This is a genomic window from Rhodococcus sp. NPDC019647 (genome assembly GCF_044389235.1).
GTDB lineage: Bacteria > Actinomycetota > Actinomycetes > Mycobacteriales > Mycobacteriaceae > Rhodococcus_F > Rhodococcus_F oxybenzonivorans.
The window spans coordinates 1-56,946 of record NZ_JBIRXS010000010.1; the positions used below are offsets into that span (position 1 = coordinate 1).

Consider the following 56,946-nt stretch of genomic DNA (forward strand, 5'->3'; position numbering starts at 1 on the left):
CGATATCCCTTGGCCACCAACACATTATCCAGGAAACCGCAGGTCACAGCATGTAGACACGCGGGCACCCCGACCCTCAATTTCGCAACAGCCCCCCCGCGGTTAACAAGTACTCACGGGCGGCGGAGCCGCACTCAGCGCCTGCGCCGCATGAAGTCGCTCACGACAGCCGCGCCGAGACCGTCCAAGCCGGGTGCGACCACCCGTCCCCCGACGCGTTCGGCCATCCGATCCACCACTCGCGCCAGTCCGGGGTCGTCGCCGAGCCGGAAGAAGGTCACACGGGCGCCGAGCCGAGCGAGGGTGTCGAGTTCGCGCACAGTGAGGCCCAGCGTGCGCGCGCTCGGCGGGTAGTCGAAGTACGCGAACCCGTCCGGCTCGAGGTGTGCCGTCGGCTCGCCGTCGGTGACGATCAGGACAACCGGCTGCGCATTCGGATGCCGACGCAGATGTCGCGCCGCGAGCAACAGCGCATGGTGGAGGTTCGTGCCCTGATCCCAGGCGCCGTCCAAGCCCGCCAGTTCCGACGGCGTCAGCACCTGCGCGTGACGGCCGAACGAGATCAGCTGCAGCTCGTCGCTGCGGAAACGCGTGCTGATCAGATGATTCAGTGCCAGCGCGGTGCGCTTCATGGGCACCCAGCGGCCTTCCATCACCATCGAGAAGGAGGTGTCCACGAGCAGCGCGACCGCCGCCTGCGACCGCTGCTCGGTTTCCATCACCTCCACGTCGGAGACGGACAACCGGACCGGGACGCGGGGTCGATCCGACACCTCGGCCGCCGCCCTCAGCACGGCGTTGGTCATCGTGCGGGTCACGTTCCACGGCTCGGTGTCCCCGAACGCCCATTCCCGGGACGCTCCCGTCGGCTCACCCATCGCGCCCGCACGCCGGGTTTCCCGCTGTCCCCCACGTGAGGACAGCTGCTGTGCCACATCCCGTAGCGCCGTCTGCCCGAGTTGCCGCATCGCCTTCGGGGACAGCCTCCATTGACCATCGGCACCGCGGTCGAAGAAACCCTGATCCCGCAACGCCTTCTCGAGGTCTGCCAGGGTCCGCGCGTCCGCGGCCGCCTCGTCACCGAGTTGCCGGGCCAGTGCCTCCGCGTCGATGTCGTCCAGTGCCGCCCCGGCGTACTGCTGCGACAGCTGTTCGGCGAGCGATTCGAGTTCCGCGATGTCCTGCAGGGCACCGGTCCCCTCGCCGAGTCCCATGCCCTGGTCGCCGCGGAACCGTTGCGAGCCCTGCCAGTCCTCGCCCGGCCGGGCGGCCTGCAAGTGCTGATCGAGCCGATCCAATTGTCCGATCAGGGACGGGTCGCCGAATGCCTGCTGGGCCAGCGCGTCCAGTTCGTCGCGTTGTTCCTGCGACAGCGAGTTCCGGAGACGCTGCGCGGCCGCTGCGCGCTGCGCCAGCGAATCGAGCAACTCCTCGACGTTGCGCGGGTTCTCGGGGAAGTACTCGCCGTGCTTGTTCATGAAATCGTCGAACTGTTCCTGCGTGTCCTCACCGCGGGCATGCTTGTCGAGTAGGTCGTTGAGATCGGTGAGCATGTCGCGAATGCGTTCGCGGTCTTCCTCCGTCGCACCTTCGAGGGCCTGTTTCATGCCCGCAAATCGCTGATCGAGCACCTCCCGGCCGAGGAGATCCCGGATCTTCTCGTAGTCTGCACGCGCCTCGGAGCTACGCCAGTCGTAGTCGGCCAACTCCTGCACGGCCTGCGCCGTCGACGGCGGTAGTTCCGCCAACCGCATTTCCGCGAACCGGGCGTCGTCGTCGAGTGCGCGGGCCAGCGCCTTGCGTTCCTCGAGAACAGCGTGGTCGAGGAGCTCCCGCACCTCTTCGAGGGTGCCGCTCAAATTGTTTCGTTTCAGCAGTTCCCGTCGGCGCCGATTGGCCTCGGCTGCCAGGTCGTCGAGTCCCCGCATATCGCGATTGCCACGCCGAAGCATTTCCCGCAACGCCTGACGCGGCGAACTGCCCGACAGCACGTCGTCGCCGATCGCGGCCAGGGCTTCCCTCAGGTCGATGGGCGGCGCAAGCGGATCACCGCCTTCGTACGGCCCGTACCGCGCGTTGTGCGACCCGCGCTCCGCTTTGCGGGTCATTACGAATACACCGTCTGGCCGTTGACGTCGGGGTTCTTGGAGATCCGGCGCGCCAGGTACAGCCCCTCGAGCGCGAACTCGGCGGCCGCGGCGCGTTCCCCATCCGATTCGGCGCCGAGCCGCTCGGCCAGTTCGTCCAGGACGTCGAGTTCGGGCAGCTCGTTCAGAAGCACCTTGGCGGTGATTCGCTCACCGGTGACGACGGGCTCACCCTGTTCGACGGCGGCAACCAACGGGGCCAGATCGATGCCGCCGAGCCTCGCCCGCACGGTGTCGGCCGTTGCCCGGCGCAGCAGGTGCTCGAGAACCTCGATCTCCCGCCCTTCCTCACCGGACTCGAATTCGACCTTGCCCCTGAGCACGTCGACGACGGTCTCGAGGTCTACCGGCCGCGCGACCGGGTCCGCCTCGCCGAGAACAGCTCCCCGATGGACCGCCGCGGCACTCACCGTCTCCGCCCCGGCCACCGCGAATCGCGCGGACACACCCGATCGCTGGTCGACCGACGTCGACTCGCGCAGCAGGCGGGTGAAGCGCGCCAGGATTTCGAGCAGATACTCGGGCACCTCGGCGAGGAGATGCGCTTCCTGAAGGATCACCTCGACCTCGTCGTCGAGATGGTTCGGATAGTGGGTGCGGATTTCGGCGCCGAACCGGTCCTTGAGCGGAGTGATGATGCGACCACGGTTGGTGTAGTCCTCCGGGTTCGCACTCGCCACCAGCAGAACATCCAGGGGAAGCCGCAGGGTGTACCCGCGAACCTGGATGTCCCGCTCCTCCATCACGTTGAGCAGCGACACCTGGATGCGCTCGGCGAGGTCGGGGAGTTCGTTGATGGCGACGATGCCGCGGTGAGCACGGGGCACCAATCCGAAATGAATGGTCTCGGGGTCACCGAGGCTGCGGCCTTCCGCCACCTTGACGGGGTCGACGTCGCCGACGAGGTCCGCCACCGAGGTGTCGGGCGTGGCGAGTTTCTCCGAATACCGTTCGCTGCGATGCCGCCACAGAACGGGCAGGGCGTCACCCAGTTCGCGTGCCCGACGGATAGAGGCCGGGGTGATGGGCTCATAGGGATGCTCCCCGAGTTCGGAACCGGCAATCACCGGAGTCCATTCGTCGAGGAGCAAATTGAGTGTGCGGAGCAGTCGTGTCTTGCCCTGTCCACGTTCGCCGAGGAGCACCACGTCGTGCCCGGCGATCAGGGCACGCTCGAGTTGCGGTGACACCGTCTCCTCGAACCCGACGATGCCGGGCCACGGATCACGTCCGTCACGCAAGGCCGCGAGCAGATTCTCGCGGATTTCTTCCTTGACGGTGCGTTGAACATGGCCCGACTCGCGGAGCTCGCCGAGTGTGGAAGGTCTCTGTTGCGATGACGTCACCACTCCAAGCTACGAGTGTTCGAGACAATCGGCACGCCTTGACGTGGCGAAGCGGCGAGATTTCGTCACACCCCGCGTCACGCGTACGCGGCCGAACCGACCGTCGCCACCCTGTCCAGCGCCTGCCAGGCGACGTCGTAACGCTTGCGTAGCACCTCGTCCGCGTCGGTGAGAAGGGCATCGAGCAGCGACCGCGGATCGTCTCGCCACGACTGGACCGCTTCGGCCACGGCACGGTTCCCGAACAACCCGGTACGGGCCAGGGCGAAGGCCCATTCGTCGACCTCCCCGCGATGAATGCGCTCGACGGCATCGCCGCGGAAGGCACCATCGACGAAATCGAGCGACAACAGGGCGGCGACATACCCACCCGTGTTCAGCTGTACGACGTTCATGGCGTGGCACCTTCCTGGAGTCGGATCTCGGCCCGGCGCAGCGCCGGCGGGATGTGCTGACCTGAACGCTATTCGCCGTTCTTGTGAGGACTGTGTTGCTTCTCTGAGAACTGGGGTCGGCTCCGCCTCACAGAAGTCGGCGCTTCCGCCTCGCGACCGTTCGTCCGGAACTGGTAGACAGTCCCCATGCCTGACGCCGAGATCACCTTCGAGAGCGGTGCCGTCACCTACTACGGCAGCCTGCGCACCCCCGAGCACACGACCCGGGCGGCCGCACCCGGGGCGCTCCTGCTCGCCGGTAGCGGACCCACCGATCGAAACGGTGACAGCGGCCTCCTTCCCGGCGACATCGGAACCCTCCGCTTTCTCGCTGATCTACTCGAGCAGCACGGCATCGTGAGCCTGCGCTACGACAAGATCGGCAGCGGGCGAACCGCTCTCGGCCCCTATGAGGTGGACGAGATCGGCGACCTCGGATTCACCACGTTCGTCGACGCCGCATCGGCGGGGCTGGACTTCCTCGCGGCGCAACCCGGTGTGGACCCGTCAAGGCTCATCGTTATCGGTCACAGCGACGGCGGACTCGTCGCCTTGGCGCTCGCCACCGCCATCGGCGAGAACCGGGTCCGTGCCGTGGGACTTCTGGAACCGCTCAGTGTCCGCCTCCTCGACCTGCTGACGACCCAGATCTCCGCCCAATTGGACACCGTTGTGGGCGCCGGGCAGTTGCCGGTGGAACTGGCGGACGAGCTCCGGCTTGCTCTGGCCGACACCGTGGAGTCGCTGCGCACCGACGGAACGATCCCCGACAACCTGCCCGAGCCACTGCAGAACGCGGGTCTGGTCCACGCCAACGCGAAAGCCCTCGCCGAGGAGGATGCGCTCGACCCTCGCACGCTCGCCGGCCGCCTCCCTGCCGGCTTCCCTGTTCTGACGAGCTGCTCGGCGAAGGACATCCAGGTGCAGGTGGCGGATGTCGATGGACTCGATGCCGCACTGGCGCACACTGCTCTCACGTCGGTGCGCATGGTGAACGCCAGCCATGTCCTCAAGGACGTCGGAAACCGCCCGTCCACAGGCCCCGATTACGTCGAGCCCCTCCCCTATTCGTCGGAGTTCGCCGAGCCGTTCAGCGCCTGGGTGGCCACCCTGTAGTCAGTTCGGCCGGACGTCGTTCAGCATCGCCATCAGTGTCCGGGCCAGATCGGAGACGAGCCCCAGGTTCTCGTTGTTCACCAGATCCTCCAGACCGTCCACTCCGTCGACCTCGAGAAGCGGTCGCAGCGTCTCGAGCAGCCGCGACAGTTCCGTCGATTCCCCGGCCGGCGCCGGTGCGGACGGCGTCGTGGTCGTCGGTGTCGCCACCTCGAGTGCACTGGTGGTCGTGGTCGGTGCCGTGGTCGTGGTCGTGGCAGATGCCGAGGTCGTAGCAGTCGTCGTGGTCGTGTCTTGCGCTGCCGCGGCCGATGGCGCCTTCGGTGTCGTGGTGGTGGTCGGCGACCCTGACGACGAGGGCGCAGTGGTGGTCGCGTCCGCTTTCGTGGTCGCGGCCGCCGACTGTACGGCGTCGATTTCGGACCCAACCGACGAACCGGTCAGCAAATACGTGACGATGCCCGTGGTGATCGCGATCGCGTGCTTCAACTGACCGTCGGCACTTTCGAGTTGGGCTGCATCCTCCGGATGGGAACCGTTACCCATCTCGACGAACACCAGTGGAACCTTCGTGAGCGCCGGTCCGGCCACGTCGCCGCGGGTCTGGATGCCGTCGACCACCCCCGCGTAATTGGCAGGGACGAACCCGTCGGCAACATAGGCGTCGCGCATCATTTTCGACGCTTCGAGGCCGCCCCCGGATTGGGCCGCGTTCGCCGCCTCGTCCGGTATCGGCAGGGTCGGGACGATCATGTGGAAGCCGTGTTTCCCGGCGTCCTCACCCGACGCCGTCGAGTCGGCATGAATACTCACGGCCACATCGGCGTTCGACTCGCTCGCCGCGCGCGCTCGTTCGTCGACGCATCCGCCCCAGCCGGTGTCGTTCTGCCTGCTCTGCACCACCGACGCGCCCAAGGTTTCGAGACTGCTCTTCACCAGCTGCGCCACATTCCAGTTGATCGTATGCTCCGGTACCCCGCCCAATGAGGTCATCCCACTCGTCTGGCAGTCCTTGGTTCCGCCTCGGCCGTCGTCGACCTGCCGGGTGAGGTCGTTCCCCTCGGCCGAACCTTGATGACCGGGGTCGAGGAAAACCGTGAGGTCGGCGAGTTCCGTGCCGGTCGCTGTCGGGGCCGGTTCCGGCTGCGCCGAGACATGGGCGGGAATGAGTACGGAGGCGCCGAGGACGCAGGCACCGAGGCCGGCCTTGATTGCAGTTCTGTTCATACCGGGGATGGGCGCGCACGTCGCAGTGCGGGCGCCACTCTCCTTCCACAGGTGCCACACGAGTCACATCAGCCCCGAGTGAAGCAGCTGCAACGAACGAATGTGATGCTCGAAACCGAATCGAGAGCAACCTGTGACCGAAGCGGCGAATCGCGAGAAGGTGAACAGCACGGCAACTCTGCACGAAAGATCGCTGCTCAGCTCGGCAGTGTGCGCGGCGGACCCGATAATGGAAGTGCACAACCCTCGATCGGTGCTGTACGGTCATCTACCAACCAGCAACGTCACGCAGAAAGGTACGGACATGATGCAGCTTCACGCGCTCTTCGCATCCGTACCCGCATGGCGTCACTGCACCGCCGACAAGCACATCTCCAAGTACGGCGCACCCCGAGAATGACGAGAATCCATCCAGTTCTTCTCGGGCACCCAGGGCAAACGCCTCGGGTGCCTTTTCTTTTACCCTTCACCTGCAGGAGCACTCCATGAAACTTCGGATCAACCAACTGTCCACCGAGCCCCCGTATCCAGGCCTGCCCGACGACCTCACCGGATACGCGGTCACGCTCGACCTGTCGCACTGCGACGCCGCGCACGAAGCGACCCTCGGCGAGCTGATCAGCGAGATCCGCAGCCGAGGCGCCGCACGCGTGGTCATCACCGGTTCGCCGCGCACACTCGAAGGCACCGGCCGGGGACACGCAGCCGCAGCGGCCTGACAACCACGAACGGGCCACGGCAGGAAGCCGAGGCCCGTTCGCGAAGTGCCGAACGCTAGTGCGCGAAGTGCCGCGCGCCCGTGAGATACATGGTGATACCGGCTTCCTTGGCGGCGTCGATCACCTCGTTGTCGCGGACCGAACCGCCCGGCTGCACCACAGCCTTGACGCCCGCGTTGGCGAGAACCTGCAAGCCGTCCGGGAACGGGAAGAACGCGTCGGACGCACCCACCGACCCGACGACCCGGTCGCCTGCACGCTGCACGGCCAGATGGGCGGAGTCGACACGGTTGACCTGACCCATTCCGACGCCGACCGACGCACCGTCGCTGGCCAGCAGAATGGCATTGGACTTGACGGAACGGCAAGCCCGCCAAGCGAACTCGAGATCCTTCAAGGTCTGCTCGTCGGCAGCGTCCCCGACCGCGAGAGTCCAGTTGGCGGGGTTGTCACCTTCGGCGTCGAGAACGTCCCGTTCCTGGAGCAGCGCTCCGCCGGACACCGGACGCAGCTCGATCCCGGTGGGGTTCGGCGCCTTCGCGAGAAGCACGCGAACGTTCTTCTTCCGCTGCAGCACACCGAGTGCGCCGTCTGCGTACGACGGCGCGATGATCACCTCGGTGAAGATTTCGGCAACCTGCTCCGCCATCTCCACGGTGACCTCACGGTTGGCGGCAATCACGCCGCCGTATGCGCTCACCGGATCACACGCGTGCGCCTTGCGGTGCGCCTCGGCGATGTCGCCGCCGACCGCGATGCCACACGGATTGGCGTGCTTGATGATCGCGACCGCGGGATCGCTGAAGTCGTAAGCGGCACGCCAGGCGGCGTCTCCGTCGGTGTAGTTGTTGTACGACATTTCCTTGCCGTGCAGTTGCTCCGCCTGAGCGAGGCCTGCGGAAGCGGCGGGGTTCACGTACAGCGCGGCGGCCTGGTGCGGGTTCTCGCCGTAGCGGAGCACCGCCGAACGGTCCCACGTGGCACCGGCCCACTCGGGGAACTGAGAGTCACCACTGTCGACCAGCGTGGACGTCATCCAGCTCGCCACGGCGACGTCGTACGACGCGGTGTGCTGGAATGCCTGAGCGGCGAGAGCGGTCCGCTCACCGAGCGTGAAACCGCCGCCGTCAACCGCCGCGAGCACGTCCTCGTAACGGGCGGGATCGACGACGACCGCAACCGACGGGTGGTTCTTCGCGGCAGCGCGGACCATCGACGGACCGCCGATGTCGATCTGCTCGACGCACTCGTCGGGAGTTGCACCCGAGGCGACCGTCTGGGTGAACGGGTAGAGGTTCACCACCACCAACTGGAACGCCTCGATGCCGAGTTCGTCGAGCTGGGCGAGATGCTCCGGCTTACGGGTGTCGGCGAGAACCCCGGCGTGCACCCGCGGGTGCAGGGTCTTGACCCGTCCTTCGAGGCACTCGGGGAACCCCGTGAGCGCCTCGACCGGCGTCACCGGAATACCGGCGTCGGCAATCTTCGCGGCCGTCGACCCGGTCGACACCAATTCGACACCCGCCTTGTGCAGGCCGGTAGCCAGCTCGACCAGACCGGTCTTGTCGTAGACGCTGACGAGCGCTCGGCGCACAGCCTTGCGTTCACTCACTGGGGATCACGGCCTTTCGTCCATCGGATACAACTCCACGGGTGGCGACAGCGGCGATGACATCCGCCAACAACCGTCGCTCCACAGTCTTGATTCGCTCGTGCAGGGTCGACTCGTCGTCGCCGTCGAGCACGGGCACGGGTTCCTGCGCGAGGATCGGGCCGGTGTCGACACCGGCGTCCACCAGGTGCACCGTCGACCCCGACACCTTGACGCCGTACGCCAGCGCATCGGGCACGGCGTGTGCACCGGGGAAGGCGGGCAGCAGCGCGGGGTGGGTGTTGATGATGCGGCCACCGAACCGGTCGAGGAAGGCCGGGCCGAGGATTTTCATGAAGCCCGCCGACACCACCAGCGACGGCTCGTGTGCCGCGACAGCCTCGGTGAGTGCCTTGTCCCACGACGCACGGTCCGGGTGGTCGCGCAGGCTCACGCGGAAGTGGGGAATGCCAGCTGCCTCCGCGTGGCGGATCGCGTCACAGTTCCGGTCGACGCCGACCGCCACGACGTCGGCGGGATATCCGCCGGTCCGGGAGGAGTCGATCAGCGACCTCAGCAGGGTGCCGGCACCGGATGCGAGTACGACGACCCGGGCCGGTGCCGTCGATGACGTCCCGGTCGCCGCCGTCGGCCTCAGGTGGTCACGCGAGGAAGTCAGCGCTCTACTCCTGAACAATCGAAAGGCTGGTGAAATCGAACGGGCGGTCGCATCGTCGACCGAGCAAGAGCCTAGTCGCTGGGGGTTGCGGACCCTCGGGGCAGGTCGCCTTCAGCTCCGTCATCCGCTTCGCCGGACGCATCCGATCCCGTAGTCGCCGGGTCTTCCTCCACCTCGGCGTCCACCACGACCTCGGCCTGGGCCTCGTCGTCCTCGGGTGCCGCGGCGCCTACCGGTGTCTCCGGATCCTCGACGAGCTCCGCGTCGATGACCCTCCCCGGAGCTTTACCCGCCGGAATGGGAGATGCATCGGGAACGGGAGCGGCGATGGCGGGCACATCTTCCTCGCCCGGGAGATGGGGTTCCTCCTCGTCGGTCGAGGCCTCGTCCGCGTCGTCGTCAGCGCCCCGCCCGCGGAACCACGCGATGACGACCGCGGTGATCGCTCCGACGAATCCCAGCCAGGCGAATGTCAGTCCGCCGAACACCCACCACGTGATCCGGACGGTGCCGAAGGCCCCCAGCTCACCGCCGGCGACCAGACCGAGAATGGCGGCTACCACACCCACACCCGCGGCCGCGGCCACCACCGTGAACAGGGCTTCCTGCCCGGCCACGCGCCGCCCGGAGTCGCGGCCGAGCATGACACCGATCAGCAGGGGAATCATCAGCAGAGCGGGCCAGGCACCGCCCGCGGCGCCGTCCGGAACGGCGCCGAGTACCGGCAACGGAGGCAGTGAGCCGCCCACATTCCCGAACACACTCACCGACACGTCCCCGATGTCCGCCGTGCCGCCCATCGCGGTGGCCGCCGCACCGATCACGACGTTGGGCAGGTACAGCACCGAGAGCACGGTCAGCCCGAGGAGGCCCACCACACCGTCGCCCCGCTCGAGCAGCCCACCGACCGTCGACCACTCCACCAGCAACGACACGGTGACCAGAGCGGCACCTGCACCGATAATCGCCGTGAATGCGCGCAGTCCCGGCCGCACCGCGTTCCGCGCCCATGCCGGAAGATCCGCAGACCACGTCGGCCACATCGTGACCGCAACCCCGAGCCCGGCGGCCAGCAGGTGCACGAACAACACCCAGCCGAACGCGGCGAGAGTATTCGGTGGCCACAACGCGATGACCGCCGATGCGTCCGCGATTACCGCCAGGCTGATCGCGGTGATGACCAAGGGGCCGCCCACTGCGGCTCCCACGACTCGGAGAACCCGGCGGCGCGACGACGCCACGTCGACGGCCCCGGCGCACCCGCGGGCGACAGCCCACACCATGCCCAGGGTCGGAATCAACGGAAGAACACCGAGCTCGGTGCCGTCGATGGTGACCGGAACCTGGTGAATCGCCAGCCACGACGCAGCGATCGCGCCGAACGTCCCGGTCAGGTCGCTGTTCGCGGCGACGAGCGTGACCACGACCAACGCCGACAGCAGAACGATCGTCACCGCCGCCGGCCGGAACGCCACCGCCAGCAACGCCCACGCCTCGTCGGGGTCCGGCACCCGGGCCTGCGGACCCCGCCCAGTTTCAGCGGATCGCCGCTCATCACCTCGTGCGGCCCTGCGCTGAACACGATCAACCAAAGAACTCATCCCCTCGAGAGTGGCACCTCGGCGCCACGACCGCAGTCAGGCGCGCCGCACAGAAGTGGCCTCCGACCATGGGCGGTCGAAGGCCATCTGCTTGGTTCTGTCCCGTTACTTGTCGTCCCGGTCGGAACGGGTGTCGAAGGCCTGGGTCTGTGCACCCTGGCCCTCGGACTCGGACGACTCACCCGTGTCGGCATGCTGCGACTCGGAACGCGACTGCTCGCCGTACTCCAGGGTGCGCTCCACCGGCGACGATCCGGACTGCGCGCCGTAGGCCGGGGCGGCGTGCTGGGCCGAACCGTAACTGGTGCCCGCCGGTCCCGTCGGGTACTGCGAGGCGGGGGTTGCGCCCGGCTGCGAATACCCCTGGTACTGCGGCTGCTGATATGCGGTCGTCGGAGCGTCGTACGGCGCCGACCCTGCCCCATAGCCCTGCTGCTGCCCGTAGCCCTGACCGTAACCGGACTGGCCTGGCGAAGACTGCGTCTGGCCGGGCTGTTGCTGACCGGGCTGGCCCTGCGGACCGAAGCCCTGCTGGCCGTACGGAGACTGACCCGACTGCCCGTATCCCGGCTGCGGCTGACCGCCCTGCGGACCGAAGCCCTGCGGACCGCTGTACCCCTGTGAAGGCTGCTGACCGTAGCCCTGCGACGGCTGCCCGTAGGACTGTTGCCCGCCCTGGCCGTAGCCGCCCTGCCCGGACTGGCCGAAAGCACCAGCGGCCGAAGGACTGCGGACCGGCTGCTTCACGATGCCGATGTCGAACAGCAGCGCAGCGACCGCCAGTGCCGACTGAATGAATCCCAGCACAAGGATCAAGATGGCGCCCCAACCCGAATCGGCGTCGAAGTTGAGGAAGATGAGCAGGGCGAGAACCCAGCCAGAGATGGACGCCGCCGCCGCGGCACCCGCATAGTTCTGTTTGGGGAGAAGAGATACCGCAGCCAGCAGACCGCCGAGGAACAGCAGCCCGAGACCGTGCGACCCCGCCTCGAAGGAATTGAGCGGTTCGCTGACGACGGTGACGTACGGGGCGAACCCGAACAGCAGGTTCAGCAACCCGAGAACGGCGACACCGATCAGGAGGAAGAAGCCCAGGCCTTTGGAATCTCCCTCTGCATTCTCCTGCGCTGCATTCTGTTGCGCGGGCGGACCGTAGCTCGGTCCGCCGGGCGGGAACGTCATGACTTCTCCTCGTCGACAAGTGGTCGTCTGCGTGCGCTCTTCCGACGCTAGCCTACGTATACCCGTCGGTCACTGCCCTCGGTAGCGGCCCACACCGCCGGGTACGGCGCGGGAGACAATGGGTCGATGCCGTACACGCTCGCTCCCCGCGCTACCGATCTCACCGTCGAAACGGAGATCAAGCATTCCCGCTTCATCGCGGCCCTGCGGCGAGTGGAGGATGCAGAATCGGCACAGGATTTCGTGCAGTCGCAGCGCCGCGCGTATCCCGATGCGCGGCATCATTGTTCCGCCTACATTGTCGGGAACGGACCCAGTGAACGGCTCGAGCGTTCGAGTGACGACGGAGAACCCGGCGGAACGGCGGGGATACCCATGCTGCAGGTCCTGCGGACACGGGACCTCGTCGACGTCGCAGTGGTGGTCACACGATATTTCGGCGGAATCAAACTGGGGGCGGGCGGACTGGTCCGCGCGTATTCGGGCGCGGTGGCCGCGGCGATCGACGCCTCACGCCTCGTGGCACGGGAGCGTCGACAACTTCACACGCTGGCAACTCGTCATGCCGACGCGGGTCGGGTGGAGTCGGAACTGCGGATGCGCGGCGTGGTGGTCGTGGAGACGACGTACGGAGAAGAGGCGGTACTCACGCTCGCGGCCCGCGATTCGGAGGACTTGGCGAATCTGGTCGCGGAAGTCACGGCAGGCGCGGGAACACTTCATCCGGCCGGGGAGATCTGGATAGACACCTAGCCGCCCGTGCGCCTTTTTGGTAGTTGGAGCTACCAAAAAGGCGCACGGGCGCGGAGCGCCTAGGCCTGGACGGTCAGGCTCTGCAGGATCTCGCGAGCGAGCGCAGCGGTCTCGGACGGCGTCTTGCCGACCTTGACGCCGGCCGCCTCGAGGGCGTCCTTCTTGGCCTGCGCGGTTCCCGAGGAGCCGGAGACGATGGCGCCGGCGTGGCCCATGGTCTTGCCCTCGGGAGCGGTGAAGCCGGCGACGTAGCCGACGACCGGCTTGGTCACGTTCGCCTTGATGTAGTCGGCGGCACGCTCTTCTGCGTCGCCACCGATCTCACCGATCATGACGATGACCTTGGTCTCGGGGTCCTTCTCGAACGCCTCGATAGCGTCGATGTGGGTGGTTCCGATGACCGGGTCGCCGCCGATGCCGATGGCGGTGGAGAAACCGAAGTCACGCAGCTCGAACATCATCTGGTAGGTCAGCGTGCCCGACTTGGAAACGAGACCGATGGGGCCGCTGCCCGCGATGTTGGCGGGGGTGATGCCGACCAGCGACTCGCCCGGGGTGATGATGCCGGGGCAGTTCGGGCCGATGATGCGGGTCTTGTTGCCCTTGGAGACGTTGTACGCCCAGGCGTACGCCGAATCCTGCACGGGGATGCCCTCGGTGATGACCACGAGGAGCGGGATCTCCGCGTCGATGGCCTCGACGATGGCGTCCTTGGCGAAGGCCGGCGGAACGAACGCGATCGAGACGTCCGCACCGGTCTTCTCGATGGCCTCGGCGACGGTGCCGAAGACGGGGAGCTCGACGCCGCCGTCATGGGTGACGGTGGTGCCGGCCTTGCGGGCGTTGACACCGCCGACGACCTGAGTGCCGGCCTTGAGCATCAGCGCGGTGTGCTTGGTGCCCTCGCCGCCGGTGATGCCCTGGACGATGACCTTGGAGTCCTTGGTCAGGAAGATAGCCATGTTGTTTTAAGTCCCTTTACTTTGCGGCGAAGGCCAGCTCGGCAGCCTTGTCGGCGGCCTCGTCCATGGTTCCGACGACCGTGACCAGCGGGTGAGCGGCCTCGGCGAGGATGCGGCGACCCTCTTCGACATTGTTGCCGTCCAAGCGGACGACCAGCGGCTTGTTGGCCTCGTCACCGAGCGTCTTCAGGGCGCCGACGATGCCGTTGGCGACCGCGTCACACGCGGTGATGCCACCGAACACGTTCACGAACACACTCTTGACCTGCTCGTCGTTCAGGATGACGTCGAGCCCGTTGGCCATGACCTCGGCGGACGCACCGCCGCCGATGTCGAGGAAGTTGGCGGGCTTCACGCCGCCGTGCTTCTCACCGGCGTAGGCGACGACGTCCAGGGTCGACATGACCAGGCCGGCGCCGTTTCCGATGATTCCGACCTGTCCGTCGAGCTTGACGTAGTTGAGGTCGTTTTCCTTGGCCTTGAGCTCGAGCGGGTCGGTGGCGTCCTTGTCCTCGAACGCCTCGTGGCCGGGCTGACGGAAGGCAGCGTTCTCGTCCAGCGTGACCTTGCCGTCGAGCGCGAGGATCTGGTCGTCCGGGGTACGGACGAGCGGGTTGACCTCGACGAGGAGAGCGTCTTCCTTGATGAAGACGTCCCACAGCTTCTGGATCGTGACGGCCGCTGCGTCGAGCACCTCGGCGGGCAGCTTTCCTGCCTCGGCGATGCTGCGCGCGAACGCGAGGTCGACACCCTTCACGGCGTCGACGGGGATCTTGGCGAGGGCGTCGGGGTTCTCCTCGGCGGTGACCTCGATCTCGACTCCACCTTCCACCGAACACATGGCCAGGTAGGTGCGGTTGGTGCGGTCGAGCAGGAATGAGATGTAGTACTCCTCGGCGATGTCACTCGCCTCTGCGACCAGGAGCTTCTTGACGACATGGCCCTTGATGTCGAGGCCGAGAATGGCCTCGGCGTTCGCCTGGGCGGCGTCGACGTCGGCGGAGTACTTGACGCCACCCGCCTTGCCGCGGCCGCCGACCTTGACCTGTGCCTTGATCATCACGGGCTTGCCGATTTCTTCGGCAATCTCGCGCGCGCCGGCGACCGTGTCGGTAACACGTCCAGCCGAAGTCGGCACCTCGTGCTTGGCGAAGAGTTCCTTCGCCTGGTATTCGAAGAGATCCATCTGCTCACCGTCTCGTCTGCGTTGACACCCGCTCGAGGGGTAGGAGCGGGTCTGTTTTGGACTTTAACCAGTTGCCGGGCCAGGTCTGCGCCCGCGTGCATGGTATGTGGTCCACATCACGCGATACGCCCCCCTGAGGTGCGCCTCACCGATTTTCCGGCGGGGTGCTCACCGTTTTCCGGTGCGTCCTGTGAGGGCCGCGGCAGCCGCAACCAACACTATGCCCACCGCGGACGGGATGACACCGGCCCCCATTTCCGGGGCTTCCAGCCGCGCTCGGGTGAGTGGCCAGGACAGCAGATACACCCCCATGGCGACGCCTGCCCCCAGGAGGAGTGCGCATGCCCGGGCAGACCTCGCACGCGCGGCCACGATCACCGCGAGGACGACCGTCGCACCCAGCAACGCCCGCCCCCACACGTCGAGCCCCCAGGGAAGTTCCGCGAAGGTGGCGGCAGCGGAGTACTCGCCCACAGCATCGGTGCCGGAGAAGAGCGGAAGTGCCAGTCCGACGAACGCGAACAGGGCGCCGAGTCCCCCGACCACGAGGACCGCGAGGTCGGTCGAGCGCTCCTCGGAGGTATCGATCTCCTCCCGTTCCGCGGAACCGGCGAACCAGGTGAGCACCCCGGTCACGGCGGCGGCGACCGCGGCGCACCACAGCAGAACCGAGCCGGCGCCCGCGCTGATACCCGGTACATCGGTGGCGAGCACCACGGACTGGGTCACCGCCGCGACGGAAAAGGGAATGGTCACCCACAGAATTCCGACCGCGGGTCGCACCGCCGAAGCGAACTCGGAGAAGAACAACCAGATCGTTCCGACGGCGAGAACGATGGCGGCGACGAGGACGACCCGGGTGGCCAGAACTTCGGGGCGCGCCAACGACGCGGGCGTGTCCAGCACCGGAAGCAATGCCCCGGTCGCGGCGAGGACCGCGGTGAGGGCTCCGGCGGTTCCGGCGGCGAGGTGCCATCGGGCGAGCCGTGCGCGCGCTGCCTCGGCTTCCGCTCGGGCGGCGGCCTTGGCAACGCCTTTCCCGGACGGCGTGACGGCCCCCGCCTTCCCCGCTGCTGGTGTTCCTGTCCGATCCGGTGCGGCGCCGGCCAGCGCCCGCAGGATGCGATCATCGCGGGCACGGTCGACCGCGGGGACACACAGCCCCGCGAACACCAACGCGCCGGCCCCGACGGTTCCCCACACCGAGCCCGGCCCGACCCCGATGCGTTCGCCCGCGGCCAGTCCTGCCACGAGGCGCGTCCCGACTACACCCAGAGCAGCGAGCCCGGACCCGATCAGGACTCCCGCCGACACGGGCGGGGAGATCGACGCCAACGCGGAGGCGATGGCGATCAGGACGGCGACGCCCATCGCCGCGGCCCCGATCGAGGTCGCGAGATCGGATTCGACCACGGCCGGCACGAGGATGACGGGATCGGAGGACACGAGGGCGGGCGCGAACAGTGCTCCGACCAGCACCAGGGCCGCTGCCACCGTCACCGCGGACAAGAGGAAACCGACTCGCGCTCCGGTCGCGCGTCCCACCTGTTCGGAACTGCGCGCATCGCCGTAGCCGTCGAGGAGGGAGCAGCGGTGGACCGCCACCATCCCGAGAAGGCCGGCGAGCACGATCAGGATGTGACCGGCCACGAGGGTGTAGGCGCCGGTGCCCGCGGTGAGTTCCGCCGCCGTCTGCGGACGGAACAGCTCCAGTCGGTTGGCATCGATTGCGTCCGTCCACAGCTGAACGTCCAGGATGGCAGCGCCGATCGAGACCGCACCCGCGCCCGCGAGGAGGCCGCCGGCGAATGCCGTCCTGCGCGCGGCGAGGGCGGCGATCGCCACGATCGGCGCTGCGAGGGCGAATACTGCCGCCCACACGGCCGCGGCGCCGACTCCCGGCAACTCCGCGGCGCCTACCGCCGGCCGTGCCGCGTGCAGGACGGGTGCGGCAGCGACACCCAGTCCTCCGACGAAAGCCAGGACGGCAGCGGTCGTGCACCCTCGACGCGCCCTGTCGGGATCCGGCTCCTCGACCGCGGCGGATCGAGCGCCGCCTCCCGAAGAAGGAATACGTTCGGGCTCAGCTCTGGGAATACGTTCGGGCTGCGCCCGGGGGCCTTCTCCGGAACGAGTTGATGACGCCACGGACCGACGCTAACGCCTCGCACCCGGCCCGCGGCCGGTGTGACACGCGCTTCTCCGCTGGAGATCGAATCGAGACCGATTACCCGCGCCCACATTCCCCCAGCTCACGTTGTGATGCCCGTCACAAGTAGCTGTTCATTCGCGTTACAGGTTGCGCGCATCGCAACCGTTTCGTTACCGTCGCCAAGGTCTAAGTCACAGGCAGGTCACGAGCAGGAGGTTGGACGGGCGTATGCACCACCGCAGCCAGTTCACGGCCAGCCGTTTTGTGAATCACCACGCTGACGAGGAACGTGAGCCTTCGTTCTCGGTTGGTCACAACGACGAGGTCACGCCCACGTATCCCCCACGATCGGTCGAGCGTTACACCGAGACCGATAGTTCTGAGATTTCCACAATGTTCTCCCGTGATTCGCATTCTCCCCGCTCCAGCAGGCACAACGCTCCGCGTTCCGGCCAACACGACGCTCCGCGTTCGGGCCATCATCGCGTCGAGGCTGTGAGCAGTTACGACTCCGAGTTCGACATCCCCGGCTTCATTCCCCGCAGCGGTATCGAGTCCCCCGAGGGCACGCCCTCCCACTCCCGCCGCGGAGCGCACCGACTTCCCACTCCCCCCTCAGCCCTCAAGGGGCGCGCAGCCGTTCTCGCAGTCGCAGCGGGCGCCGTCGTCGCAGCAGGCCAGGCCGCCGTCAGCGGCTCTTCGTCCAACTCCACCGATCACTCCGAGGTCGCCCTCGCCAGTGACGAGTCGAGCGTCATCGGCACCACCGCCGAGCCGCAGGCGGCCCAGTTCTCCACCGTCGCCGACACCGTCGCATCCGAGTCGAACGCCCCCCAGGTCCTTAACGTCGCGAATCCCACCGACCTCTCCCAGTTCAGCAACCTCCTCGCCAAGGGACAGCGCTTCAGCGAAGAGCGCGCCGCCCGCGAGGCTGCGGCCCGTCGGCCTTTGTTCGTTCTCCCCACGATCGGCACCTTCACCTCGAACTTCGGATCGCGCTGGGGCACGCTCCACGCGGGCGTCGACATCGCGGCCCCCATCGGCACCCCCATCGTGGCGGTGGCCGACGGCGAGGTCATCGACTCCGGGCCGGCTTCCGGGTTCGGCATGTGGGTCCGCCTGAAGCACGCCGATGGCACCGTCACCGTTTACGGGCACATCAACACCTCCAACGTCACCGTGGGCCAGAAGGTTATGGCGGGTGACCAGATCGCCACCGTCGGCAACCGCGGATTCTCCACCGGCCCGCACCTGCACTTCGAGGTTCACCTCGGCGGCGAGAACAAGGTCGATCCCCTGCCGTGGCTGGCCTCGCGCGGCATCAGCCTCGGCCCCGAGATGGACTGAGCGAAAAACACTCGGAACGTAACCACAGACGACTGCGGCGCATGCACTGTGCATGCGCCGCAGTCGTCTGTGTCCAGCCCTACAGCTTGGTCATGGGGACTCCACCGATCAGCATGAGCCGGACCTTGCCGGCGCTTCCGAAGTCGATCGTGACGGTGGCAGTCGGTCCGGCACCCTTGGTTTCCAGCACCGTGCCGAGACCGTATTTGTCGTGGGTGACACGGTCGCCGACGGCGAGGACCAGGTTGTTGTTGCGTGAGCGGGCCGCACCGAAACTCGGCGTACCGGACGCACTGCCGCCGTAACTGTGGCCACCGTAACCCTGGCCGCCATAGCCGGAGCTTCGGGCGCGGCCGCCACCGATCGCGCCGCCGGAACCGATGCCGGTTCCCGGGTCCTCACGACGCCAATTCACGAGATCGGTCGGGATCTCCTGCAGGAACCGTGACTCCGGGTTCTGGATGGGTTGTCCCCATGCCGACCGGATGACTGCGCGGGTGAGATACAGCCGCTTCCGTGCACGGGTGATGCCGACGTAGGCCAGCCTGCGTTCCTCCGACAGTTCGGTGGGGTCGCCGAGCGCCCGCATGTGCGGGAACTGACCGTCTTCCCATCCGGTGACGAACACGATGGGAAATTCGAGCCCCTTCGCCGTGTGCAGAGTCATCATGGTGACGACGCCCTCGTCGGAGTCGGGCAGCTGGTCCGAATCGGCCACCAGCGACACTCGCTCGAGGAAGGCGGCCAGGGACCCGGGGTCGGGTTCACCGTCGCGCGCGTCGACGTCACCGTCCTCGGGGGTGTCGATCAGCCCGGCAGCATTGCGGGCGTCGGAGCTGAACTCCCGTGCAACACTCACCAATTCGTTGAGGTTGTCGAGCCGGGCACCGTCCTGTGGGTCGCTGCTGGCGGCAAGCTCGGCGCGATACCCCGTCCGCTCGAGCACTGCCTCGACGACGTCGCCGATGTCGCCCAGTTGATCGGGGACCACTTCGTCCGAGCTGAACTCGGGCGGCAGCATCATCCGCAATCCGTCCATCAACTCGAGGAAGGACGCGATGGCCTTTTGTGAGCGGGTGTTCAGCAGCGGCACCCGGCCCTCGCCGCCATCGCGCAGCGCCTCCGCGAAACTGATTCCCCGTTGCTCGGAATGCACCGCCACGCACGCCTCGGCTCGGTCCCCGATGCCACGGCGCGGGGTATTGAGGATGCGACGCAGACTGACAGTGTCGTCCTCGTTGGCGAGCACCCGCAGATACGCGACGATGTCGCGAACCTCCTTGCGCTCGTAGAACCGCACGCCGCCAACCACCTTGTACGGAACACCGAGGCGGATGAAAATCTCCTCGAGCGCACGCGAGGAGTTGTTGGTGCGGTAGAACACCGCGACATCAGCGAACTTGGCTTCTCCGGAATCGACCAGCTTGTCGATTTCCGAGGCGACGAAGGACGCCTCGTCGTGCTCGTTGTCGGCGACGTAGCCGGTGATGAGCTCGCCCTCGCCCGAGTCGGTCCACAGCCTCTTCTCACGACGGCCCGTGTTCTTGGAGATCACGGAGTTCGCCGCGGAGAGAATGTTCTGCGTGGACCGGTAGTTCTGCTCGAGCAGGATGGTGCGGGCGTCGGGATAGTCGCGCTCGAACTCTTCGATGTTGCGGATGGTGGCACCACGGAACGCGTAGATCGACTGATCCGCATCGCCCACCACACACAGTTCGGCAGGAGCGATGCTGTGCTCGGCATTCGGGTCCGCCGTTGTGCTGCCCACCAGTTCGCGGACCAGCATGTACTGCGCGTGGTTGGTGTCCTGGTACTCGTCGACCAGCACATGCCGGAACCGGCGCCGATAGTACTCAGCGACCTGCGGGAACGCCTGGAGCATCGCGACGGTCTCACCGATCAGGTCGTCGAAGTCGAGGGCGTTGGCCGAGCGCAGCCGCTGCTGGTAATGGCCGTACACCTTCGCGACGAGACGCGGCAGCTCCGCCGGATCCTTGTCGGCGTCGGCAGCGGCCTGCTCCGGGTCGACCAGCTCGTTTTTCAGATTCGAGATGTGGGTGGCGAGAAGCCGCGCGGTGTATCGCTTGGTGTCGAGGTTCAGATCTTTGGAGATCATCGTCAACAAGCGCCGCGAGTCGTCCGCGTCGTAGATGGAGAAGTTGGAGTTGAGTCCCGGGAGCAGCGCGGCCTGGGCGCGCAGGATACGAACGCAACTCGAGTGGAACGTGGACACCCACATGTTGTTGGCACGCGGCCCGACCAGGTGCGCGACCCGCTCGCGCATCTCCGCCGCTGCCTTGTTGGTGAAGGTGATGGCCAGAACCTGGCCCGGCATCACACCACGTTCCGCGAGCAGGTACGCGATGCGGCGGGTGAGCACTGCCGTCTTCCCCGACCCGGCCCCCGCGACGATGAGAAGCGGAGAACCGGCGTGCACGACAGCCTCGCGTTGCTGCGGATTGAGGCCCTCGAGAAGGGTGTCCGAGCCGGCGCGCGCGGGCGTGGATGCGCGCGGCGTGGCCACGGCACCGGTGTGCGAAGCAGTACGCGAAATAGTGTTCATCGTCCACTAAACCTACCGGCGTCCACCGACAGCGTCACAGCCGCTTGGCCTGCGTGGTACCCCCGTGGCAAACTGGTACACGTGTTCAGTCAGCCATCGCGCCCCCAGTGGCGATTTTTTTATGGGTACCGGCCTCCGGTGCCCGTGAACTGAACAGCTCACGAGCCCCGAGGTCCACACCGGATCCGGGGCTTTTTTCGTCAAACGAGCCTGGATCGGTAACGACTCGAGCCGAAACAACGATCCACGTTCTGACAAGAGGGAGACGAACCAATGAGCACTCAGACCGTCGCATCAGCCGCCAAGGACACCGCTGTTCCCACCAGCGAGGCCGAGATCGAGGTTCTCCGCCAGGAGATCGACAAGCTCGACGCCGAGATTCTCGCCGCGATCAAGCGCCGGTCCGAGGTCTCGCAGATCATCGGTGCCACCCGCATGGCATCCGGCGGCCCGCGCCTGGTCCACAGCCGGGAGATGAAGGTGCTCGAGCGGTTCAACGAACTCGGCCAGGAAGGCCACACTCTCGCCATGCTCCTGCTGCGCCTCGGGCGCGGCCGCCTCGGTCACTGAGCCCCTTCGGTCACTGAGCCCCTTCGGTCACTGAGCCCCTTCGGTCACCGAGTCGCCCCGACCGAGTCGCTAGGCGCGGCCGCCGTCGGTTCACGACAGCGGCCGCCTCACCCGGTGCCCCTCGGTCTCTACGACTCGAGTGCCACGTACTTGGTCTCGAGGTACTCCTCGATACCTTCACTGCCCCCTTCGCGCCCGAAGCCTGATGCTTTGACGCCGCCGAAGGGGGCAGCGGTGTCCGATATGACGCCCCGGTTGACGCCCACCATGCCCGTTTCGAGGAGATCGGCGACGCGAAGCGCACGGTCGAGGTCCCTGGTGAAGATGTAGGCAGCGAGACCGTATTCAGTATCGTTCGCCGCGGCGATGCCCTCGTCTTCGGTGTCGAAACCGCTGATCGCGGCAACAGGGCCGAACACTTCCTCTTTCAGGATTCGGGCCTGTGGTGGGACGTCGTCGAGGACGGTGGCCGGATAGAAGTAGCCCGATCCTTCCGGCGCCGCACCGCCCAGCCGGACGCGGGCTCCCGCGCCGACGGCGTCCTGCACCAGTTCGCTGACGGTCTCGAGTTGATCCGCGTTGATCAGCGGGCCGAGTGTGGTGTCGGGGTCCTGCCCCGGTCCGAGTGTGTACGACGACATCTTGTCGACGAGCTTGGCGGTGAATTCCTCGCGGACACTGTTCGCGACGTGGAAACGGTTGGCGGCCGTGCACGCTTCGCCCCCGTTGCGCATCTTCGCGAGAACGGCGCCCTCTACCGCTGCGTCGACGTCGGCGTCGTCGAAGACCACGAAGGGCGCGTTGCCACCCAGTTCCATCGACGTGCGCAGCAGACCCTTGGCCGACTTCTCGATCAGCATGCGCCCGACCCCGGTGGAACCGGTGAACGTGAGCTTGCGCAGGCGCCGATCGTCCAGCAACGGTCCCGTCACTTCCCCGGACTTCGACGTCGGCAGTACGGACAGGACACCCTTCGGCAGTCCCGCGTCGGCCATGACCTCGGCCAGCAACAGCATGGTCAGCGGCGTCTCGGAGGCAGGCTTGACGATCATGGTGCAGCCCGCGGCCAGCGCAGGACCGATCTTTCGAGTGCCCATCGCGAGAGGGAAGTTCCACGGGGTGATCGCGAGACACGGACCGACCGGCTGCTTGGTGACGAGCACCCGTCCGTTGCCGGCGGGCGCGGGTGTGTAGCGGCCGGAGATCCGCACCGCCTCTTCACTGAACCAGCGAAAGAACTCGGCGCCGTACTTCACCTCCGCCTTGCTCTCCGGTAGGGCCTTGCCCATTTCCAGGGTCATCAACAGGGCGAAGTCGTCGGCACGCTCGATGATCCTGTCGAACACGGCTCGCAGCAATTCACCGCGGGCGCGGGCCGGCGTGGCCGCCCACTCGCTCTGAACCGCCACTGCGGCGTCCAGAGCTTTCATCGCGTCGGCCGGACTGGCGTCCGCCACCTCGGTGAGGGCCTCACCGGTGGATGGGTCGAAGACGGTGAAGGTGGCACCGTTTTCGGCGTCGCGCTGCTCACCACCGAGGAAGAGGGTCGTCGGAACTTGTCGAATGAGTTCGCGGGAATCCATGGGGTCCATCATGCGCCGCACCAGACTTCACACGGAAGTTTCGACGCGCGGGCACTAAGCTCGAACCTCGTGAGCTCAGACATCACCGGAACCGCTGCCTGGCAGAAATTGCGCGATCATCACGCCCGAATCCAGTCCGTTCATCTGCGGGAGCTCTTCGACCAGGATCCGGCTCGGGGCCACGAACTCACCGTGTCTGCGGGCGATCTGTATATCGACTACAGCAAGCACCGCGTCGATCGCGCGACCCTCGAGTCGCTGCTCGATCTGGCGCGCAACGCAGACCTGGAAGCGCGCCGGGACGCGATGTTCGCGGGCGAGCACATCAACACGTCGGAGGATCGCGCCGTCCTCCACACCGCTCTCAGGTTGCCTGCCGGCGCGTCGCTCACCGTTGACGGCCAGGATGTAGTGGCGGACGTGCACGAGGTTCTCGATCGTATGGGCGATTTCACCGATCGGTTGCGGTCCGGGGAATGGCGAGGCGCCACGGGCGAGCGGATTACGACCGTCGTCAACATCGGCATCGGCGGGTCCGATCTCGGGCCGGTGATGGTGTACCGGGCTCTGCGGCACTATGCCGACGCCGGGATCAGCGTGCGGTTCATCTCCAACATCGACCCGTCGGATCTGGTGCGCACGTTGCACGGTCTCGATCCGGCCACGACGCTCTTCATCGTGGCGTCCAAGACATTCTCCACACTCGAAACCCTCACCAATGCCACTGCCGCCAAGCGGTGGCTTCTCGACGGACTGGGTCTCGGGACCGATGCTGTGGCAAAACATTTCGTTGCGGTCTCGACCAATGCCGACCGCGTGGCCGACTTCGGTATCGACACTGCCAACATGTTCGGATTCTGGGACTGGGTCGGGGGACGGTACTCGGTCGATTCGGCGATCGGACTGTCGGTAATGGCCGCGATCGGCAAGGAGCGTTTCGCGGAGTTCCTCGCCGGGTTCCACGCGGTGGACGAGCATTTCCGGACGGCGCCACTGGAGGAGAACGCGCCGGTTCTCCTGGGGCTCCTCGGGCTCTGGTACTCCAACTTCTTCGGCGCCGAGTCCCGTGCGGTGCTGCCGTATTCCAACGATCTCGTGCGCTTTGCGGCTTACCTGCAGCAGCTGACGATGGAATCGAACGGCAAGTCGGTGCGGGCCGACGGGTCCCCCGTTCCCGCCTCCACCGGGGAGATCTTCTGGGGTGAGCCGGGCACCAACGGCCAGCACGCCTTCTACCAGCTTCTGCACCAGGGGACGCGGCTCGTTCCCGCCGACTTCATCGGCTTCGGCGAACCCACCGACGACCTGCCCACCGCGGACGGCACGGGCAGCATGCACGACCTGCTGATGAGCAACTTCTTCGCCCAGACCAAGGTCCTGGCGTTCGGCAAGACCGCGGAGGAGATCGCGGCGGAGGGAACCCCGGAGCACCTGGTGCCACACAAGGTGATGCCCGGAAACCGGCCGTCCACCACCATCCTCGCGCCCAAGCTCACCCCGTCCGTCATCGGGCAGCTCATCGCACTGTACGAGCACCAGGTATTCGTCGAGGGCGTCATCTGGGGCATCGACTCGTTCGATCAGTGGGGCGTCGAACTCGGGAAGACGCAGGCCGTCGAATTGCAGCCGGTGCTCACCGCCGCGGAGTCACCTGCCGCGCAGAGTGATACGTCGACGGACAGCCTGGTGCGCTGGTACCGCCGTCAGCGCGGTCGGGCCTGACCTACCAGTTCCCGCCTGACCTACCAGTTCTCGGTGGTGTAGACGCGGCCCGAGCGATCCGCCAGCCTGGCGCGTAGCTCCTGCTGTTCGATCCAGCGGATGGCGCCGATGCCCCGTGCGAGAGCGGCGACACTGGCGGCGTAGGCCCACAGCGCGTCGTCGGCGATCACCGTCACCGATTCCCATTCGGTTTTCGACGGCGGTTCGCTGACGGGCGGCGCGAATGCTGTCGCCATCGCCGTTCCGTTCACCAGTTCGACGTCTCCGTTTCCGGGCACCGAAATCTGCCAACCGCCGGCCGGGCAGTGACCCGCCGTAGCGATCACGTCGCCGATACGCACCGCTGCGCCGCACTCGAGTTCGCGCGCGACGAGCGCCGCCGCACGATCGACCGTATCGGCCTTCGCGGTGTCGGTGATGTCCAAGGATGCGCCCCACGGCGCGAACACCACGTCGTCGTCGATCTGGATGTCACGGAAACTCGGTGCCGGATGCACGGTTGGAATGAGGGTGTCGTCCGCCATTTCGGAGGCGAGCGGGTCGACCACACCATCGGTCATCCGCGCCGCCCACAACGCGGAACGAAGCAGCGCCGACATCCGCCGGCTCACCTTCACCGGTGCGCCTTGCGACAGGTTCACGGCGTGAATCTCGGCATCCCCGCGCTGAAGGTCGCACACCGCCTCGGTTTCCTCGATGACACCTGCGATCAGCGCGGTCGCCTCGGGCAGTGCAGCACCCTCGGTGACGTCGACTTCCACGACGGAACCCCAGACCTTCCACTTCTCGACACTGACCATGGCGTGCTCCGTGTGCAGTTCCTTCACTGTGCTGCAAATCCAGTATGCGCCGGTTGTCCAGGAGGTCGTGCGCCTGTGTTGCCAGCGGTCGTAGACTCCGGCAGGTGAGCGCCCGGTTGAGCGTTGTCGACGAGATGTTTCTCCGCACCCATCGGGGGTGGGGAACGCCGATCGTGATGCAGGGTCTGTGGCGCACCGACGGCCGGATCGACGAGGAAATCCTGGAGTCTCTCCGCGTCCTGCTGTCACGCGGTCCGCTGGGTAGGCGGGTGATCCGCTCGCGGGTCCCTGGTGCCCGGCCACGGTTCGCGCCCAGCTCGGAAGCATTCCCCGTCGAGTACGCCACCGTCCCTGCCGCGGCGTTGCTCGAATGGGCCGACGAGCAGGCCGCCTTGCCGGTCGACCCCGAACGGGGCCCCGGGTGGCGGCTGGCCTGCGGGCGACTCGAAGGCGGCGGCACAGTGCTGTCGCTGGTGTGTTCACACGTGCTCGCGGATGCGAGGGGCCTGACCGCCGCCATCGCGGACGCGTTGCAGGGCACGCCGCCCTCCGCTGCGCCGCGTCACCGTGGACCGATCGATGACGTCTGGGACGCGGCCCTTCTGACCCGACGGGTCACCGAAGGAACGGTGCGCGCAGTTGCCGGCCTGCTGATCGATTCCGACCGCCGCACCGAGCTGCGCGACTTCGTACGCGCCGACAGCACGGCGCGCCCCGAGGTGTTCCACCGTAGGGCCGCTTCCGCGGTGGTAGACGTGGACGCGGGCGCCTGGGATATCGCCGCCGAGGAGTCCGGCGGGACGGCGAACAGCCTGTTCCTGTCGGTGGTCGCCGAGATCGCCCGCCGCGACGACGAGTCGGCGCCTCTGACGATCAGCGTGCCGATGGATGTGCGCGGCCGCGGCGACACCACCGAGGCCGCGAACTCGGTCGCAATGGTCGAGGTGGCGGTGGCACCGGGCGACACCGTCGCCGACGTCCGTGCGTCGAGTCGTGCGGCGTTCACCTCGACACCGATGACGAGCCCGGCAGGTTTCCCGGAAGAAATGCTGCAACTGATCCCCGACCGGCTCGCCCACGCGCTGACAGGCAACCCCGGTGAGCGGGACGTTCTGTGCTCGAACATCGGGCCGCTTCCCGACGCACTCGGTGTCCTGGGTGGACACCGCACAACGGGTATCGCCACGCGGGCCGTGCACCCCGGCATCGTCTCCAGCCGCACGAGGATGTCGGCTTACCTGAGCAGGTTCGACGGGCGCTACACCCTCGCCCTGGAATCACTCGATGTCCGAAGTCACACCGCTCTCCGTGAACGTGCCGAGAATGTGCTGAGCCGGCACGAACTCCAGGCCCACGGCTGGTGACGTCCCGGAAAGTCGACGGTCAGGCGTCGTAAGGCTGACGCGCCGACTGCGGATCGCCGTAGGTGATGGCCCGCTCCCGCCGCGCCCCCGACGCGAGCGTGGCCGCCCAGTTCAGCAACGTGCCGAACCTGTTGCGGTAGCCCGCGAGGAAGGCGATGTGGATGACTCCCCACGACACCCACCCGACAGCACCGGACATCTGGATAGGCCCCGCCTGAACGAGCGCGTGCCTGCGGGCGATGTACGCCGCGCTGCCGAGATCGCGGTATTTGAACGGTTTACGGTCGGGTTCTCCACGCTCGACGGTGCGGGCAATGCACCCGGCGGCGTGCCTGCCACCCTGCATCGCCACCTCGGCCACACCGGGAAGTTCTTTCAGCGCCATCATGTCGCCGACCACCCAGACGTTGGGATGACCCGGCACGCTGAGGTCGGGATTCACCTCGATGCGACCACCCGCGGCCTGCTTCACGCCGAGCGCCTGTGCGAGTACGGAGGCGAACGGGACCGCCTCGACGCCGGCCGTCCACAGGATGGTCCGCGCGTCGAACCGGTTCTTGGTCTTCGCCCCGTCCTTGGACGTCGTCTCGACGCTCGTCGCCGACACATCCGTCACATGCACGCCGAGATGTGTTTCGACACCGATCTTGTCGAGTGTGGCCTGCGCTGCCGCCGACAGCTTGCGGTTGAACGACGGCAACACCCGGTCGCCGCCGTGCAGGAGCAGTACCCGCGCCTCACCGGGATCGATGGACTGGAATTCGTGAGCGAGGGCACGCAGTGCGAGTTCCCTGATCTGCCCGGCCAGTTCGACCCCGGTGGGCCCACCGCCGGCGACGGCGAAGGTCAGCCACGGCTTCCGCTCTTCGGGGGTGGGAAGCGACTCGGCCATTTCGAAGGCCGAGATGAGCTTTCGCCGGATCGCGAGGGCGTCGTCGAGAGTCTTCATGCCGGGCGCCCACTGGATGTACTCGTCGTGACCGTGATACGCCTGGCGCATCCCGGCAGCGACGATCAAGTAGTCATAGGGAACATCGAAGGTGGAGCCGTCGAATCTGCTTGCCGTCAAGACCTTTTCGTCGGTGTCGATCGACTGCGCTTCCCCGAGGGCGACGTGAATGTTGCTGTAGCCGCGGAGCAGGTGCCGCAACGGTGTGGTGATTTCCCCTTCGGACAGGAGCCCCGTGGCGCACTGATACAGCAGCGGCTGGAAGACGTGGCTGGTTCCCCGATCGAGCAGAGTGACGTCGACGTCCACACCCCGGAACCGCTTGGCGGCGTACACGCCACCGAATCCGCCGCCGACGATCACCACCCGCGGCCGCGAGCGCTGCAAGCCGAGAGACGAAGATTCCTGGGTTGTCGTCACTGTGGACACCTCACGCTCGTCGTCACTGGCCGGCACAGCTCAGTCCTACACGAACCGTGATGTCCATGCATGCGGAAGGAACCTCAGCGCCACGTCGATTGCTTTCCACTTGGTGCCGGGCAACGCCACCCGGCGGGATTCCTTGTCGATCGCGTCGACCATCGCGGTGACGCCCTCGTCCAGGCTTGCGGTCATCGAGTCGCTGTCACCGGCCTTGCCCGACATCTCGGTAGCGACGTATCCGGGCAACAGTGTGGTCACCGCGATGGGACTCTTCACCAGTTCTGCCGTCAACGCCTCCCCGAGCGCGGAGACGCCGGCCTTGCTGGCCGAATAGGCCGCCTTCGGACCGGGCAGACCGCGATCGGCACTGATCGACGACACGAGCACGAGATGACCGAAATTCTGTTCCCGAAATATCTGGAGGGCGGCCTCGCACTGCGACAGCGCGCCGACGAAGTTGGTGCGGGCGGTGGCGAGATTGGCGTCGGCACGGCCCGTCCCGATCCTGGCCCCCTTGCCGAGTCCGGCGTTGACGATCACCCGGTCGAGACCACCCAGCTCGTCGCGTAACTCCCCGAAGACGCGTACCACCGCTTCGTGATCGGTGACGTCGAGTGCGCGGATCGCAACGGTCACTCCGGGATGCGCTGACCTCAGTTCGTCGCGTAAGGCTTCGAGGCGGGCACCGCGCCGCGCGCAGAGCGCGAGGTCTCGCCCCTGGGCGGCGAATCGGCGGGCCATTTCCTCGCCCAGGCCCGAGCTGGCTCCGGTGATCAAGATCTTGTTGCGCATCATCCGGTCACGATACTTGCGGGCACACTCACCGCAGGCGTGCTCGAAGTTCTGACAGCCGACCCTCGATCGGCCTACCGTGACAGACATGACTGACTCGGTGGACGACGCGGAAGAGTACGACGTCATCGTGATCGGAGGCGGCCCCGCGGGTGAGAACGCGGCGAGCTATGCCATCGCGGGCAGCGAGCGCACCGCCGCACTGATCGAGCACGAACTCGTCGGCGGCGAGTGTTCGTACTGGGCCTGTATGCCGAGCAAGGCGTTGCTGCGTCCCGGGGAGGTCCTGGGGGCCGCACGCAACATGGCCGGTATATCCGCCGGAGCCCTCGATCCGCAGGCCGTTCTCGCCCGGCGGGACTCGTTCACCAACAACCACGACGACTCGTCGCAGGTGATGTGGGCCGATGCGCAGGGAATCGAGGTGATCCGCGGCTCGGCGTGCTTGACCGGCGAGCGGACGGTGACGGTGGGCGGCTCCCGCCGTATCCGCGCCCGGCACGCCGTCGTCGTGGCGACGGGAACCACGGCAGCGATTCCAGACACACCCGGGCTCCGCGCAGCCTTGCCGTGGGCCTCGCGGGATGCCACCAATCTGCGGGAGGTTCCGCGCCGGGTCGCGGTGATCGGCGGCGGCGTCGTAGCCTGCGAGAGCGCGTCGTGGCTGCTCGACCTCGGTGTCGAGGAACTCACCATGGTGGTGCGAGGCCGAGGGCTACTCGCGAAGAACGAGCCGTTCGCCGGGAAGCTGGTGGCCGAGGGACTCGAAAAGAAGGGCGCTCGACTCCTCTTCGGCGCCGACCTCCGCGGTGTGGAGCGGCGCGATGCGCAGGACACCGGTGTCGGCCGGATCCACGGCGGCCCCGCCACGCTCGACGTGGCCGGGCAGGACCCGTTCGAGGTCGACGAAATCGTGGTCGCGACCGGCCGCACCCCTGCGACTTCGGGGTTGGGGGTCGACCCGCGACTGCTCGACGCGCGCGGTTACCTTCCCACCGACGACCACATGACGACACCGGACGGATGGTTGTACGCCGTCGGCGACGTCAACGGGCGGGCATTGCTCACTCACATGGGCAAATATCAGGCGCGGGTCTGTGGTGACGTGATCGCGGCGCGTGCGGAGGGAAGACCGCTCGACGGTTCCCGCTACATTGCGTCCGCCGATCACGGTCAGGTTCCCCAAGTGGTGTTCTCGGACCCCGAGGTCGCTGCTGTGGGGATCACCGAGAAGGAGGCCCGCGACGCAGGCGTGGACGTCGAGACGGTGGAAGTCGACATCGCCGTCGCGGGCTCGTCCCTCTCTCGCGACGATTTCGGCGGCCACGCGAAACTTGTCGTCGACCGAGGCACCGACACCCTGTTAGGTGCGACTTTCGCCGGCACGGACGTCGCCGAACTGGTGCATGCCGCGACGGTCGCCGTCGTGGGAAGGGTGCCGCTGGACGCCCTGTGGCATGCGGTGCCGTCCTACCCGACGGTGAGCGAGGTGTGGCTGCGGCTGCTCGAGGCACGGCGCTGAGCGGTCCCGGCTGCGAGAACGCCGTTCAAATCGGTTTCTCAGGAGGTCTACGTATAGTCGCCGACATGGCGTCCGACATTCGCACGACAGGCACAGTCGCGACCGACAGGGCAGCGACGACCGACACAGTGGTGAAGACGACCGACGGGATGGTGCGCGGCCGGCGGCTCGACGACCTCGTGGCCTGGCGCGGGATTCCCTATGCTGCCCCGCCGGTAGGTCCGCTGCGACTGCGGGCGCCCCAGCCGGTCACCCCGTGGAGCGGGGAACTCGATGCCACCGAGTTCGGGGACGCGGCAGTGCAGCACAAGAAGTTCACGGTGCTGCGGCCGGGCAAGTACCAGCCGAGCAGTGAGAATTGTCTGACCCTCAATGTTCAGGCCAGGCCCGGCACCTCCGGCAAGCCCCGCCCGGTGATGGTGTTCGTCCACGGCGGCGCATACACACTGGGCATGTCCGCGACCGCACTGTACGGCGGTCAATCACTGGTACGCCGCGGCGATATCGTCTACGTGTCGATCAACTACCGGCTCGGTTCGCTCGGCTACCTCGATTTCACCCAGTTCTCCACCCCCGAGCGGCCATTCGATTCCAACCTCGGGCTCCGCGACCAGGTGGCGGCACTCGAGTGGGTGCAACGCAACATCGCCGGATTCGGTGGCGACCCCGACAATGTCACCCTGTTCGGTGAGTCCGCGGGCGGAAACGCCGTCACCACCTTGATGACCACGCCTTCCGCTCGCGGCCTGTTCGCTCGTGCGATCGCCGAGAGCTCGGCGCCCGGTCTCGTCACGACGGCCGAGCGGGCCGCCGGGTGGGCCGCCGACTACGTGAAACTCCTGGGCGCCGAACCGGAGAACGCGGCCGAGGCCTTGAGTACCTCACCCGTCGGAGCGCTCGGTCGATCGGGAAACCGGTTGGGTGCCAAGGTTCTGGTGGAAACTCCCGGGCTTCACCCGTTCGGTCCCGTGATCGACGGGGACTTTCTTCCGAAGCCACCGCTCGACGCGTTCTCCGACGGCTCCGCGCACCGTGTCCCGCTGATCATCGGCACCAACAGCCGTGAGGGCACACTGTTCCCGAAGGTCCTGGACGCCCTGCCCACCGATCCTGCGCGGATCGGCCGGATGTTCGAGCTCACCGACCCGGCGGCACAAGCCCGGGTCACCGCAGCCTATCCGGGCTATCCAGCCCCCGACGCCGCGGTGGACCTCGGTGGTGACCTGACGTTCTGGAAGCCGTCGGTGGAACTGGCCCAGGCGCATTGCGCCTACGCACCGACGTACAGTTATCGGTTCGACTTCGCTCCGCGAATCATGACATGGCTCGGACTCGACGCCACCCACGGATTCGAATTACTCGCCGTCTTCGGTGTCGCCGACACTCGTTTCGGTCGCGCGCTCACGTTGGCGGGGGGCCGACGCGGCCTGAAAGACGTGACCGATACGGTGCAAAGGAACTGGTTGCAGTTCGCCACGCACGGAACACCTTCGGCTGCGTGGCCGAGATACGACACCGATCGGAGGGCAACGCTCGTGTTCGACACCGTCACCACAGTCCAGGACGATCCGCGCAGGGAACGTCGACTGGCGTGGGAAGGGTACGAGGGCTACTACGGGCAGGGCCTGTGAGTCCACTCGAAGTCCACACCGAGAGCGGCGCCGTCGGAGGGCGTCGACTCGACGACCTGATCACCTGGCGCGGAATCCCGTACGCGGCTCCCCCGGTGGGCCCGTTACGGTTACGTGCCCCGCAACCGGCCCAGCCGTGGTCGGATGTCCGGCGAGCCTTCCACTATGGGGCAAGCGCGCCCCAAGGTAGCGGGCCGTGCGACGAAGACTGCCTGACTCTCAACGTGGTGGCTCCCGCGGAGCCGTCCGCGACACCGCGCCCGGTGATGGTGTTCATCCACGGAGGCGCGTACTCGGGGGGAAGCTCTTCGTCCTCGCTGTACGGTGGCCACTCGCTGGTACGGCGCGGCGACATCGTCTATGTGTCCATCAACTACCGGCTCGGCGCCCTGGGATACGTTGATTTCAGCCAATTCTCTACGCCGGAGCGGCCTTTCGACTCGAATCTCGGCCTCCGCGATCAAATGGCTGCGCTCGAGTGGGTGCAACGCAACATCGCCGAGTTCGGCGGCGACCCCGACAACGTCACGATCTTCGGTGAGTCGGCCGGCGCCAACGCCGTCACCACCCTGATGGGCACACCCGCCGCGAAAGGACTGTTCAGCAAGGCCATCGCACAGAGTCCGCCGGCGGCGTCGGCATATCATCCCGAGCGGGCGGCACGGTGGGCACGCGAATTCGTCGAGATCGCGGGAGTGCCCCTTCCCGAGGCCGCCACCTGGCTGCAGACAGCGAAGTCCTCCGACTTCGTCGAGGTGGGAACCACTTTGGCGGATCGCGGCGCCGACGAGGAGCCCGGAACACGAGTGTTCGCGCCGGTAGTAGACGGCTTCGTGCTTCCCGCTCACCCGCTCGATACCTTCGCATCCGGTTCCGGTCACCCGGTTCCCTTGATCATCGGCACCAACCAGTACGAGGGCCGGGTGTTCCCGCGGTTCCTCGATATCCTGCCCACCGACGCCACCCGCATCGAGAAAATGTTCTCGCATGTGGACGAGTCCGTGAAGAAGCGGGCGATCTCCGCGTACCCCGGCTATCCCGGTCGGCGTGCTGCCGCGGACCTCGGCGGTGACGTCACGTTCTGGGAACCATCCCTACTCTGCGCAGAGGGTCATGCCGCCGTAGCCCCCACGTACAGTTACCGATACGACTTCGCTCCCCGCCTCCTCCGCCTCGCCGGGCTCGGTGCCACGCACGCCACGGAGATGTACGCGGTGTTCGGGCTGACCGGACCCTGGGCGCGGGCACTCACCGCACTCGGTGGGTGGAAAGCGCTACGCACCGTCACCGACACGGTGCAGTCGCACTGGCTGCATTTCGCACGGCACGGCACGCCGGCGCCCGGCTGGCCCACCTACTCGCGGGAGAACAGGGAAACCCTCATCATCGACGAGAGAAGTCGGGTCGAGAACGATCCGCTCGGCGAGCGTCGTCGCGCCTGGCTCGGCTACGAACACCGGCGCTAGTCCACTTCCGGAACGTCGTCGCGAGTCGCGCAGGGCCTGCGGTTTCAACCCCGCAGGCCCTGCGGTTTCACCCTCGCAGGCCCTGCGGTGTGCCCTACTCTGAAACACCCGCACACTCGCACACCTGTTCTCCGCGGTACCGGAGGTGAACATGATCGAACACGACGATCTCGCAGGACTCACCACGGTGGTCACCGGCGCCACGTCCGGACTGGGCGCGGAGACGTGCCGCCAGTTGGCGGCCCGCGGTGCGACGGTCGTGCTGGTCGGCCGCGACCGGGCGAAGGTCGACGAGACGATCGCCGAGTTGTCGTCGGTATACGACCCTGGCCAGTTGAGTTCGGCAACGGCCGATCTGTCCTCCCTGGTACAGGTGCGGAATCTGGCCGAGGAACTCCGGCATCGATTCCTCCGCATCGACGTGTTGATCAACAATGCGGGAATCGATGTGGGAGAGCGTCGCCTCACCCCGGACGGCATCGAGTCGACCTTCGCGGTGAATTACCTCGCACCGTTCGTACTCGGCACCGCCCTGGCCGACGCCATGGCGCAGGCCGCCACCACGGATGCCGCCGGCTTCCGCCACCCCGCGCGCATCGTCAACGTCAGCTCGTCGGGGCATCGCGGTGGGCACCTCGACTTCGACGACCTGCAGGCCTCGAACGGCAAGTTCCGCGGCCAACGCGTATATAACAATTCCAAGCTCGCACTCACCCTGTTCAGTCGGGAATTGGCGCGGCGCTTCGACCCGGCACGGCTGGTGGTGAACTGCGCGGATCCAGGCTTCGTCAAGGGCACCACCCTCGGCCGCGACCTTCCGTTCGGCTACCAGGTGATCGGAACCCTGCTCACTCCGTTCATGGCCGATGTCGAGAAGGGCGCGAAGACGATCGTGTGGACCGCCACGGCCGCCGAGGCGGGCAAGTTCACCGGCGCCTACGTCAAGGCCTGCAAGGTAGTTCAGCCGAGCAAGGATGCACGGAACCCCGAACTCGCGGCCAGGTTGTGGGATGCCACCGAGGCGCTGGTGGCCGGACGTGGCGGCGCCGACCTCGACGCCTGAGGTCCGGGTACTCACAGGTTCGGGTACTCACGGGTTCGGGTACTCGAACAACGATAGGACGTTCCCGTGCGGGTCCCGGAACCATGCCACGCGGATGCCGTCCGGCGCGGTCCAGGCGGCGTGCTCGTCCTGGTCCATGCCGGGATACTCGGTGAACGAGATCCCTTTGGTCCGGAGTGCGTCGACCACACCGTCGAGATCGGGGACCTTCCATCCCAGCACCGTGTATCCGGTGTCGGCACGCGACTGGACCAGCGTGACCCGCAGCAGTGACCCGTTGCAGTTCAGGGCGAGCGCGAATTCGTCGCGGGAGTCGAGCTCGAGCCCGAGGGTGTCCACGTAGAACATCTGGGAGACGTCGAGGTCGGTGCTGGGAACGAAACTGACGAGCTCACCCGGAAAACTCATGCATCAACTTTGCGCCGCCCACCCACCGCGGGGCAAGGGAGCGGAGTTACACGACGGCCGTGTCGTGACCCGCGGCACAGCTTCCTCACCCGACAAGTTAACGTCGATTCGACAGGTTGTCCCGCATCGGAATGAGGAACTCGAGTGTCTGCTCCCGTTACAGAGAAGAAGGGCCCGCTCGCGGGCATTCGCATCGTCGAATTCGCAGGTCTGGGACCCGGCCCCCACGCGGCCACCCTGCTCGCCGATCTCGGTGCGGACGTCGTCTGCGTCCAGCGCCCCGGCGTGATCCCGCAGGACGGACCCTACGACCAGATTCAGCGCGGACGTCGCGTCGTCGAAGCCAACCTCAAAGATCCCGCGCAGGTCGAGAAGGTGCTGGAGCTGATCGAGCGCGCCGACGTCATCATCGAGGGCTTCCGCCCCGGCGTCACCGAACGCATGGGCCTGGGCCCCGACGTCTGCCTCGAGCGCAACCCGCGGTTGGTCTACGGCCGGATGACCGGCTGGGGACAGGAAGGCCCGCTGGCCAATGCCGCCGGCCACGACATCAACTACATCTCCCTCACGGGTGTCCTCCACGCCATCGGGCGTAAGGGTGAGCGCCCGGTTCCCCCGCTGAACATGGTCGGCGACTTCGGCGGCGGCTCCATGTTCCTCATCTTCGGCATCCTGTCCGCGCTGGTGGAACGCCAGACCTCCGGCAAGGGTCAGGTGGTCGATACCGCGATGGTGGACGGCGCCCTGGCGCTGTCGCACATGATGTGGGCGTTCCGTGGCCGCGGCGTCTGGTCGGACGAGCGGGGCGTCAACCTCCTCGACACCGGCGCGCCGTTCTACGACACCTACGAGACGGCCGACGGCAAGTACATGGCCGTGGGATCGATCGAGCCGCAGTTCTACGCCCTGTTGCTGCAGGGACTCGAACTCGACGCCGCGGACCTGCCGCACCAGATGGACGTGTCCGCGTGGCCGCAGATGAAGAAGGTCTTCGCCGAGAAGTTCCTGTCGAAGACCCGCGACGAGTGGGCCGCGATCTTCCTCGGCACCGACGCGTGTGTGTCCCCGGTCCTCACCTTCTCGGAGGCGCCGTCCAATGAACACATCGCCGCCCGCGGCTCACTGATCGAACTCGACGGCGTCACCCAGCACGCCCCGGCCCCCCGCTTCTCCCGCACCCCCGCCGGCGCCCCCACCCCGCCGGCACGCGAGGGCGTCGACATCGACACCGTCTGGACCTGAGCGCAGTGGCAGAGTACGTTTCCACGTCCTCTGCCACTCCCTCTCAGACGACCAGGGACGGTTCGGCCAGCTCCGGTCCGACGGCCAGGGTGGCGTACGCGGCGGCGATGCCGTCGACGCCCCGTCGCAATTGATCGGGTGTCCGGGCGTACGGCAATCGGATGAATCGCTCGAAGGCGCCCTCCACGCCGAACCGTGGTCCAGCGGCGAGCAGCACGCCGAAGTGGGGCGCCGTCGCGGCCAGCGCGGTCGACACCGGAGCCGGAAGCCGCAGCCACAGCGACATGCCGCCGGCGCCTATGGTCGGGACCCAGTCGGGAAGTCGATCGGCCAGGGCGTCGAGCATGGCACTGCGCTGCTCGCGCAGCTCGTCACGCCTGCGGGTGAGCACCGCGTCGTCGTCGGTGAGCAGGTGTGCGGCCGCCAGCTGGTCCATCACCGGTGTGCCCAGGTCGACCGCTGCGCGGGCGCCGACGAGCCGTGAGATCAACGACGGATCGGCGCGTATCCACCCGACCCGCAGCCCGCCCCAGAACGACTTGGCCGTCGACCCGATGGTCACCACTTCCGTTTTCGCCGTTCCCCGGCCGTACGCGGCGACCGGCCCCGGCGACGGCTCGTCGAGCCACAGGTCGACCATTGTCTCGTCGACGATCAGCGTCATCCGCGTCTCACGGGCGATCTTCGCGAGTTCCGCTCTGCCGGGTCCGTCGAGGCACAGACCGGTGGGGTTGTGGAAGTCGGGAATCAGATACGCCATTCGCGCCGCGGTCTGCCGTGCGGCGCTCCGGATTCCGTCGAGGTCCCAGGCCGCGGAACCGCCTCCCTCGGGACGGACGGGAACGGGCACCGGCCGCGCCCCCACTCTCCGGATCGCCTCCAGCGCATTGGGATAGGTGGGATGGTCCACCAGCACCCGCTCCCCCGGCGCGGTCAGCACGTTCAGCAGCAGTCGCAGGGCGTGCTGCGCGCCCGAGGTGACCATGATCTGTTCGGGTGTCGTGTCGAGTCCGCGGGCCCGATAGCGGGCGGCGATCACGTCGCGCAAGGCGCCGATGCCCACCGGTTCCATGCCGTGCGTCGGAAGGAACTGCGGAAGAGACTGCAAGGCAGAGGAGTACGCATTCTCGACCGCCTCTCCCGGCGCTGCCATCGCCGCATAACTGAGATCGATCATCGCACCCTCCGGCCCCGGCTGATGCGCGCGGAACATGAGGCCGTTCTGGCGGGATCCGGGGGGCAACGCCACCGTGCTCCGCGATCCCTGTCGGCTGATCAGGTACCCCTCGTCGCGCAGCACCGAATACGACGACGTGATCGTCGTGCGACTCAGTTCCAGCACCGACGCCAGTTCGCGTTCGCTGGGAAGTGCCACACCCAGGGGGACGCGGCCGTCGTGCACGAGCAGCCGGATGCTGTCGGCGAGCGCCCGGTATGCCGGGCGGACCGCCGAACGACGGGTGCTGTCGTCCTGCCAGTTGCCGAGGTCCCTCGCCAGCGAACGCGCACCGAGTACACGGGTCATCATGCAGTCCAGTATCGGCCCTGTGGCTATTCGATCCCAAGCCAGTCGGGCGCAGAGTTGACCCCATGACGACACTCCTCACCCTCGCCTGCATCATCCTCCTGGCCGCGGCCGTCGCCCGATACGGCCCCAAAGAAGGAGGTGAAGGCCTGTTTCGCGTGGAGCAGTTTCGCCTGGGCGCACCTCTCGGTGGCATATTCGCCGATCCACCGAGCAGTCCAGAATCTGCCGACTGGACTGCTCGCCCGATGAGCACCGACGGTAGTTCAGGGAGCCTTGCGGATTCCCGCGATGTCACCGAGCAGGAGGCGCCAGCACCTGACTGAACAGCACCGTCCCGGCCGCGTCGAGCAGGTCGACCCGCAACTCGGACGTCTCCCCGTCGATGAAGACCTCCCCGAAATGCTGGTATCCGTCGAGGGGTGAGGAATTCGGGGCAGGGGGTGCGTGGACGAACACAGCCTCGGGACCGAACGTCGGATCGAGGTCGTTGGGGCCGAAACCACCGGCGTTGAGCGGGCCCGACACGAACTCCCAGAACTCGTCGAAATCCTTGTACGCGGCACGGTCCGGCGAGTACCGGTGCGCGGCGGTGTAGTGCACGTCCGCGGTGAGCCAGACCGTTCCCGTGACGCCGCCCGCCTTGATCGCGGACAGTACCTGCGCGATCTCGGATTCACGGCCCGACGGTGGTCCCGGATCCCGGTTGGCGATGCCCTCGAACGCGGTGTCGCCGTCCGGTACCACCACCCCGAGCGGAAGGTCGTTGGCGATGATCTTCCAGGTCGCCGTCGACGCACCGAGTTCGCGAATCAGCCAGTCCTTCTGTGCTGCGCCGAGGATCTGTCCGGCCGGGCCGGTATTGACACCGTTCGCATCCTTGTAGGTGCGCAGGTCGAGCACGAAGACGTCGAGAAGAGGTCCGTAGCCGATCTTGCGGTACACGCGCCCGTCGACCGCCTCAGTGGGCTCGATCGGAAGCCACTCGTGGAACGCCTGGAATGCCCGCTGCGCCAGAACGTCGACGCTCTTCTCCGAGTAGGCCTCGGCGCTGAGGAGTTCGCCGGGATACCAGTTGTTGACCGTTTCGTGGTCGTCCCACTGAACGATCTGTGCGACAGAGGAATTGAAGGTTCTGTAGTGCTGGTCGCTGAGGCTGTAGGCGTACTGACCGCGGTACTGGTCCAATGTCTGCGCGAGCGCACTCTTGGCCTCGGTCACCGTGTTCCGCCAGATACGGCCGTCCGGCAGCGCAACCGACTCCTTCAGGGGTCCGTCGGCGTAGACGACGTCACCGGAGTGGAGGAACAGATGCGGGTCGCGTGCGGCCATCGTTTCGAATATCCGCATACCGCCGAGGTCGGGGTTGATTCCGTAACCCTGACCCACCGTGTCTCCGGACCACTGCAGCCGGATGTCGCCCGCGGTGCTCGGTGCGGTGCGGAAGACACCCGTCACCGCCTCCGATATGGCGCCGTCGTCACCTTCGAGGGTCACCCGGTAGTGCACCTGCTGCCCGGCGGGTAGTCCGGTCACCCGCAACCGTCCGGTGCCGTCCGTGTCCGGGGTGAGCAGTCCATCCTCGAATCGCACCGGGTCGGTGAACGACTCGGTGGCCGCCGTCTCGACGATCATCGTCGCCGGCCGGTCGGACCTCGCCCAGATCACTGCGCCGTCGGCGCGCACATCGCCGGAGGCAACTCCATGGGTCAGCGCGGGCCGGGGGCGTAGGAGGGTGGGACTCGAACCGGCCGAGCCGGAACACCCGGTGGCGGGAACAGCGAGTACTCCGAGAGCGGTGGCGCGGAGCAGGGTACGGCGCGACAGGTGCACGGGACATCTCCTCGGTGGTGGATCCTCGAGGATGTCCAACCGTGGCCAACAGACGGTAAACGTCGGATGTGGGGCGCATACTGGGTTGGTGACCACAGGATTCTGCCTGTTCGACACGGCACTCGGCACGTGCGCCATTGCCTGGCGGGCCGCCGGGATCGTCGGTGTGCAACTGTCGGAGGGTTCACCCGAGGCGACACGGGCCCGCGTCGAACACTGTTTCCCGGGTGCGGTGGAGCACTCACCGCCCACACCGGTACAGCAGGCGTTGGACGCCATTCGGGAACACCTCGGCGGCGCACTCGACGACCTGCGCTGGATCGACCTCGACTTCGAGGGAGTCCCCGAGTTCGATTGTCACGTATACGAGATCGCCCGGGCCATCGACCCGGGCGACACCCTCACCTACGGGGAGGTGGCTGCGGCACTCGGCAAACCCGGCGCCGCGCAGGCCGTCGGCCAGGCACTCGGACGCAACCCCTTGCCGATCGTCGTCCCCTGCCACCGCGTCCTCGCCGCCGGAAACAAGGTCGGCGGATTCTCCGCGGGCAGCGGCACCCTCACCAAACGCGAACTACTCGCCCTCGAACACGCACCCGGATTCGACGACCCCGTGCTGTTCTGAGCAACCGCACGGGCCGGACCGACGTCACAGCCGTTCGACGTCACAGCCGTTCAGCGTCACAGCCGTTCCGTGCGACTGGTCAGCGCACCACGTCGCGGCGCACGATGGTCTCGTCACGGCCGGGGCCGACACCGATGCACGAAATGTAGGCGCCGGACAGCTCTTCGAGGCGCAGCACATAGTTCTGCGCATTCTTCGGCAGTTCCTCGAAGGTGCGTGCGTGCGAGATGTCTTCCCACCATCCGGGCATCTCTTCGTAAATGGGGGTGGCGTGGTGAACATCCGTCTGCGACATCGGCATTTCCTCGTGCCGTACACCGTCGATGTCGTAGGCGACGCAGATGGGGATGGTGTCGAGGCTGCTGAGCACGTCGAGCTTGGTGAGGAAGTAGTCGGTGATGCCGTTGACGCGAGTTGCGTAGCGGGCGATCACGGCGTCGAACCAGCCGGTGCGGCGGGCGCGACCGGTGGTGACACCCACCTCACCACCCGTCTTGGCCAGGTATTCACCGTGCTCGTCGAACAGCTCGGTCGGGAACGGACCGGAGCCGACTCGCGTGGTGTACGCCTTGAGGATGCCCAGCACCGTGGTGATCTTGGTGGGTCCGATGCCCGAACCGACCGCCGCGCCACCGGATGTCGGGTTGGACGAAGTCACGTACGGGTACGTCCCGTGGTCCACGTCGAGGAGAGTTCCCTGCGACCCCTCCAGCAGAACCGTTTCGCCACGCTCGAGAGCCTCGTTGAGCTGCAACCGGGTGTCGGCGATGCGGTGCTTGAATCCGTTGGCCTGTTCGAGCACCTCGTCGACCACCTGCTGCGGGTCGAGCGCCTTGCGGTTGTAGATCTTGGCGAGCACCTGGTTCTTGAATTCCAGTGCCGCCTCCACCTTCTGGGTGAGGATCTTCTCGTCGAGCACGTCCTGCACCCGGACGCCGACTCGGGCGATCTTGTCCTGGTAGCAGGGCCCGATGCCGCGGCCCGTGGTGCCGATCTTCTTGGCGCCCAGGAAGCGTTCGGTGACCTTGTCGATGGCCACGTGGTACGGCATGATCAGGTGCGCGTCAGCCGAGAGCAGCAGCTTGCTGGTGTCGACGCCCCGCTCGTCGAGTCCGGCGAGTTCGGTGAGCAGCACTCCCGGATCCACCACGACACCGTTGCCGATGACGTTGGTGACGCCCGGCGTGAGGATGCCCGACGGGATCAGATGCAGCGCGAACTTGTCGCCGTTCGGAAGAACGACGGTGTGTCCGGCGTTGTTTCCGCCCTGGTAGCGCACCACCCACTGCAGGCGTCCGCCCAATAGATCGGTCGCTTTGCCCTTGCCCTCATCGCCCCACTGGGCGCCGATCAGGACGATTGCCGGCATGACGTTGTCTCCTACGGTCGACGTACAGTCGTATCCGACTGCGTGGTTCTGCCGTTCGTAGGCAGTGGCCGGGGGAACAGTCTAGCCGAGCGCACAGAGAACAGACCCCACAGTACGACCGGAGTGGCTTCGGGGCCGGTGTCGGGCATACAACTAGGATGGCCGGATGGAAAGCTGCGGCAGCCGTAGCGGGACATATCCGGGCGAGGAGTGGCGTTGACCCCCGTTGTGCTCATATGCGGTGACGTGCCGCTTCCCCTGCCCCTGGGGTCGATCTCGGCGTCGAGCGCCCCCACCGTGCCGGACAAGGACGACTTCGACGAGGTCTTCTCCAAACTCCAGGTTGTCACGCATCCGCGGCTCATCGTGGTCGGTAGCGACGCCGCACTGGCCGCGACCTTGACCCGGCTGATGCGGACCGACCGGTTACATATCGAGCTCGCCTACGTCGCCGAACACAGCTCACCGGCAACCGACGCCTACCACCTGTCCGCGGGAGCACGGGCCGCCCGCACGGCCCTGAAAGGAACGGCCAAGCCGGTGCCTCTCATCCGCGACGACGCGGGCATCGCGCTGGTCGGGCTCGCCACCGTGACGGCGCCCGGCGGTGAACCGTTGGTCGGCGAGGCGTACGTCGACGACACCCGACTGTTCTCCGGTACCGCCACCAACATGCACGTCACCCCCACTCCACGGATGCCCGGGCTGCGGGCCTCGATCGATCCCCGGCGGCGCTGGTTGCCGCGTCGATGGATCGAGGGGCGCGCGGTCCAACTCGGGTCGCCGGCCGCCGCGCTGACCCGTGACGACGTGCCCAATCCGCGCGCGGTGAAACGGTCGACGTTCTACCGTCACGACCGCGAGTGGTTGCTCGTTCGATGAACCTGCCCAGAACGCGGTCCACCGCCGTCCGGCCCAGCCCGGTCTTCCTCCTCGTCGTCGCCACCGCCGTCGCCGGTGGAGTACTCGCGTGGGGCGCCCGGGCCGAGTCCGTCGTCGGCCACGTCGGGGTCTTCCTCCTCGTGGTGGCCGGCTGGGTGGTGACGCTGTGCCTCCACGAGTTCGCGCACGCGTACACGGCGTGGCGGCACGGCGACACCGATGTGGCGGTGCGCGGATACCTCACCCTGAACCCGCTCAAGTACAGCCACCCCTTGCTGTCGATAGGCCTTCCGGTGCTGTTCATCGCCCTCGGCGGAATCGGGCTACCGGGCGGCGCCGTCTACCTGCGGACGGGGTTGTTCCCGCCGAAGGTCCAGGCGAAGGTGTCGCTCGCGGGGCCGGCCGTGAACCTCGTGTCGGCGGTGGTCCTGCTGACCGTGATTCGCGGGTGGGGCCTGGGCGGTGATCATCGGGTGTTCTGGACGGGCCTGAGTTTCCTGGCTTTTCTGCAGGTGATGGCCACGGTACTCAACCTGCTCCCCGTTCCGGGCCTCGACGGCTACGCCGCACTCGAGCCCTTCCTGCCGCCGCGGACCCGCCGGTCCGTCGATCAGTACAAGCCCTACGGACTGCTCGTCCTCGTGGCCCTACTCTTCGTGCCGTCGATCAATACCGTGTTCTTCGACGGAATCTACTGGCTGTTCGAGCTGTCGGGTGTGCCGGCGATCTACGCGCAGTACGGCAACTACCTGATGCGTTTCTGGCTTTCGTGAGTCCCCCCGTGAGTACTTCTTAACAGTGGGCTGTTGACAAACACTCACGGGAGGGAGCGGCGAGCCTGCTCCTCGGTGAAGTTGGGCGTCAACCGCAATTCGGTCAACGGCACCTCGCGGTCGGGACTGCGCACCTCGACGCGGACGGGTTGACCCGTCGCGTCGTCCCGCAGTCCGATCGGCGCGCCGCGTTTTCCCTGCAGGTACTTGTCACCCCACTGCATGAGTGCCAGCACGGCAGGCAGGAGGTCGCGCCCCTTCTCTGTCAGCACGTATTCGAAACGGGTCCGTTGTCCGGGTTCCTTGTAGGGCTGCCGCTCGAACAGACCTTCTGCGGTGAGTTCCCGCAGGCGCGCCGCCGCCACCGCCTCGGTGACCCCCACACGCTGGACGAAGTCGTCGAACCGCGTGGTCCCGTAATAGGCCTCGCGGAGGATGAGAATGGCCGAACGCGTGCCCACTACATCCATCGCCTTTCCGATCGAGCAGTGCGTGGCCCGCCAGGTGTCGCGATCGCCGAGGAAGCCGTCCAGTCGTGCCGCATTCATGCCACCATGATAGCTGACTTGCAAAAAGCAAAGCCAGGTGTACATTGCTGGCTATGGTATTCAGCAGTCAGGTGCGAGGGGATATCCGCCTGCATCCTCTCCTTCTCGTCCTGTGTGGCGCCCCGTTCGTCGCGAGCCTCGATCTCTTCGTCGTGAACATCGCCCTCGGCGACATCGCCGCCAGCTACCCCGGTTACTCCCTCGGCGACCTGAGCTGGGTACTCAACGGCTATGCGATCGTCTATGCGGCACTACTGGTTCCACTCGGCCGGTGGGCGGATCGTATCGGTCACCGGCGTGCATTCATGCTGGGACTGGCGCTGTTCACGGCCGCGAGCGCCGCCTGCGCGCTCAGCCCCTCCCTGTGGTTTCTCGTCCTCTTCCGCCTGCTGCAGGCTGTCGGCGCCGCGGCCCTGACCCCCGCAAGCCTCGGATTGCTGGTCGGAACCGTCCCCGCGGAACGACGCGCCGGAGCAGTCCGCATGTGGGCGGCCTCTGGTGCGGCAGCCGCCGCGTTCGGCCCCGTCGTCGGCGGAATCCTCGTCGAGGCCTCCTGGCGCTGGGCGTTCCTCATCAACATTCCGATCGGAATCGCACTCCTGATCGCCGCGACCCGTGTCGTGCCCGACGTCCGCCCCACCGCCACCGACACCGAACTCGACCTCATGGGGGCGGCCCTGCTGATTCTCGGGATCGGCGCACTGTCGCTCGGGATGGTCCAAGGTCCGGAATGGGGATGGGGGGACCCCCGGATCCCCCTCGCTTTCACCCTCGCCGCCGCCTGCCTTGCCCTGTTCTGGTGGAGCAACAGCCGTCACCGGGCACCCCTCATCGAACCGGCCCTGCTGAAGGTGCGCACGTTCGCGTGGTCCAACGCGACCGCCCTGGTGTTCAGCGCAGCGTTCGCGGCGGGACTGCTCTCGAACATCCTCTGGCTGCAGAACGTGTGGGAATACTCGGCGATCAGGACGGGACTCGCCATCGCTCCCGGACCGATCCTCGTGCCGGTCTTCGCGATCGCCGGCCAGCTCCTCGCCCGGCGCTTCTCCCCCGGCACCATTGCCGCTGCCGGAAGTCTGCTGTGGGCGGCGGGCACGCTACTGATCCTGGGGTCGGCAGGGGCGGAGCCGCACTACGTCACCGAATTCCTTCCGGGTTTGCTGATCGGCGGAGTAGGCGTCGGCCTCGCACTCCCCACCATTCTCTCGTCCGCCACTGCCGGGCTTCCGCAGTCCCGGTCGGCGACCGGCAGTGCGATCGTCAACATGAATCGGCAGATCGGCACCGTGATCGGGGTCAGCGTGCTCGTGGCGGTCCTCGGCACCATCGTGGGCTACGACGACACTCACTCCGCCTTCCTCGTCGCCTGGTGGGTGATCGCGGCAGTCGGTCTCGGGGCGGCGGCCACATCCATCGGCATGAATTCACAGAACCCACGCACCGTGGAGGTACCGGCATGGCCCCGCTGACCGCACTTGCTTTCCCCACCGAATTCGACTCCACCTGGCGTGGTTTCGGCGGTATGCACGGCGGGCTCGTCGTCGCATCGATGCTGCACGCGGCCGAGGCCGAGACGGCAGCGACACCGGTCACCGTCTCGGCCCACTTCACCCGGCCCGTCGACCCGGGCCCGGTGGACCATCAGGTCGAGGTTGTGCACGGCGGGCGAACACCGAGTGTCCGCGTATCGATGCCAAGTTCCGCCGGTGCACTGATCCGCCTCACCCGCACGCCCAGCGCCATTACGTGGCCTCACAGTGCGCCCGACCTCGGCGACGAAGATCCGGAAGTCCTCACACCCCTGGTGATTCCGGCCGACTACATGCCCTTCGCCCAGTACCTCGACATTCGCCCGATCAACTCGGCACGTCCCTTCGCCGGCGGCGCCGACCCTGAGTTCGAGGTGTGGATTCGTCTGCTCTCATCGATCGATTTCAGCCCTTCGGAACGCGCGGCGGTATTACTCGACGCGTTACCGCCGGGGTTGTTCGCCGTACTCGACGCGCCGGTAGCCATCCCCACCGTCGAGTTCAGTGCCCACTTCCCTGTGAGTACTTATCAACAGCCCGCTGTTAACAAGTACTCACGGGAGGGGTGGTACCACCTGCGCCACCGCACGGTCTGGGCCACCGAAGACTCGTGTGTCGACGAAACCGAACTGCGCACCGCTACAGGACACCTCGCGGGTCAGGCGCGTCAGCTCCGCAGAATCCTCACCCCCTGATCGCCAACCACAGCTCAGCAGCACAGAGAAAGGGAACTCCCATGAGAGACGCCGTCATCGTCGAGGCCGTCCGCACACCGATCGGCAAGGGCAAACCCTCGGGGGCCCTCCACGATGTGCACCCCGTCGACCTCCTCGCACACAGTCTGTCGACCCTCGTCGAGCGCACGGGGATCGATCCCGCACTCATCGACGACGTCATCGGCGGCACTGTGACGCAAGTGGGCGATCAGGGCCAAAACCTCACCCGCACCGCACTTCTCGCCGCCGGGTACCCCGAGTCCGTGCCGGGCACCACGGTCGACCGGCAGTGCGGCAGTAGTCAGCAGGCCGTCCACTTCGCCGCGCAGGGTGTGCTGTCCGGGGCCTACGACATCGTGGTCGCGGCCGGTGTCGAGTCGATGGGCCGGGTTCCGATGGGCTCGAACGTGGTCGGCCGGGAGTCGCTGGGTCTGGGATTCGAGCGCCGTTACCCCGACGGCCTCGTTCCCCAGGGCATCAGTGCCGAACTCATCGCCGCCCGCTGGGAACTGTCCCGACAGCAACTGGACGAGTTCGCGTTACGTAGTCATCAGAAGGCCGCCGCGGCAACGAGCGCGGGCAACTTCGCGAAGGAACTCGCCGTCCTGCCGGAACTCGCCGTCGACGAAGCGATCCGTCCGGATACGACACTCGATGTCCTGGCCGGGCTGCGTCCCGCCTTCCACAGCGAGCACTACGCGAATCGGTTTCCCGACATCGACTGGTCGATCACCGCGGGCAACAGCAGTCCACTCTCGGACGGGAGCGCTGCCCTGATGATCACGACGTCGGAGATCGCGGGCCGACTCGGATTGACACCTCTGGCCCGCCTGCACAGTTTCGCCGTCGCCGGTGACGACCCGCTGATGATGCTCACCGCGGTCATCCCGGCCACCCGTAAGGTGCTGGCGCGCAGCGGGCTCGACATCTCCGACATCGATCTTTTCGAGGTCAACGAGGCGTTCTCATCGGTGGTCCTTGCATGGGCGGCCGAGACCGGCGCCGACCTCGATCGGGTAAACGTGCACGGCGGCGCGATCGCACTCGGTCATCCGCTCGGTGCCAGCGGGGCGCGCATCATGACCACGCTGGTGAACGCCATGGAGCAGCGCGGCGCGCGATACGGTCTGCAGACCATGTGCGAGGCCGGCGGGCTCGCCAACGCGACGCTGATCGAGCGCCTCGGGTAGAGGTGTGGCTGCGCGTCACCGGTGGCGGTTCATCATCGCCTCACCGGTGTCGCGCAACGCCGCTCGCAGCGACGCAGGTTCGAGCACCTCGACCCCTGCACCCAGCGCGGTCAACTGTTCGAGGGCCACGTCCTCGGCCTCGAGCACCAGGTCGACGGCCACCCAACCGTCCTCGTCGGGAGGTCCCGCCTCGACACGCGCAGCCTCCACACCCACGATCCGGGGCAACTGACGCCACGACCGCGGTGACAGGCGCACCCGGCACGGGAACCGGAGCATCGCGCGATCGAATTCCGCGACGGAGGCCGACCACCACGCACCGAGATCGAACTGTTCCGGCCGCAGTGCCGGCTCCGTGAGGACCGTGGCGTCACTGACCCGGGACACCCGGTACGACAAAATCCTGCTGCGATGCTGCGCAACCAGGTACCAGACACCCGCCTTGGCCACCAGACCGAGTGGATCGAGCGTCCGCGTCACCACGTCGGCACCTTTTCTGTAGTCGATGCGCAGGCGCCGCCCCTCCAGCACCGCGGTGGCGACGTCGGGCAGGTGCTCGTTGTCGCGGGGTGGCGTGAACCATCCCGGCACGTCGACGTACAGACGATCACGCCACAACTGTGCACCTGCCCGCAGCGGAACAGGCAACGCGTGCAGCAACTTCGACTGCGCCGCCGCGGTCACCTCACGCAGACCGAGGTCGTCGGCGAGCGAAGGCACACCCAGCAGCATCAGCGCCGACGTCTCCGCCCCCGTCATCCCACCGAGTTTCGACTGCCATCCGTCGAGCAACCGAATACCCCCGCCGGGACCACTTTCGGTCCAGAGGGGCACGCCCGCCGCCGACAGCGCCGCGACATCCCGGTACACCGTGCGCACCGAGACACCCAGCTCCTCGGCCAGCTGCCGCGCCGTGACGCCGCGGCTGCCCTCCAGCCGCAGCATCAGTTCGACGAGCCGACTCGAACGCATTGCCCGAGTCTAGAGAAAATGACTGACAGAAGGTGTCAGGGATAGGCGCGCACACTGACGTCCATGACGCACTGGACACAGTTCGAGACCGAAGCGCCCGACCTCGCCAAAGCCGTGATCGCCCGCTTCGAGGCACACAAACACCACGTTCTCGCGACCGTCCGCAAAGACGGCTCACCCCGAGTCAGCGGCACCGAAGTCGAGTTCTACGAGGGCACGCTGCTGCTCGGTTCGATGGTGGGAGCACGGAAGGTGCTCGACCTGCGGCGCGACCCGCGATTCGCGCTCCACAGCAACCCAGGGCACCACTCCATGGAGGGCGGCGACGCGAAGATCAGCGGCAGCGCCGAGGAGATAGTCGGCGAGAGGAAACAGCAGATCGTCGACCACTATCCCGACGAGATCGGCGAGGCAGACGTCTTCGAACTCTCCGTCGACGAGGTGGTACTCACCACCGTCGACGGCGAACATCTCTACGTCGACCTGTGGAAGCCGGGTCGGGGCGTCACCCGCTTCACCAAATAGCGGTTCACTGGGTGACGGCGAAACCGAAACCGAGGGCGCAGGTTGCGGCCGTTCCCGTCGTGCCATCCGGGTCGTAGGTTCCACCAGGGATGAGGTGAGCGGTGAAGCCCGGCAGATCACGCTCTGTGTCCTCGTCGTTCGTCAGCGGGCCCGACGAGCCGATGGTGGGGCCGGCCTGACCGATATTCAGGTACGCCACCTGAGCGTCGGTGGTCGCATTATCTGGCCCCTCGAATTCCCACTCGATTTTCTGCGTATCGGTGTCTCGCTCCACGTCGAAGGATGCTTCGGCGTTGCAATTCGCCAACGGATCGGGCATGAACGGCGCGGCCGACGCCACGGCGGGCGCGGAGAGGAGGGCGGCCGCACCGATGGCTACGGCTGCTGCGGATTTCGTGAGCGCTCCGAGAGTGGACATGAATCTGGCTCCCTTGTGAGACGGCACCGACTGTTCCGGTAAGTCTGACCCGCCGACTGCGCGGACGCCACGATTGTTAGCGGAAAGAAACCAACCATCCTCTCGCTTACCAGGTCACGTTCTTTTCACAGTGGCGTCCGTTCGCCGTCGATTCGACCTGCACTGTGGCGTGTGAGAGCTGGTGCGTTTCGAGGACGGTGCGGGCCGATTCGAGGACGAGGGCGGAGTCGGATTCCGTGGTGAGGTGCACCGTCGCCACATCCATGCCGGTGGTGAGAGTCCACACGTGGAGGTCGTGCACGCCGATGACGCCGGGAACTGCCGCCAGGTCGGCTTCCACCGCTTCGACGTCGACGTCCGCGGGGCTCGCCTGGGTGAGGATCCGCAGCGATGCGGCGGCGAGTTTCAGTGCGCGGGGCACCACCCACAGGGAGATGAGGACACCGACGACGATGTCGGCGTAGGTCCAGTTGAACGCGATCACGACGGCACCGGCAATGAGGACACCCACACTGCCGACCGCATCCGCGAGAACTTCGAGGTACGCCCCGCGCACGGCCAGGCTGTCCTTGGAATCGGCCCGCAGCATGAGCATGACGACGAGGTTCGCGGCCAGACCGGCGGTAGCCGTGAGGACGAGTGCGAGACCGGGGAGGTCGGGTGCGTCGCCGATACGGGAGATGGCCTCGTAGAACACCCATACCGCGACGGCGAGAAGCATTGCGGCGTTGGCCATTGCGGTCAGCACCTCGGCACGGTGCCAGCCGAAGGTGCGTGCGGCGGCGGCGCTGCCCTTGCGCGCGAGCACGAGCGCGACGAGACCCATAGCCATGCCGACGACGTCGGTGAGCATGTGCCCGGCGTCGGCAAGCAGCGACAGCGAGTTGACCGTAAGGCCGACTCCCGCCTCGAGGACGAGGAACGCGAGGAGGATGACGAGCGCTATCGCCATACGACGGACCCGCCCCTTGGATGGCCCTACCTCACCCCCGCCTTGCGTGTGGCCGTGCGAATGACCGTGGCCGACTCCCATGTGTAGAGCTCCTCCCGAAGTTCTGCCGATCATATGCGTACTTGTGCATGTGTATCAACAGCGTCGTGCCGGCGACCTCATCGACTCAGCCGTTGCCTGCGTCCCGGGCGGCGCGATCGAGCCGGCTCCGATAGGTCTCCCACCAGGCCTGATCGACCGCTCTTCCGGCCATCCCGGCACAGTTCCGGTCGCGTCCAGCGGCGTACGTCGTACTCGCCGGCTTCCAGGCTCTCATCCGTGACGCCTGAGATCTCAAAGATCCGGGCGGTACGCCGGTTTCTGCGCCGTCGGGGGCAGATGCGCTATGGCAGAGATGCGGTTCAGCCCTGCCACCTGCATCAGATCGACGGTGAGCGAACGGATCTGAGCGAAGACGACGGTGGCCGACAGACCTGCATTCTCGACCAGTTCCGGTTTGAGTCCGGACGCCACCGAACGGAGCACGCGGGCAGCCTCGGCCTGGTCGGGTTGCTGACCGGGGTCTGCGAGCACCATCAGGCGCAGCGTTTCGATGGCCTGGGCCAATTTCTCGACCTGGTCGACCAGTCGCGGGTTGAGGATCTCGTCGTCACGTACCAAAGTGAGCGAACGCCGGGCCAGGACACGAATGTTGCGCAGAGCGTTGTCGAGCGGGTCGGCAACGGCGCTCAAGCGTTCGAGTCTGCCGCGGGTGTTCCAGTACAGCGGCGAGATGCGACTGACCTCACGGCCGCCCGCGAGGTGCGTGCGCAGGTTGTCGATGGACGACTGGGTGGCTCGCGCCTTCCGCAGCGCCTCCTCGATGGGCTTGTCGTCGTTGGCGACCAAGCCGTCCGCCACCAATTGCATCACTTCGGCGGCCGTTCCCAGGACCCCGGCGGCGTGGCGCCTCGCCCGGCCCACGGGATGCGTGGGAATCAACGCCACCACCGCGATGCCCACCAGGCCACCGGTCAGTGCGTCCACCATGCGATTGACACCCGCATTGCCGCCGGGTGGAAGCAGAGTTGCGACGAGAACAGCGGAATTACCCGCCTGCATCGACAGGACCGGGCCGCTGTTCAGGAGCACCGCCGCGGTCATGGCCAAGGCCACCACGAGGGCGATTTGCCAGGTACCGCTGCCGATGAACGCGATGAAGACGTCCCCGACCCCGATCCCGATGGTCACACCGGCCACGAGCTCGACGGATCGACGCAGCCGCGCGCCGAGCGACAGTCCCAGCGACACCACCGCGGCGATCGGCGCGAAGAACGGGGACGTGTGACCGATCACCACCGTGGCAACCCACCACGAGGCACCCGCCGCGACGGCGCACTGCAGGATCGGCAGGGCCGACACTCGCAGCCGCTGAGCCGAAGTCTTCAGTCCGTTCCGAACTCGGACCGGTGCTGCGGTGACGGCGCTACCCGAGGCCAAGCGCTTCGGCGGCTCGGGGGTCGCTGTCCTCGAGCAAGTCGAGGCAACGGGCGTATTCGTCGGTTTCGCCGATCGTCTTCGCGGCCTTCGCGAGGACGGCGACGCAGCGCAGGAATCCGCGATTCGGTTCGTGGCTGTAGGGAACGGGGCCGAAACCCTTCCAGCCGTTGCGGCGCAGCTGGTCGAGGCCACGGTGGTATCCGGTGCGTGCGTAGGCGTACGCGGCGATCGTCTCGCCGGCGTCGAGAGCCGCCTCGGCGAGATACGCCCACGCGATGGAGGCGGTGGGGTGTGCGGCCGCCACGGAAGCCGGTTCCTCGTGGTTCAACAGGGCCGACTCGGCCTCGTCGTCACCGGGAAGCAGCGTGGGCTGGGGTCCGAGAAGGTCACCGAAAGAGGTCATGCGCCTATTGTGCCCCCGGCGGGACTGTTCCTCTGCCCCGCCCCGTCGGCGAAGCGCCCTGTGGTGGTCTGCATTGCCGCACGTTGTCGTTAGGCTTCGGTCCAACGTTCATTTCTCTGCAGACCGAGGGGCAACGCGTGCAGGACCCGAAGAAAGACGAACCGACCGAGAAGCCGACTACGGATACACCGGCGACCGAGACCGCCCGACCGGTCACCGCCGACACCGACAAGGCCCGGCCGGTCACCGCCGACACCGACAAGGGCAGGCCGGTCACCGCCGACACCGACAAGGCCCGGCCGGTCACCGCCGACACCGACAAGGGCAGGCCGGTCACCGCCGGTACCGACAAGGCCGCCGCCGGGACCCCGGCATCCGACGCGAAGAAGCCGGCCGCCAACACGCCGTCCGCCACACCCTCTGCGAAGACTCCCGAGTCGGCACAGTCCTCTCCCGACAGCGCCGCGTCCGAGGCGGTGACGAAGGCGATTCCGAAGCAGAAGCGTCCACCGGAGAAGCGTCCGCCGGAGAAGCCTGATGCGGCCACGGTGAAGATGCACCCGAAATCCCCGCCGCAGGCTGTGCAGAGTGCGAACGGGCAGGGGAAGAAGGAACCCGGCAAGGCGGATCCCGCCGACACCGAGACCGTCGCCATCCCGGTCACGAAGTCCCCCGTACCGCAGACGCCGCCGCCGCCCCGCCCCGCACAGGCCCAGCAGCCCGGTCGTCCCCAGCAAGCGGCCCCGCCCCGACCAGCGGCATCCGCGCAGAAGCCACCGGCGAACCGTCCGACTCCGCCGCCACCCATGCCTAAAGCGGCGCCCCAGCGAGTGCTCCCGACCCAGCCGAGCGCCCCGCAGCGGGTCGGGCCCGCAGCGCCCGCGGACAGGAAGCATGGCAAGGCCTGGCTCCTGGCGGCGATCGCCGCAGGCGTCCTCGTGATCGCCGCCATTGCCGTCGCCGGTGTGGTGGTCTACAACAACAATCGGGCCGAGAACTCACCCGAGGCGCAGGTACAGGGCACCATCGATACGTTCGTCGCGGCGCTCACCCAGGGCGACCTCGCGACCCTGCGCACCAGTACCTGCGGCGGTCTGGCCGAGTACTACCAGGGCATCTCGGATCAGGATTTCGCCGAGGTCCATCAGGTCGCGATCACCCAACAGAACATTCCGGTGGTCGGCGAGGTCGACGCCGTCCAGATCACCGGTGACACCGCCATCGCCCAGGTGAAGGCCCATACCGCCGCCAACCCGAACGAGCAGTCGTGGCGCACGTTCGACCTCGAAAGGGTCGACGGCAACTGGAAGGTCTGCGATCCCCGATAACGACTGTGCGCCTTTCTGGTAGCGGTAACTACCAGAAAGGCGCACGAGCCCGAAGGGCCTATCCCGAGACCGAGCGTCCCGCGGACTTGAGGTCGTTGCAGGCCTCGATGACACGGGCGGTCATCCCGGCCTCGGCCTTCTTCAGGTAGCTGCGCGGGTCGTAGACCTTCTTGTTGCCCACCTCGCCGTCGACCTTCAGCACACCGTCGTAGTTGCTGAACATGTGGCCGACGATCGGACGGGTGAAGGCGTACTGGGTGTCGGTGTCGACGTTCATCTTGACGACGCCGTAGCTCAGCGCCTCCTCGATTTCCGACTTCAGCGAACCCGAACCGCCGTGGAAGACGAAGTCGAACGGCTTGGCGCCGTCCCGCAGGCCGAGCTTCGCGACGGCGACCTTCTGGCCGGTCTCGAGCACCTCGGGACGCAGCTTCACGTTGCCCGGCTTGTAGACGCCGTGCACGTTGCCGAACGTCGCTGCCAGCAGGTACTTGCCGTTCTCGCCGGTGCCCAGAGCGTCGATGGTCTTCTCGAAGTCCTCGGGGCTGGTGTACAGCTTGTCGTTGATCTCGGCTTCCACACCGTCCTCTTCACCACCGACGACGCCGATTTCGACCTCGAGGATGATGTTCGCGGCCTTGGAGATAGCGAGGAGTTCCTTGGCGATCTCGAGGTTCTCGTCGATCGGAACGGCCGAGCCGTCCCACATGTGGGACTGGAAGAGCGGGTTGCGGCCGGCGCTGACGCGCTGCTGAGAGATTTCGAGCAGCGGCCGGACGAAACCGTCCAGCTTGTCCTTGGGGCAGTGGTCCGTGTGGAGGGCGATCGTGACGTCGTACTTCGCGGCGATCACGTGTGCGAACTCGGCCAGCGCGACAGCACCGGTCACCATGTCCTTGACGCCCAGACCCGAACCGAACTCCGCGCCACCGGTCGAGAACTGGATGATGCCGTCACTGCCCGCATCCGCGAAACCCTTGATAGCGGCGTTGATGGTTTCGGACGAAGTGCAGTTGATGGCTGGGAAGGCAAAGGAGTGCTCCTTGGCTCGACCAAGCATCTCGGCGTAGACCTCGGGAGTCGCGATTGGCACGGCGGCAGTCCTCCATAAACGTGTCGATTTCGGCGCACGCGATCAGCGCAGCGCGCGATGTGGTCCTAGCAGTATGGCAATACCGGTAGCCTACGTCGCCCGGTGGCTGTCGTGGCACCTCGATTCCGGGCCGTCCGAGACCGGTCAGGAATCGTTGACCTGCAGTATTCCGATACTCCGCGCATACGCCGGTACGCTGAGGGCCGTGATTGTGCAGGCAGCATCGGATTCCGTGACCAACCTCGCGTTGATGCCGGGGTTCCTCGACCCGGTGAACCTCCTCAACTCCTTCGGCACCTGGGTGCTCGTCGGACTTCTCCTGGTCGTCTTCATCGAGTCGGGATTGCTGTTCCCCCTGCTCCCCGGCGACTCCCTCCTCTTCACCGCGGGCCTCATCGCGGCGTCGAAGTCGGCCGAGATCGAGCCGTTTGCCCCCATCTGGGCGCTATTGGTTCTGATCCCCATCGCCGCGATCCTCGGCGACCAGGTGGGCTTCTTCATCGGCAGCAAGGGCGGCACCGCGCTCTTCAAGAGCAACGACGCCCGATTCCTCAAGAAGAAGTACATCGACGAGTCGCACGCGTTCTTCGAGAAGCACGGCCCGATCACGATCATCCTGGCCCGCTTCGTGCCGATCGTGCGCACGTTCGCACCGGTGGTCGCGGGCGCATCGCGCATGAAGTACTCGCTGTTCCTGACGTACAACATCGTGGGCGGCATCCTCTGGGGCGCCGGCGTCACGCTGCTCGGCTACCTGCTCGGTCAGATCGAGTTCATCCGTGACAACGTCGACATCATCTTCTTGTTGATCGTGTTCGTGTCGGTGCTCCCGATCATCGTCGAGGTCGGCAAACGTGTTCTCAAGGCCCGCCGGGGCGAGACGCCTGCTCCCGAGGCCGCGCGGCCCGTCTCCACCCCCACCGATCCCTCCTGATCGAGATCGAGGCAATGCGCTGACCATGGTCGTATCGGCATCTGGCACCTTCGGGCCCCTCGTCTCCGCCGGCCCCGCGCTGGTGTGGGTCATCGTGCTGGCGTTCGTCTTCATCGAATGTGCCGTCATCCTCGGGCTCTTCCTGCCGGGTGACTCGATGCTGATCACCGCGGGCATCGTGCTCGCCGGCCACGAGTCTGGGGCAGGTCACGTGTGGGCCCTGTCGGTCGGCGCGATGGTCGCCGCGATCTGCGGAAATCAGGTGGGGTACGTCATCGGGCACCGCACCGGCAACCGCATCTTGGCGCGCAAGGGCGGCAAGTACCTCAATTACGCCAACCTCCACCGGGTGAACATCCTGTTGGAACGGCACGGGTTCTGGGCTGTGCTCATCGCCCGGTGGATCCCGTGGGTGCGTACCCTCTGCCCACTCGTTGCGGGGGCAGCGAAGATGAACCACACCAAGTACACCGTCGCCAGCAGCATCGGCGCCGTATTCTGGGCGCCGGTGCTGCTGCTCATCGGGTTCTACTGCGGTTCCTTCCTCGACCGGGTGTCGTGGCTGATGCCGGTGGTGTTGGGCGGCATGGTTGCACTGCTGGTGATCGGAACTGTGGTCGGCATCTGGCACTACCGCCAGGAAATGGCCCGTCCGCCCGAAGAGGTGGAAGTCGAGGAAGTTCTCGACTAGTGCTGATGCACCGCTTCCCACTCGGGCAGCGGGTCGTCGAAATGCACCCACTCGGCCGGACCGGACGCCCATTCGGCGTCGGTGAGGAGCGCCGGATCGAGGATGCGGGCAGGCGCCTCCGGGTCGAGCCGGACACCGATGAAGACGATCTCCTGACCGGGCGTCTCCTCCGCGGCCGACCACAGCTGCGCAGGTTCGATCACCAGATTGGGTCCCGCCTGCGACCAGATCGCCGCAAGATCCGGGCGGCTCGCTATCCAGCAGAACCCCTTGCTTCGCAGCAGTCCGGTGAACTGGCCCAGAGCCTGGTCGAGCCGTGCGGGATGGAACGGCCGCGTCGCCCGGTAGGTGACACTTCGGATCCCGTACTCCTCCGTTTCAGGTGTGTGGCCGCCCGCAAGTTCCTCCGCCCACCCGGGCGCCAGGGCGGCCGACTCCGGGTCGTACAAACCGGTGTCGAGGACGTCGGCCAGGTCGACCACACCACGCGTGGTGCGCTGGAGTCTCGCCGTCGGATTGAGTCTGCGGAGGAGGGCCTCGACCGTGCCGGCTGTGCGCTCGCTCACCAGATCGGTCTTGTTCAGCAGAATCACGTCGGCGAACTCGACCTGGTCGACGAGT

51 protein-coding genes (1 of these 51 only partly in view) are annotated in these 56,946 nt (G+C 66.9%); 23 read left to right on the forward strand and 28 right to left on the reverse strand.

Annotated elements, in window-relative coordinates:
* Positions 1–134: 134 nt before the first annotated feature.
* The 3 genes from ACH49N_RS19260 to ACH49N_RS19270 all read right to left on the reverse strand — a co-directional run bounded on the left by ACH49N_RS19260 (position 135) and on the right by ACH49N_RS19270 (position 3,888).
* Positions 135–2,108 carry a VWA domain-containing protein gene (locus ACH49N_RS19260; protein ID WP_109332690.1) on the reverse strand — a complete coding sequence of 658 codons (1,974 nt, stop codon included), beginning with the start codon at positions 2,106–2,108 and terminating at the stop codon, positions 135–137.
* Positions 2,108–3,493 (reverse strand): ATP-binding protein, encoded by a 1,386-nt coding sequence (locus ACH49N_RS19265; protein WP_159924929.1) that lies wholly within the window; start codon positions 3,491–3,493, stop codon positions 2,108–2,110. Before ACH49N_RS19265 ends, ACH49N_RS19260 begins: the two co-directional genes overlap by 1 nt.
* 77 nt (positions 3,494–3,570) lie before the next feature.
* A complete protein-coding gene (locus tag ACH49N_RS19270) occupies positions 3,571–3,888 on the reverse strand; it encodes a hypothetical protein (protein WP_159924927.1) in 318 nt (105 codons plus the stop codon).
* A gap of 186 nt (positions 3,889–4,074) precedes the next feature.
* On the opposite strand from ACH49N_RS19270, the gene ACH49N_RS19275 reads away from it, so the two are divergent.
* Positions 4,075–5,043, forward strand: a complete 969-nt coding sequence (locus ACH49N_RS19275; protein WP_159924925.1) for an alpha/beta fold hydrolase — start codon at positions 4,075–4,077, stop codon at positions 5,041–5,043.
* Here ACH49N_RS19275 and ACH49N_RS19280 read toward each other — a convergent pair whose 3' ends face one another.
* Positions 5,044–6,270: an N-acetylmuramoyl-L-alanine amidase gene (locus tag ACH49N_RS19280; RefSeq protein WP_358273599.1), complete on the reverse strand. Its 1,227-nt coding sequence runs from the start codon at positions 6,268–6,270 to the stop codon at positions 5,044–5,046. It lies immediately after the preceding gene.
* Positions 6,271–6,755: 485 nt separating this feature from the next.
* Here ACH49N_RS19280 and ACH49N_RS19285 point away from each other — a divergent pair, with 485 nt between their 5' ends.
* Positions 6,756–6,989, forward strand: a complete 234-nt coding sequence (locus tag ACH49N_RS19285; protein WP_159924921.1) for a hypothetical protein — start codon at positions 6,756–6,758, stop codon at positions 6,987–6,989.
* Between the two features lie 55 nt (positions 6,990–7,044).
* Here ACH49N_RS19285 and purH read toward each other — a convergent pair whose 3' ends face one another.
* The 4 genes from purH to ACH49N_RS19305 form a co-directional block, all read right to left on the reverse strand.
* Complete coding sequence (gene purH / locus ACH49N_RS19290; protein ID WP_159924919.1) at positions 7,045–8,601, reverse strand: bifunctional phosphoribosylaminoimidazolecarboxamide formyltransferase/IMP cyclohydrolase; 1,557 nt, start codon at positions 8,599–8,601, stop codon at positions 7,045–7,047.
* Positions 8,594–9,277, reverse strand: a complete 684-nt coding sequence (gene purN, locus ACH49N_RS19295) for a phosphoribosylglycinamide formyltransferase (RefSeq protein WP_109335303.1) — start codon at positions 9,275–9,277, stop codon at positions 8,594–8,596. The genes purH and purN overlap by 8 nt, the downstream gene beginning before the upstream one ends.
* Positions 9,278–9,330: 53 nt before the next feature.
* A complete protein-coding gene (locus ACH49N_RS19300; protein WP_397504745.1) occupies positions 9,331–10,860 on the reverse strand; it encodes a DUF6350 family protein in 1,530 nt (509 codons plus the stop codon).
* Positions 10,861–10,965: 105 nt separating this feature from the next.
* Positions 10,966–12,042, reverse strand: coding sequence for a DUF5336 domain-containing protein (locus ACH49N_RS19305; protein WP_358273601.1), 1,077 nt, complete (start codon positions 12,040–12,042; stop codon positions 10,966–10,968).
* A 126-nt stretch (positions 12,043–12,168) separates the two neighbouring features.
* Between ACH49N_RS19305 and ACH49N_RS19310 the strand changes: the two genes are divergently transcribed.
* On the forward strand, positions 12,169–12,795 hold the full coding sequence (locus ACH49N_RS19310) for a YigZ family protein (protein ID WP_358273603.1): 627 nt from the start codon (positions 12,169–12,171) through the stop codon (positions 12,793–12,795).
* 59 nt (positions 12,796–12,854) lie between these two features.
* Here ACH49N_RS19310 and sucD read toward each other — a convergent pair whose 3' ends face one another.
* The 3 genes from sucD to ACH49N_RS19325 form a co-directional block, all read right to left on the reverse strand.
* Positions 12,855–13,757: a succinate--CoA ligase subunit alpha gene (sucD, locus tag ACH49N_RS19315; RefSeq protein WP_015889388.1), complete on the reverse strand. Its 903-nt coding sequence runs from the start codon at positions 13,755–13,757 to the stop codon at positions 12,855–12,857.
* Positions 13,758–13,773: 16 nt separating this feature from the next.
* A complete protein-coding gene (gene sucC / locus ACH49N_RS19320; protein WP_109332700.1) occupies positions 13,774–14,943 on the reverse strand; it encodes an ADP-forming succinate--CoA ligase subunit beta in 1,170 nt (389 codons plus the stop codon).
* 168 nt (positions 14,944–15,111) lie between these two features.
* Entirely contained in the window at positions 15,112–17,091 is a 1,980-nt protein-coding gene (locus ACH49N_RS19325; protein WP_358273605.1) for a hypothetical protein, read from the reverse strand.
* 232 nt (positions 17,092–17,323) lie between these two features.
* Here ACH49N_RS19325 and ACH49N_RS19330 point away from each other — a divergent pair, with 232 nt between their 5' ends.
* Positions 17,324–18,442, forward strand: a complete 1,119-nt coding sequence (locus tag ACH49N_RS19330; protein ID WP_159924909.1) for a M23 family metallopeptidase — start codon at positions 17,324–17,326, stop codon at positions 18,440–18,442.
* Between the two features lie 79 nt (positions 18,443–18,521).
* Here the strand turns inward: ACH49N_RS19330 and pcrA are convergent, their stop codons facing one another.
* Complete coding sequence (pcrA, locus tag ACH49N_RS19335; protein WP_358273607.1) at positions 18,522–21,005, reverse strand: DNA helicase PcrA; 2,484 nt, start codon at positions 21,003–21,005, stop codon at positions 18,522–18,524.
* 273 nt (positions 21,006–21,278) lie between these two features.
* Between pcrA and ACH49N_RS19340 the strand changes: the two genes are divergently transcribed.
* Positions 21,279–21,575: a chorismate mutase gene (locus ACH49N_RS19340; protein ID WP_109332711.1), complete on the forward strand. Its 297-nt coding sequence runs from the start codon at positions 21,279–21,281 to the stop codon at positions 21,573–21,575.
* Positions 21,576–21,703: 128 nt separating this feature from the next.
* Here ACH49N_RS19340 and ACH49N_RS19345 read toward each other — a convergent pair whose 3' ends face one another.
* Entirely contained in the window at positions 21,704–23,158 is a 1,455-nt protein-coding gene (locus ACH49N_RS19345) for an NAD-dependent succinate-semialdehyde dehydrogenase (protein WP_250771894.1), read from the reverse strand.
* A gap of 69 nt (positions 23,159–23,227) precedes the next feature.
* On the opposite strand from ACH49N_RS19345, the gene pgi reads away from it, so the two are divergent.
* Positions 23,228–24,880, forward strand: a complete 1,653-nt coding sequence (gene pgi, locus ACH49N_RS19350; protein ID WP_159924903.1) for a glucose-6-phosphate isomerase — start codon at positions 23,228–23,230, stop codon at positions 24,878–24,880.
* Between the two features lie 20 nt (positions 24,881–24,900).
* On the opposite strand, the gene ACH49N_RS19355 is transcribed toward pgi, so the two are convergent.
* Positions 24,901–25,680 carry an FAD:protein FMN transferase gene (locus ACH49N_RS19355; RefSeq protein WP_159924901.1) on the reverse strand — a complete coding sequence of 260 codons (780 nt, stop codon included), beginning with the start codon at positions 25,678–25,680 and terminating at the stop codon, positions 24,901–24,903.
* A 104-nt stretch (positions 25,681–25,784) separates the two neighbouring features.
* On the opposite strand from ACH49N_RS19355, the gene ACH49N_RS19360 reads away from it, so the two are divergent.
* Positions 25,785–27,044, forward strand: coding sequence for a hypothetical protein (locus ACH49N_RS19360; RefSeq protein ID WP_358273609.1), 1,260 nt, complete (start codon positions 25,785–25,787; stop codon positions 27,042–27,044).
* A gap of 19 nt (positions 27,045–27,063) precedes the next feature.
* Here ACH49N_RS19360 and ACH49N_RS19365 read toward each other — a convergent pair whose 3' ends face one another.
* Entirely contained in the window at positions 27,064–28,413 is a 1,350-nt protein-coding gene (locus tag ACH49N_RS19365; protein WP_250771904.1) for an NAD(P)/FAD-dependent oxidoreductase, read from the reverse strand.
* Between the two features lie 45 nt (positions 28,414–28,458).
* Positions 28,459–29,211 (reverse strand): SDR family oxidoreductase, encoded by a 753-nt coding sequence (locus ACH49N_RS19370; protein WP_358273611.1) that lies wholly within the window; start codon positions 29,209–29,211, stop codon positions 28,459–28,461.
* A gap of 85 nt (positions 29,212–29,296) precedes the next feature.
* Between ACH49N_RS19370 and ACH49N_RS19375 the strand changes: the two genes are divergently transcribed.
* The 4 genes from ACH49N_RS19375 (at position 29,297) to ACH49N_RS19390 (ending at position 34,890) form a co-directional block, all read left to right on the forward strand.
* Positions 29,297–30,730, forward strand: coding sequence for an NAD(P)/FAD-dependent oxidoreductase (locus ACH49N_RS19375; protein WP_358273613.1), 1,434 nt, complete (start codon positions 29,297–29,299; stop codon positions 30,728–30,730).
* 65 nt (positions 30,731–30,795) lie between these two features.
* Complete coding sequence (locus ACH49N_RS19380) at positions 30,796–32,361, forward strand: carboxylesterase/lipase family protein (RefSeq protein WP_358273615.1); 1,566 nt, start codon at positions 30,796–30,798, stop codon at positions 32,359–32,361.
* The gene (locus tag ACH49N_RS19385; RefSeq protein ID WP_358273617.1) at positions 32,358–33,827 is read left to right on the forward strand and encodes a carboxylesterase/lipase family protein; all 1,470 of its coding nucleotides are present in this window, start codon (positions 32,358–32,360) and stop codon (positions 33,825–33,827) included. Before ACH49N_RS19380 ends, ACH49N_RS19385 begins: the two co-directional genes overlap by 4 nt.
* A 151-nt stretch (positions 33,828–33,978) precedes the next feature.
* Entirely contained in the window at positions 33,979–34,890 is a 912-nt protein-coding gene (locus ACH49N_RS19390; RefSeq protein ID WP_358273619.1) for an SDR family oxidoreductase, read from the forward strand.
* A gap of 27 nt (positions 34,891–34,917) precedes the next feature.
* On the opposite strand, the gene ACH49N_RS19395 is transcribed toward ACH49N_RS19390, so the two are convergent.
* Entirely contained in the window at positions 34,918–35,298 is a 381-nt protein-coding gene (locus ACH49N_RS19395; protein ID WP_250771919.1) for a VOC family protein, read from the reverse strand.
* 144 nt (positions 35,299–35,442) lie between these two features.
* On the opposite strand from ACH49N_RS19395, the gene ACH49N_RS19400 reads away from it, so the two are divergent.
* Entirely contained in the window at positions 35,443–36,540 is a 1,098-nt protein-coding gene (locus ACH49N_RS19400; RefSeq protein ID WP_358273621.1) for a CaiB/BaiF CoA-transferase family protein, read from the forward strand.
* Positions 36,541–36,583: 43 nt separating this feature from the next.
* Here the strand turns inward: ACH49N_RS19400 and ACH49N_RS19405 are convergent, their stop codons facing one another.
* A complete protein-coding gene (locus ACH49N_RS19405) occupies positions 36,584–38,068 on the reverse strand; it encodes a PLP-dependent aminotransferase family protein (protein ID WP_358273623.1) in 1,485 nt (494 codons plus the stop codon).
* 62 nt (positions 38,069–38,130) lie between these two features.
* On the opposite strand from ACH49N_RS19405, the gene ACH49N_RS19410 reads away from it, so the two are divergent.
* Positions 38,131–38,391 (forward strand): hypothetical protein, encoded by a 261-nt coding sequence (locus tag ACH49N_RS19410; RefSeq protein ID WP_250771930.1) that lies wholly within the window; start codon positions 38,131–38,133, stop codon positions 38,389–38,391.
* Here the strand turns inward: ACH49N_RS19410 and ACH49N_RS19415 are convergent.
* Positions 38,360–39,898 carry an alkaline phosphatase D family protein gene (locus ACH49N_RS19415; protein WP_358273625.1) on the reverse strand — a complete coding sequence of 513 codons (1,539 nt, stop codon included), beginning with the start codon at positions 39,896–39,898 and terminating at the stop codon, positions 38,360–38,362. The two genes, ACH49N_RS19410 and ACH49N_RS19415, sit on opposite strands and share 32 nt — an antisense overlap.
* Positions 39,899–39,929: 31 nt before the next feature.
* Between ACH49N_RS19415 and ACH49N_RS19420 the strand changes: the two genes are divergently transcribed.
* Positions 39,930–40,523 carry a methylated-DNA--[protein]-cysteine S-methyltransferase gene (locus ACH49N_RS19420; RefSeq protein ID WP_358273627.1) on the forward strand — a complete coding sequence of 198 codons (594 nt, stop codon included), beginning with the start codon at positions 39,930–39,932 and terminating at the stop codon, positions 40,521–40,523.
* Positions 40,524–40,602: 79 nt separating this feature from the next.
* On the opposite strand, the gene ACH49N_RS19425 is transcribed toward ACH49N_RS19420, so the two are convergent.
* Complete coding sequence (locus ACH49N_RS19425) at positions 40,603–41,892, reverse strand: adenylosuccinate synthase (RefSeq protein ID WP_109332728.1); 1,290 nt, start codon at positions 41,890–41,892, stop codon at positions 40,603–40,605.
* A gap of 228 nt (positions 41,893–42,120) precedes the next feature.
* Between ACH49N_RS19425 and ACH49N_RS19430 the strand changes: the two genes are divergently transcribed.
* Complete coding sequence (locus tag ACH49N_RS19430) at positions 42,121–42,774, forward strand: hypothetical protein (protein WP_213577762.1); 654 nt, start codon at positions 42,121–42,123, stop codon at positions 42,772–42,774.
* Positions 42,771–43,547: a site-2 protease family protein gene (locus ACH49N_RS19435; protein WP_250771935.1), complete on the forward strand. Its 777-nt coding sequence runs from the start codon at positions 42,771–42,773 to the stop codon at positions 43,545–43,547. Before ACH49N_RS19430 ends, ACH49N_RS19435 begins: the two co-directional genes overlap by 4 nt.
* 44 nt (positions 43,548–43,591) lie before the next feature.
* Here the strand turns inward: ACH49N_RS19435 and ACH49N_RS19440 are convergent, their stop codons facing one another.
* Positions 43,592–44,095, reverse strand: coding sequence for a helix-turn-helix domain-containing protein (locus tag ACH49N_RS19440; RefSeq protein WP_250771938.1), 504 nt, complete (start codon positions 44,093–44,095; stop codon positions 43,592–43,594).
* A 53-nt stretch (positions 44,096–44,148) separates the two neighbouring features.
* Here ACH49N_RS19440 and ACH49N_RS19445 point away from each other — a divergent pair, with 53 nt between their 5' ends.
* Genes ACH49N_RS19445 through ACH49N_RS19455 form a run of 3 tightly spaced genes read left to right on the forward strand, consistent with a single transcriptional unit; the run spans position 44,149 to position 47,530 of the window.
* Entirely contained in the window at positions 44,149–45,564 is a 1,416-nt protein-coding gene (locus ACH49N_RS19445; protein WP_358273629.1) for an MFS transporter, read from the forward strand.
* Positions 45,552–46,319: a thioesterase family protein gene (locus tag ACH49N_RS19450; protein WP_358273630.1), complete on the forward strand. Its 768-nt coding sequence runs from the start codon at positions 45,552–45,554 to the stop codon at positions 46,317–46,319. Before ACH49N_RS19445 ends, ACH49N_RS19450 begins: the two co-directional genes overlap by 13 nt.
* A 41-nt stretch (positions 46,320–46,360) precedes the next feature.
* Entirely contained in the window at positions 46,361–47,530 is a 1,170-nt protein-coding gene (locus tag ACH49N_RS19455; protein WP_358273632.1) for a thiolase family protein, read from the forward strand.
* A 15-nt stretch (positions 47,531–47,545) separates the two neighbouring features.
* Here the strand turns inward: ACH49N_RS19455 and ACH49N_RS19460 are convergent, their stop codons facing one another.
* Positions 47,546–48,502 carry a YafY family protein gene (locus ACH49N_RS19460; protein ID WP_358273634.1) on the reverse strand — a complete coding sequence of 319 codons (957 nt, stop codon included), beginning with the start codon at positions 48,500–48,502 and terminating at the stop codon, positions 47,546–47,548.
* A gap of 63 nt (positions 48,503–48,565) precedes the next feature.
* On the opposite strand from ACH49N_RS19460, the gene ACH49N_RS19465 reads away from it, so the two are divergent.
* Positions 48,566–49,027 (forward strand): pyridoxamine 5'-phosphate oxidase family protein, encoded by a 462-nt coding sequence (locus ACH49N_RS19465; RefSeq protein WP_358273635.1) that lies wholly within the window; start codon positions 48,566–48,568, stop codon positions 49,025–49,027.
* A gap of 4 nt (positions 49,028–49,031) precedes the next feature.
* Here the strand turns inward: ACH49N_RS19465 and ACH49N_RS19470 are convergent, their stop codons facing one another.
* The 4 genes from ACH49N_RS19470 to ACH49N_RS19485 all read right to left on the reverse strand — a co-directional run bounded on the left by ACH49N_RS19470 (position 49,032) and on the right by ACH49N_RS19485 (position 52,279).
* Positions 49,032–49,445: a hypothetical protein gene (locus ACH49N_RS19470; protein ID WP_358273636.1), complete on the reverse strand. Its 414-nt coding sequence runs from the start codon at positions 49,443–49,445 to the stop codon at positions 49,032–49,034.
* 106 nt (positions 49,446–49,551) lie between these two features.
* A complete protein-coding gene (locus tag ACH49N_RS19475) occupies positions 49,552–50,478 on the reverse strand; it encodes a cation diffusion facilitator family transporter (protein ID WP_109332740.1) in 927 nt (308 codons plus the stop codon).
* Positions 50,479–50,730: 252 nt separating this feature from the next.
* Positions 50,731–51,798, reverse strand: coding sequence for an FUSC family protein (locus ACH49N_RS19480; protein WP_358273777.1), 1,068 nt, complete (start codon positions 51,796–51,798; stop codon positions 50,731–50,733).
* A gap of 64 nt (positions 51,799–51,862) precedes the next feature.
* Positions 51,863–52,279, reverse strand: a complete 417-nt coding sequence (locus tag ACH49N_RS19485; protein WP_109332741.1) for a DUF3151 domain-containing protein — start codon at positions 52,277–52,279, stop codon at positions 51,863–51,865.
* Positions 52,280–52,416: 137 nt separating this feature from the next.
* On the opposite strand from ACH49N_RS19485, the gene ACH49N_RS19490 reads away from it, so the two are divergent.
* Positions 52,417–53,607 (forward strand): transcriptional regulator, encoded by a 1,191-nt coding sequence (locus ACH49N_RS19490; protein ID WP_358273637.1) that lies wholly within the window; start codon positions 52,417–52,419, stop codon positions 53,605–53,607.
* A 58-nt stretch (positions 53,608–53,665) separates the two neighbouring features.
* Here the strand turns inward: ACH49N_RS19490 and fbaA are convergent, their stop codons facing one another.
* A complete protein-coding gene (gene fbaA, locus ACH49N_RS19495) occupies positions 53,666–54,700 on the reverse strand; it encodes a class II fructose-bisphosphate aldolase (RefSeq protein WP_109332743.1) in 1,035 nt (344 codons plus the stop codon).
* A gap of 250 nt (positions 54,701–54,950) precedes the next feature.
* Between fbaA and ACH49N_RS19500 the strand changes: the two genes are divergently transcribed.
* Together ACH49N_RS19500 and ACH49N_RS19505 are read left to right on the forward strand one after the other, a co-directional pair.
* Positions 54,951–55,634, forward strand: a complete 684-nt coding sequence (locus ACH49N_RS19500) for a VTT domain-containing protein (RefSeq protein WP_236603521.1) — start codon at positions 54,951–54,953, stop codon at positions 55,632–55,634.
* Positions 55,635–55,659: 25 nt separating this feature from the next.
* A complete protein-coding gene (locus tag ACH49N_RS19505; RefSeq protein ID WP_213576771.1) occupies positions 55,660–56,325 on the forward strand; it encodes a DedA family protein in 666 nt (221 codons plus the stop codon).
* Here the strand turns inward: ACH49N_RS19505 and ACH49N_RS19510 are convergent.
* Positions 56,322–56,946, reverse strand: the 3' portion of a protein-coding gene (locus ACH49N_RS19510; RefSeq protein WP_358273639.1) for a GTP-binding protein. Its footprint extends 536 nt past the window's final position; the window shows 625 of its 1,161 coding nt (coding positions 537–1,161); its start codon lies beyond the right edge, outside the window; the stop codon is at positions 56,322–56,324. The two genes, ACH49N_RS19505 and ACH49N_RS19510, sit on opposite strands and share 4 nt — an antisense overlap.

Excerpts from the sequence above, each read along its gene's own strand:
- ACH49N_RS19260 (WP_109332690.1), bottom strand. The coding sequence starts at position 2,108 with ATGACCCGCAAAGCGGAGCGCGGGTCGCACAACGCGCGGTACGGGCCG.
- ACH49N_RS19270 (WP_159924927.1), bottom strand. The coding sequence starts at position 3,888 with ATGAACGTCGTACAGCTGAACACGGGTGGGTATGTCGCCGCCCTGTTG.
- ACH49N_RS19275 (WP_159924925.1), top strand. The coding sequence starts at position 4,075 with ATGCCTGACGCCGAGATCACCTTCGAGAGCGGTGCCGTCACCTACTAC.
- ACH49N_RS19280 (WP_358273599.1), bottom strand. The coding sequence starts at position 6,270 with ATGAACAGAACTGCAATCAAGGCCGGCCTCGGTGCCTGCGTCCTCGGC.
- ACH49N_RS19285 (WP_159924921.1), top strand. The coding sequence starts at position 6,756 with ATGAAACTTCGGATCAACCAACTGTCCACCGAGCCCCCGTATCCAGGC.
- ACH49N_RS19300 (WP_397504745.1), bottom strand. The coding sequence starts at position 10,860 with ATGAGTTCTTTGGTTGATCGTGTTCAGCGCAGGGCCGCACGAGGTGAT.
- ACH49N_RS19305 (WP_358273601.1), bottom strand. The coding sequence starts at position 12,042 with ATGACGTTCCCGCCCGGCGGACCGAGCTACGGTCCGCCCGCGCAACAG.
- ACH49N_RS19310 (WP_358273603.1), top strand. The coding sequence starts at position 12,169 with ATGCCGTACACGCTCGCTCCCCGCGCTACCGATCTCACCGTCGAAACG.
- sucD (WP_015889388.1), bottom strand. The coding sequence starts at position 13,757 with ATGGCTATCTTCCTGACCAAGGACTCCAAGGTCATCGTCCAGGGCATC.
- sucC (WP_109332700.1), bottom strand. The coding sequence starts at position 14,943 with ATGGATCTCTTCGAATACCAGGCGAAGGAACTCTTCGCCAAGCACGAG.
- ACH49N_RS19330 (WP_159924909.1), top strand. The coding sequence starts at position 17,324 with ATGCACCACCGCAGCCAGTTCACGGCCAGCCGTTTTGTGAATCACCAC.
- pcrA (WP_358273607.1), bottom strand. The coding sequence starts at position 21,005 with ATGAACACTATTTCGCGTACTGCTTCGCACACCGGTGCCGTGGCCACG.
- ACH49N_RS19340 (WP_109332711.1), top strand. The coding sequence starts at position 21,279 with ATGAGCACTCAGACCGTCGCATCAGCCGCCAAGGACACCGCTGTTCCC.
- ACH49N_RS19345 (WP_250771894.1), bottom strand. The coding sequence starts at position 23,158 with ATGGATTCCCGCGAACTCATTCGACAAGTTCCGACGACCCTCTTCCTC.
- ACH49N_RS19355 (WP_159924901.1), bottom strand. The coding sequence starts at position 25,680 with ATGGTCAGTGTCGAGAAGTGGAAGGTCTGGGGTTCCGTCGTGGAAGTC.
- ACH49N_RS19370 (WP_358273611.1), bottom strand. The coding sequence starts at position 29,211 with ATGATGCGCAACAAGATCTTGATCACCGGAGCCAGCTCGGGCCTGGGC.
- ACH49N_RS19375 (WP_358273613.1), top strand. The coding sequence starts at position 29,297 with ATGACTGACTCGGTGGACGACGCGGAAGAGTACGACGTCATCGTGATC.
- ACH49N_RS19380 (WP_358273615.1), top strand. The coding sequence starts at position 30,796 with ATGGCGTCCGACATTCGCACGACAGGCACAGTCGCGACCGACAGGGCA.
- ACH49N_RS19390 (WP_358273619.1), top strand. The coding sequence starts at position 33,979 with ATGATCGAACACGACGATCTCGCAGGACTCACCACGGTGGTCACCGGC.
- ACH49N_RS19395 (WP_250771919.1), bottom strand. The coding sequence starts at position 35,298 with ATGAGTTTTCCGGGTGAGCTCGTCAGTTTCGTTCCCAGCACCGACCTC.
- ACH49N_RS19405 (WP_358273623.1), bottom strand. The coding sequence starts at position 38,068 with ATGATGACCCGTGTACTCGGTGCGCGTTCGCTGGCGAGGGACCTCGGC.
- ACH49N_RS19410 (WP_250771930.1), top strand. The coding sequence starts at position 38,131 with ATGACGACACTCCTCACCCTCGCCTGCATCATCCTCCTGGCCGCGGCC.
- ACH49N_RS19420 (WP_358273627.1), top strand. The coding sequence starts at position 39,930 with ATGTCCAACCGTGGCCAACAGACGGTAAACGTCGGATGTGGGGCGCAT.
- ACH49N_RS19425 (WP_109332728.1), bottom strand. The coding sequence starts at position 41,892 with ATGCCGGCAATCGTCCTGATCGGCGCCCAGTGGGGCGATGAGGGCAAG.
- ACH49N_RS19435 (WP_250771935.1), top strand. The coding sequence starts at position 42,771 with ATGAACCTGCCCAGAACGCGGTCCACCGCCGTCCGGCCCAGCCCGGTC.
- ACH49N_RS19440 (WP_250771938.1), bottom strand. The coding sequence starts at position 44,095 with ATGAATGCGGCACGACTGGACGGCTTCCTCGGCGATCGCGACACCTGG.
- ACH49N_RS19445 (WP_358273629.1), top strand. The coding sequence starts at position 44,149 with ATGGTATTCAGCAGTCAGGTGCGAGGGGATATCCGCCTGCATCCTCTC.
- ACH49N_RS19450 (WP_358273630.1), top strand. The coding sequence starts at position 45,552 with ATGGCCCCGCTGACCGCACTTGCTTTCCCCACCGAATTCGACTCCACC.
- ACH49N_RS19455 (WP_358273632.1), top strand. The coding sequence starts at position 46,361 with ATGAGAGACGCCGTCATCGTCGAGGCCGTCCGCACACCGATCGGCAAG.
- ACH49N_RS19460 (WP_358273634.1), bottom strand. The coding sequence starts at position 48,502 with ATGCGTTCGAGTCGGCTCGTCGAACTGATGCTGCGGCTGGAGGGCAGC.
- ACH49N_RS19465 (WP_358273635.1), top strand. The coding sequence starts at position 48,566 with ATGACGCACTGGACACAGTTCGAGACCGAAGCGCCCGACCTCGCCAAA.
- ACH49N_RS19470 (WP_358273636.1), bottom strand. The coding sequence starts at position 49,445 with ATGTCCACTCTCGGAGCGCTCACGAAATCCGCAGCAGCCGTAGCCATC.
- ACH49N_RS19475 (WP_109332740.1), bottom strand. The coding sequence starts at position 50,478 with ATGGGAGTCGGCCACGGTCATTCGCACGGCCACACGCAAGGCGGGGGT.
- ACH49N_RS19485 (WP_109332741.1), bottom strand. The coding sequence starts at position 52,279 with ATGACCTCTTTCGGTGACCTTCTCGGACCCCAGCCCACGCTGCTTCCC.
- ACH49N_RS19500 (WP_236603521.1), top strand. The coding sequence starts at position 54,951 with ATGCCGGGGTTCCTCGACCCGGTGAACCTCCTCAACTCCTTCGGCACC.
- ACH49N_RS19505 (WP_213576771.1), top strand. The coding sequence starts at position 55,660 with ATGGTCGTATCGGCATCTGGCACCTTCGGGCCCCTCGTCTCCGCCGGC.